Origin of the sequence: Marinobacter segnicrescens (genome assembly GCF_900111555.1) — a bacterium.
Lineage (GTDB): Bacteria > Pseudomonadota > Gammaproteobacteria > Pseudomonadales > Oleiphilaceae > Marinobacter > Marinobacter segnicrescens.
In genome coordinates, this window is the sequence record NZ_FOHZ01000016.1 from 1 (window position 1) to 55771 (window position 55771).

Genomic DNA, 55771 nt, shown 5'->3' on the forward strand with positions numbered 1-55771 from the left:
CTACAACGGCCCCATACGACAAGCCTGCCACAGGCAGGCATCGACCTGCTTCGCAGGGCCTGAAGAACCCCTACGCCAGCCACAAAAAAGCCCCGGCACCTTCCAGCTCCGGGGCTTGTGGCAACCTAACGCCTCGCTAGATAAAGGCCATCCAGGGTAGCGTCCACAGACCGAAGGCAACCATTGATGCACCGGCAATCTGGCGGAACCAGCGATTTGTCCGCAATCCCTGAATCCAGGTAGCGGCAAGTCCTGTGCCTAGCATGGAAGGAAGGGTGCCGAGTCCGAAGAAGAGCATGGTCCCGGCAGCGGCAGTGGTGGTGGGCTGTAGTGCGGCCCACCCCAGAGTGCTGTACACCAGTCCACAGGGAAGCCAGCCCCAGAGGGCGCCGAGGGAGAGTGCCTGAAAGGGGTTGCGAACCGGCAGTAATTTTGCCGTAAGTGGCTGAAGTCGCCGCCATACCGGACCGCCAACTTTCTCCACATGGCGTATGCCATTCCACCATTGCCCCATCGAGAGTCCCATCAGGATCAGCAGGATTCCTGCGAGGGTGCGAAGTAGCGGTCCAAGGGCGCCCCAAGAGTTCGTGGCGCTTACGCTAAGCCAGGCGATGAGGGTCGCAATCAGCACATAGGAACCAATACGGCCCCCATTGAAGGCCAGTAACATCAGTATCTGGCGGAAGCGGTAGCCCCGGCCTACGGGCAGTGCCATAGAGAGCGAAGCGCTGATACCGCCGCACATGCCCAGGCAATGGGTGCTGCCCAACAGGCCAATGACGAAGGCGGCAGGGTAGCTGAGGGCAAGGTCCTGCAATTCAGGCTCCCTTTTCCGGATTATCATCCTGTGGGGTTTGATCGCCATCCACGAATTCTGTAGTCCTGTCCTCGGCGGAGGCTGACGGGTTGGATCGCTGGTGGGGTTGCTTGGCATCCTCGGGAATCATGTCCCGGTCGTCGTCATAGAGGATTCGGTGGGCAGGGCCCTCCAGGTCGTCATACTGGCCACTTTTTACGGCCCAATTGAAAACCAGTACGCCAATGGTCACCAGGATAAGCGTAATCGGGATAAGTATCAGCAGAATGTTCACAGCAGTATCACCTTGTTCCTCAACCGGGCTTGACCTCTTCCTGGCCCCTTGAGATCGTTTGTGGTTGGTTCTGCGTCCGGCTCCCGGGCTTCTCCTGGCTCAGTCTGAGGGCGTTGAGTACAACCACCAGGGAGCTCAGGGACATGCCAATAGCCGCCAGCCAGGGCGGTACCAGGCCTGCTGCAGCTAACGGTAGCGCCAGCAGGTTGTAGCCCAGGGCCCACATCATGTTCTGTCGAATAATACGCCGTGTTTCCTGGCTGGCGTCAATGGCTTGCACCAGTAGCTCCAGCTTTCCACCAAGGAGAATGCCGTCTGCCCGGAGCTGGGTCAGGTCCGTTGCAGAACCCATGGCTACGGAAACAGCAGCGCCCGCCATGGAGGGCAGGTCGTTCAGTCCGTCACCCACCATCATGATCTTCTTTCCACCGTCCGCAAGAGCCTGCAGGTGAGCGAGTTTGTCTTCCGGCGAAGCGCCACCAATTGCTTCATCGATGCCCAGCTCAGCGGCAATCCGGGCTACGTGGTTTGACCGATCGCCGCTGAGCATCACGGTCTTGATGTTTCGTGACTGAAGGGTTCGGACCGTCTCCACTGCATCGGCACGCACACGGTCATCAATGAGCAGGCGAGCCTGTACCTTGCCGTCAACCGCTAGCCAGAGGTCAATGCCCTGGGCCTGGTCCGGAGGTGTTATCTCGGTTCTAGTGGAGGTTTCGATGAAGGCGCGGTGGCCGATGACAACGGATTTGCCTCGCCATTGACCGGTCAGGCCCTGGCCAAGATGATTGGAAACCCCGTCCACTGTCTCTGCCTTGATCCCACGGAACACTTCGGCAATGGGGTGCTCGGAGTGCTGCTCCAGGCCGGCGGCCAAGGACAGTATTTGTTGCTCCGGGAGATCGCCGACCAGTGTAACACCGAGCAGGTGAAGCCTACCTTCCGTCAGTGTGCCGGTTTTGTCGAAGACAATCGTGTCGATATCCCCGAGAGTCTCCAGGGTATGTCCGCGGGTAGGCAGAAAGCCCAGTTTGCGTAATTTCAGTGTGGCACTGGTCAGGGCGGTCGGTGTTGCCAGCGATAGCGCGCAGGGGCAGGTGACCACCAGTACAGAAAGGGTAATGTCGAAGGCATTATCGGCACCGGCAAGCCACCAGCCTATCCATACCAGTGGGGCAATAACCAGGACCCGGCTGACAAACACACCGGCTATACGATCCGCCATGCGGGCGATGCGAGGTTTTTCCGACTGGACCCGGTCCAGTATACGTAGAATGCCGGAAAGTCGGGTGCGGCTACCGGTACGGAGCACTTCGACTTCGATAGGGCTTTCGCCGTTGATGCTGCCTGCGAATACCTCGTCTCCGACTCCGTGGGACTCGGGGAGGTACTCACCGGTCAGGGCCGCTTCATTCAGGGTTGAGTGACCTGCGACAATCACACCGTCAACAGCCAGGGTTTCGCCGGGCTTGATTCGGATGCGGTCCCCGGTCTTCAGCTGGTGAGCGGCGACTACCTCTGAATCAGACCCAAGGATACGCGTGGCGACCCTTGGCTGATAACTGCCCAGCGCGGCCCCGGTGAGACCGGCACGGTAACGGGCGCGGGCTTCGATGAAACGGCCCAGCGACAGGAAAAAGGTGAACATGCAGACAGATTCAAAGTACACCTCATCACCGCCGAAAAAGGTAACCCAGGCACTGGCCGCGTAAGCCAGGCCTATGGCAGTGGCAACCGGTACATCCATGGTCAGGTGGCGGGAGCGTACATCACGAATGGCATTACTGAAAAAAGGCCGGGCGCTGTATACCACCACCGGTGTGGCGACCAGCAAGCTGAACCACCGGAACAGCTGTATGAATTCAGGAGACAGCTCACTGATCATTTCAAAGTACAGGGGCACCGCCAACATCATGCTCTGCATGGTGCCAATGCCGGCAACGAGGAGACGGATGATGGCGGTGCGGTTTTCTGCCTTGAGAGCCTGCTCCGCCTCGTCTGCATGATAGGGGGAGGCGGTATAGCCCAACTCGTGGATAGCGATCAGGAGGTCACTGAGACAGGTCTCCTCGGGGGACCAGACCAGCCTCGCTCTTTGGGTGGTGTGATTGACGGTAAATGAAATCACGCCCGAGTGGGCGGCAAGGTGGCGTTCCAGCAACCAGATGCAGGCGGCACAGGTGATGCCGCCGATCAGTAGCTGGGCCTCTTGTCCGCCTTTCACCGGAGCTACGAACGCCTCCTGCGCAGCCGGATGATCCAGCTCTCGCAGCCGTTCCACGTCAGCAGGGGAAAGGGATCGGGGCGTAACCGCTGGGGCTGTGCGGAACTGGTAAAAGCTGTCCAGGCCTTCCAGGTGAATGGTGTTGAAAACGGCCTGGCAACCATGACAGCAGAAGGCCTGATCCGGATGGTCCGGGTCGGGCACTATGGCCTGCTCTGGCTTTACCGGCTCACTGCAGTGAAAGCAGGGAAGTGTTTCAGCCACGTTCTGGGTCGTTGGGCCGCATCACGATGGCTGAGTCGGCCGGGAAGTGGCCTTCACCCTTGATGCGCCAGTCTGAGGACGGTCCGCTCACATCCAGGTACCAGCGCCCGTCGATATTGCCGGCTATCTGTCCCCGGTAGTGGCCCTCGCCGGTGGGGCTGAGCTGAATGATGCGGTCCTGCTCGCCCATGGTGGGGTGGAATAGTTGGAGTATCAGGTATTCCGGTGCCACGCCGGTGCCTTCGTCGCTACTTGCGAGGGTAACCTCAAGGTTGCGACCGGTCTGCTGGATGCGGGCCTCCAGGCCCAGTTCGGCAGCCTTGGCATCCCTTGCCAGGGACTGATTGATTGCGAGGCCTTCCTTGGAGTAATCGTCCACGACCATGGACGTATGCGTCGTCATTGAAAGCGTGATGGCGACGATACAGTAGGTTATGGATGCTGCGGGGAACAGAACCAGAAACCAGAACCATGGCTGACGGAACCAGGGACGTGAGGCTTCGTGGTCTTCAAAACGTGCAGTTTCTGACATGTCGGACTCTTCAATGGATCAGCAAGCAGCCCGCCGGAACGGGCTGTCTAAAGTGTTTAGCGGGGCCTTGGACCGACAAAACGACTGTCGGTTTCATCGGAAACGCCGCTGTCGTCGGTGGCTTCAATACGGAACGTGATTGAAGTGTTGATATCGTCAAGATCGTCCGGATTCACTTCGACGACCACCGGTACGGAACGAAGGTCACCTGCTGCAACCTGAACCGGCTCGTTGCCCCGGAGCAATCGCGCGGTTTCGATGCCTTCCAGGCCAATACGGAACTCCCGGGGAACTTCCGCCATGTTATTGATCTTCAGTGTGTAGGTGTTTTCGACCCAGCCATTGCCGTTATAGCTGAACAGCGCACCACGGTCGCGGATCACATCCAGTTCCACCGGCACACGTGTGGCAATGGTAACAACAACCGCCCCTATCATGAGCATCAGCAATGCTCCGTACCCGAAGGTGCGGGGACGTAGCAGCTTTGACGGACGGCCCTCCAGTTCATTCTCCGTGGTATAGCGAATCAGGCCCCTGGGGTAGTCCATCTTGTCCATGACGCTGTCGCAGGCGTCGATACACAGGGCACAGCCAATACATTCGTACTGAAGGCCATCACGGATATCGATGCCGGTGGGGCACACCTGCACACATAGGCCACAGTCAATACAGTCGCCAAGACCCAGTTCTTTCCGGTCAGCGGATTTCTTGCGGCTACCCCTGGGTTCCCCGCGGTTTGGGTCATAGGACACGATTCGGGTGTTGCGATCGAACATGACCGACTGGAAACGAGCGTATGGGCACATATACAGGCAAACCTGCTCGCGCATCCAGCCCGCATTCAGGTAGGTAGCCACGGTGAAGAAGCCAACCCAGAAATAGGCCCAGCCATTGGCGCCAAGTGTGAACAGATCCGCCAGCAGTTCACGGATCGGATAGAAATAGCCCACAAAGGTAACGCCCGTAGCGAATGCGATCAGCAGCCAGCTCACGTGCTTTGCTGATTTCCTTATCATCTTTTCTGGCGAGTTGGGCGCCTTGTCCAGCCTCATACGCTTGGTGTGGCTGCCCTCGATACGCTCCTCGACCCACATGAAAATGAACGTCCATACGGTTTGCGGGCAGGTATAGCCGCACCACACGCGACCAAACAGGGTCGTTATGAAAAACAGGCCAAAGGCGCAGATGATCAGCATGGCAGCAAGCAGGAAGAAGTCCTGCGGGAAGAAGGTCATGCCGTAGAGGTGGAATTCACGGGCTGGCAGGTCGAAGTGGATCAGCGGTTCGCCATCAATGGTGATCCATACGAACAGAAAATACATGCCCATCAGGGCCATCAGGCTGAAAAAGCGGATTCGCTGGAACAGGCCCTTGATTTCCCGCACATAGATCTTCTTGCGGCTGGCATAGAGTTCGACGGTTTCCGGATTTTTCTTGTTGTTTTTGTCGGAGGGGCCGTCAGTGTTCGGGTCAATCTGCTGGACCGGAATCTGACTGCTCATCATTACCTCCTGATGGTGACAGGCTCGCGCATTGCCAGAATGGTAAGACACTTCGGCCTGGGGATCTTTTCAAGCCTGGGTCCGCAGGGCAGGCCCAGGGTTGAAAAGACCGGGCGCCACAATCAACGGCGCCTGGCTTTCACTTCTCAGTTGTTGGACAGGCTGTACACGTAACCGGCCAGAATGTGGATCTGATCGTCGCTCAGGCGGCCACCCTGGGCCGGCATGACGTTCTGACGACCGTAGACCACAGTCTCTTCGATCCACTCGTAGGTGCTGCCATAGAGCCAGGAATCGTCGGTCAGGTTGGGCGCACCCAGCGCCTGGTTGCCGGTACCGTCCGCTCCGTGGCAGGCCACACAGGCCTGAGCGTAGACTTCGGCACCCGCTTCTGCGGCAGCCTTATCCTGTTCCCGGCCGCTGAAGCTCAGTACATAGTTTACCACCTGGTCAACCTGCTCAGCTGTCATGTTTGGCATGGTGCCCTTGGCAGGCATATTGCCCTGGCGGCCATTGTGCAGTGTTTGCAGGATAGTGTCCGGGTCGCCACCGTACAGCCAGGCATCGTCAGTCAGGTTGGGGAAACCAACGGAACCGCGACCGGCTGAGCCGTGGCATACGGCGCAGTTGTTGGCAAACAGGCGCTGACCCATCTCCATGGCGTCTTCGTTACCCGCCAGTTCAGGAATCGGGGTGCTGCCATACTGGGCATAGATTTCGCTGTAGCGGGCTTCGGCCTGCTGCACTTCCTCTTCCCACTGCTTTTCCTGGGTCCAGCCCAGCAGGCCCTGCCAGTTGCCCAGGCCCGGGTACAAGGCCAGGTAGATCAGGGCGAACACACAGGTGCCTACGAACAGGTAGAACCACCATTTTGGAAGCGGGTTGTCATACTCCTCGATACCATCGAAGGAGTGACCCATGGTCTTTTCGGTTTCGGTGTCGGTGGTCTGGCTCTTGCGGGTGGCGAAGAGAAGCCACCAGCAGCCAAAAATGGTACCGAGCACGATCACACTGATCCAGATGCTCCAGAAGGTACTCATTGTTTTTTCTCCGTTTTGTCCTGTTTCAAAGTGCGCTCGGCAATTTCGTCGTCATCAAAGGGCAGTTGAGCCGCCTCGTCGTTCGCCTTCTTCCGGTGAGCGCTATACGCCCACCAGACGATGCCAAAGAACGCGACCATTACCAGAAGGGTCTGGATGCCCCTGAAGTCATTGAGATCCATCGAAATCACCGTTTGTCTGAGATCACTGTACCCAGTTGTTGCAGGTAGGCGACCAGAGCATCAATTTCGAACTGGCCACGGACGTCTTCTGCGGCACCTTCGATTTGCTCATCTGTGTAAGGCACACCCAGTGTCTGAAGGGTCCTCATCTTCTGGGCGGTCTTGGTATGGTCGACCTTGTCCTCGAACAGCCAGGGGAATGCAGGCATGTTGGACTCAGGCACTACGCTGCGCGGGTCAAACAGGTGCATGCGCTGCCATGCATCCGAGTAACGGCCACCCACACGGGCCAGGTCCGGACCGGTACGCTTGGAGCCCCACAGGAACGGACGTTCGTAAACGAACTCGCCCGCAACGGAGTAATGGCCATAACGCTCGGTCTCGGCACGGAAGGGCCGGATCATCTGGGTATGACAGACGTGGCAGCCTTCCCGGATGTAGATATCACGGCCTTCCAGTTCCAACGGATCCAGTGGCTCAAGGCCGGCCACCGGTTCGTTGGTTTCGTCCAGGAAGAACAGGGGAACAATCTCGGCCAGGAAGCCGCCGCTGATCACGAACAGGATCAGCACGGTCATCAGGCCAAGCTTCTTTTCTACAATTTCGTGTCTCATCTTGAACTAAGCTCCTGATCAGGCCGGCTGGGCCGCGACGTTGTCAGCGGCGACCGCATCTTTCTGGCGGATGGTCATCCATACGTTCCAGGCCATGACGAGCATGCCGGTGAGGAAGATGGCACCACCGATGAAGCGCACCAGGTAACCAGGCCAGGAAGCTTCAAGCGCCTGTACAAAGCTGTAGGTCAGGGTGCCGTCGTCGTTGACCGCACGCCACATCAGGCCCTGCATGATGCCGTTGACCCACATGGCCACGATGTAGAGCACGGTGCCAACGGTCGCCAGCCAGAAGTGCACGTTGATCAGGCCGATGCTGTACATGGCCTTGATACCCCAGAGTTTCGGAATCAGGTGATAGATCGCACCGATACTGATCATCGCAACCCAGCCAAGGGCGCCGGAGTGAACGTGGCCGATGGTCCAGTCGGTGTTGTGAGACAGGGCGTTTACGGTCTTGATGGACATCATCGGGCCTTCAAAGGTGGACATGCCGTAGAAGGACAGGGAAACCACCAGGAAGCGCAGGATCGGGTCGGTGCGCAGTTTGTGCCAGGCACCTGACAGGGTCATCATGCCGTTGATCATGCCGCCCCAGGAGGGGGCCAGCAGGATGAGGGACATGACCATACCTGCGGTCTGGGCCCAGTCCGGAAGCGCTGAATAGTGCAGGTGGTGGCCACCGGCCCACACGTAGGTGGCGATCAGGGCCCAGAAATGGACGATAGACAGGCGATAGGAGTAGACCGGACGGTTCGCCTGCTTGGGTACGAAGTAGTACATCATGCCCAGGAAGCCAGCGGTCAGGAAGAAGCCCACCGCGTTGTGACCGTACCACCACTGCATCATGGCGTCTGTCACACCCGCGTAGGCGGAGTAGGACTTGAACGCAGAAGCCGGCAACGCCATGTTGTTGCCGATATGGAGTACCGCGATGGTCAGAATGAAGGCGCCGTAGAACCAGTTGGCCACGTAGATGTGAGGTGCGCTGCGCTTGGTGATCGTGCCGAAGAACACGATGGCGTAGGTCACCCAGACGACGGCGATGGCTATATCGATCGGCCACTCGAGCTCGGCGTATTCCTTTGTTGAGGTAAGGCCAAGGGGCAGGGTGATGGCGGCGGAAACAATGATGGCCTGCCATCCCCAGAAGGTAAAGGCCGCCATGCCGTCCGAGAACAGTCGTGCCTGACAGGTACGCTGGACAACGTAGTAGGACGTTGCGAACAGGGCACTACCACCAAAACCGAAGATCACAGCATTGGTATGTAACGGCCGTAAACGACCGAAGTGGGTCCAGGGCAGGTCGAGGTTCAATTGCGGCCACACCAGCTGTGCTGCGATCAGCACACCCAGCGCCATACCCACAATACCCCATACGACCGTCATGATGGCGAACTGCCTCACCACCTTGTAGTTGTATGTCAGGTTTGCATTCACTGTGCTCATAGCCTTACCAATGGATTCAAGGGTGGGAAAGAAAATCGGCGCAAGTATGGAGAATCGATGACCTGTTTGCAATGACTCAGGTCAACTCCATTCGTGACCGTAATACCGCTGAAATCAGTGTGATGGCGAATCTGTTTGATCTTTGAGTGGTGTACAATTGACCCATTTTTCCGATATTCATCAATAAATACCGAAAGCTGGCGACGATGGGTTGATTCGCGACCATTTGACGCACCGGAGAGGACATACCTCAGAATCAGCTTAGTTGCCTTCGGAGAGGTTGCAACATGCAAGACCTGATCTATGAACCAGCCATTGCGGATCCTGGTTATGCCCCAGGGCTGATCCTTGCCCATGGCGCTGGCGCGGGCAGTGACAGCCCTTTTATGAGCCGCCTTGCCCGGAGCCTGGCTGAATCCGGAATCCATGTGTGGCGGTTCGAATTCCCCTACATGCTCAAGCGCCGTGCTGATGGCCGTAAGCGGCCACCCGATCGGCAGCCGGTGCTGCTGTCCCACTTTGCTGGCGTCGTTGGTCACTGTCATTCGCTCATGAGCCCGGGGCAAACGCTGGTTATCGGGGGGAAATCCATGGGGGGGCGAATGGCATCCTTGTTGGCGGCTTCCCGCGAGTGCGCTTACATAAAAGGTGTCGCCTGTTTTGGTTACCCGTTCCATCCGCCAGGAAAGCCAGACCGCTGGAGGACGGACCATTTTATGGAGATCCCATGTCCGCTGGCGATCTTTCAGGGTACCCGTGATCCGTTCGGCAAGCCTGAGGAACTGGCGGCCCGGCCTGGCTTGCCCGCCCGGGTGAGCGTGCACTGGCTCGAAGGCGGCAATCACGATCTGAGACCTTTGAAAAAGCAGGGGTTGGATGAGAATGCCCTGATAGACGAGGCGGCGGCCAGGGCGGCTGCTTTTATAGGCTCACTTGAGTAGGCTATGCAACCCGGTCCAACTTTTCCGGGGGAACCCTTTTACTTGCCAGTGCCGAGGTAGCCTGATGGACGTTCCGCTGAATCAACTGCTTGCCTTTTGTAGGCCCGGCTTCGAGTCAGAGGCTGGCCGCGAGCTGACCGATGCGGCAGCAACGAAGGGTGCGTGGGGGTACTTCACGCCGCAGCCTGGCACAGGCTGGCTGCGCTTTACCCTGGCCGGGGGGCTTGATGCACCTTCGCTGCTGCGGCAGGTGCCGCTGGAGTCCCTGGTCTTTGTCAGGGACTGGCAGGTATTGCTCGCTGAAATGGCGCTGCCGGCCAAGGATCGGGTGGGAGCGGTGGTTGAAGTGCTGAGCGATGGTGGTGTCGAGTTGGTCCGCACCTGTGCCAGGGTGGATGTGCGGGTTGGGGAAAACAGCAGCGACCCGGATCTCGGGCGCTTTGCCCGCAAGTGGGTAGCGCCGCTATCCCGGGCGCTGAGAGGGGCCGGGTTGCTGGGTGCTGAGGTGGACAGTTCAGTCGGAGATCGACTGGAGATTCTGCTCCCGGATTTTGGATCCGCTCTGATCGGCATGAGCCTGGCCAATAACCGGGCCCGCTGGCCTATGGGTATCCCCCGACTGAAGTTGCCGGCTTCAGCGCCCAGCCGATCTGCGCTCAAGCTGGAAGAGGCCTGGAAAGTGCTACTGCCGGCTGACCGTGCCCTGGACTACCTGGGGGGCGGAAAGACCGCTGTGGACCTTGGTGCGGCTCCTGGTGGCTGGACCTGGCAGTTGGTGCAGCAAGGCATGCAGGTGACGGCGGTCGACAACGGGGCTATGGAAGAAGGGTTGATGGCGACAGGTATGGTCACCCATGTCCAGGCCGATGGTTACCTGTGGCGACCGAAGCGGGCAGTGGACTGGATGGTGTGCGATATCGTCGACAAGCCCCGGCGTACCGCGTCCATGGTCAGTGACTGGTTCACTGACCAGTTGTGCCGTTACAGTATTTTTAACCTCAAGCTGCCCATGAAAAAACGCTACGACGAGTGGTTGCTTTGCCGGGAGTTGTTGCAGTCCCGACTTGCCGATGCACCGTTCGGAGTGGGCCTCAGGGCCCGGCAGCTTTACCACGACCGGGAAGAGATTACCTGCTTCCTTGAGCGGACCGACTGATCGGTTCGCCCTTTCAGCACTGGTGGAGAATGGTGATCTTCTCGTCCAGGTCCATCATGGGCTTTACGTCGTTGAGCAGTTGTTGACGCTCGGTCGAGTGGTACCAACGGTCCCAGTCGGCCTCTGATCGCCAGTTTGCCAATGTGATCCGGTGGTTCGGGTCATGGGCGTTCACCAGTGTTTCGCCGGAAATGAATCCCGGAGCGGCGACCGCGTTCTGGAGAATCGCCCGGGACCGCTCCTCGTAGGCGGTTTCAAGGGTTTCAGCGATATGACGTTCGATCAGGACTCGAATCATGGGTACCTCTCAGCTGACAGTCGCTATAACAGTCGGGCGCGTTTCTGGTCTAAAATAGACCTGTATGACAGTAATTTAGCACTTGAACCGGGAAAATCCATCAGGTTTGTACGTAAACCTGGGGACGGGGCGGAAAAGCCTGCCGGTGCACTGCGGGAGGTGACTATGGCGGAAACTGCTGACCAGGATGCCGAGCTTGATGCGCGCGGGTTAATGTGTCCCGAGCCGGTAATGATGCTCCATAACCGGATAGCCGATGTACCGGTAGGTGGTGTTTTGCGGGTGTTGGCTACGGACCCCTCGACAACCCGGGATATTCCCCGCTTCTGTCAGTTCCTGAACCATGAGTTGCTCAGGCAGGAGCAGGCGGAGGACCAGTATCTGTTCTGGATCCGCCGGGGCGCCTGAATGGCGGACCGGCGATAAACCCCGGGTTACAGGAGGGCTTCGGCCTTTCCCAGGTGCTCCAGGAACGCTTCACGATCCATCTCACCCAGCACCCGAAGGTTCTGGACCTCGGATCCGCCCGGGTTGTAGAAAAGAATGGCCGGTGGCCCGAAAAGACCCAGTTCATCCAGCAAGGCCTGCTGTTCCGGCGTGTTGTCCGTCATGTCGATCTGCAGCAGGGTGTATGGCTCCATTGCTGCAATCACACCGGGCTGGCTGAATACCTCGCGCTCCATCACCTTGCACGATATGCACCAGTCAGCGTAGAAATCCAGGATGACCGGTCGACCCTGCTCGCCGGCTTCGGCAAGTCGCGCCCGGATGATGTCCGGTTCTTCTATCCGGTCAAACCGGGCGTGCTCCAGCGTCGTGGTGCCGCCCGGGGAGGTCCCACCGGCAATAAACGGGGCAAGTGGCCTCAGGGGGTCTGATGCGCCGGACAGCGCTCCGGCCAATAGAGCAAGGCCCCAGGCAAACAGCATAAGGCCAGCCCCTTTCCAGGTTCGTTGCCAGCCGGCCCGGGCCTGGTCAAAGGCTCCCAGCTGAACGCCCGTGATGGCCGCGAGAACACCCCACAGGGTCAGTGCCAGCCACGCAGGTACCATCCGCTCGACCAGCCAGATTGCAACGGCCAGCAACATGATGCCGTAAAATGCTTTGACGACGTTCATCCATGGACCGGTTTTTGGAAGCAGCTTGCGTCCGCCCACCGCAACCAGGATAAGAGGAACGCCCATTCCGAGGCCCAGCGAGAACAGGGCAACACCACCTACGACGGCATCTTGCGTGGTACTGATATAGAGCAAGCTGCCGGCCAGCGGTGCTGAGACGCAGGGAGATACGACGAGTGCCGACAGGGCGCCAATGCCAAAGACACTGGCGACCCGACCACCACTGAGGTTCTGGCTCGCCTGGTTCAGGCGGTTCTGGATGCCCTGGGGAAGTTGCAGGTCAAATACGTTGAACATGGCCAGTGCGAACAGCACGAAGAGGGCTGCGAAAGTGCCCAGAATCCAGGGTGACTGCAACTGCGCCTGCAGGTTGAAGCTGGCGCCCAGCAGGCCGGTGATGACGCCGGCGGCGGCGTAGGTCAGTGCCATGCCCAGCACATAGCTGAAGGCCAGCACCAGGGCCTGTCCGGAACTACGGGTGTTGTGACTGGACACCAGGGTAGAGATGATAGGCACCATGGGCAGTACGCAGGGGGTGAAGGTCAGTCCGAGCCCGAGCGCAAGGAACACCAGCGCGATGATCGCCAGGGACTGTTCCGACAGAAAGCCCGCCAGGCCGCTGGCGGATTCCAGGTCTGCCTTGCCTTCGGCCACGGGGGAGGGAGGCTGGTTGCCAGAATTTGTATCCGGGGCTGGCGCCTGGCTGGCTGCCTTGTTCTTGCCGCTGGCATAGTAGAGTACTTCACGGGTTTGCGGCGGATAGCACAGGCCGGCCTTCGCACAACCCTGATAGGTCACCTGCAAGGTGGCCTCCCGGATCCCTTCGGGGAGGGACAGTCCTACTGCGGCTTCGACCGGCTCATAGAAGACGTTGACGGTGCCGAAATAGGGATCTTCCGTTTCAACTCCGGCCAGGGAAAACTCAGGGTCTGAAACCGTCACGCCTTCTGTGACGGCTTCGACCTCGATTCGCTCCTTGTAAAGGTAGTGCTCCGGTGCCGTATCCCATCGCAGCAGAACGCCGTTGTCAGTGGTTGTGGAACTGAATGGCAAGGCCTCGTCCACCGGCAGGAAGTCCTGGCCGCCGAGGCTGTTACTGCCGAATGCTGCGAGGCTTTGACCCACAGGAACGAGGAGGAGTAACAGGAACAGAGCGATACTGGATGCGGCGCGAACGGTAAGCGGACTCGGTGGCATGAATAAAGGCATCTTTCAGGTGAATTCAGGGCTTCCGGAAACGGATGGACTGACTGGGCTCGTGGCGGAAAGTTCCCCTGATGATATGCTGCTGGAATTCCTTTCAGTAAAGCCGCACAATAACGGACCCATGAATAACCGTCCAGAAGACCTCGTCACACTGTTCAACGCTCTTTTCAGGGATTGCCTGAAAACCGAACTGGTTCGCGGTGGCGATGAGCCCGAATACCTGCCGGCTGGCGTAGCCGGGCCCTGTGCCCAGGTGATCTTTGCCCACGGCTACTTTGCCAGCGCTCTCCACGAAATCAGTCACTGGTGCATTGCAGGAGAGCAGCGACGCAAGCTGCGGGACTATGGCTACTGGTATTGTCCGGACGGACGTACCCCGGAGCAGCAGCGGGCATTCGAACAGGTTGAGGTGAAACCCCAGGCACTGGAATGGCTCTTTGCCGTTGCCAGTAAAAGCCCGTTCCATATCAGTGTGGACAACCTGGATGGCGGAGGTGCCATTGATGAGGCGGGCTTCCGGCGTCGGGTCTACGAACAGGCCTGCTATTACCTGGACCACGGGTTACCGCCAAGGGCGGAACAGTTTCTTAGCGCGTTAATGGACCATTATGGGACCGGACCGGAGGACTTTCTCCGGTGGCGCGAACAGTATCACTGTCTTACGGGCAACCATATGGCCGGGACAGCACAACATTTCACAACAGTAAGCGAAGCCTATGACGCAATCTCCTGAATCCGGCAACACCACCGAGCAAACCGAAACAACGCCAGCGCAAGAGGACGTCAAGCAAAGCGGCACCCGCTTTGCCGAGCTTGGCCTCGATAAACGCCTGCTGGATGCGATTGCCGGCATCGGGTTCGAATACTGCACACCGATCCAGGCGGAAACCCTGCCTTACACCCTGGCCTGCCACGACCTGATCGGCCAGGCCCAGACCGGCACAGGGAAGACCGCGGCGTTCCTGATTACAGCTATCCAGACCCTGCTGGAAACGCCTGTTCCTGAGAAAGAACGCTTCGCGTCCGAGCCCCGTGTGCTGGCGCTCGCGCCGACCCGTGAACTGGCCATGCAGATCGCCAAGGATGCCGAGGAGCTCTGTGCCCGCACTGGTCATCGGGTGGTGTCAGTCGTGGGGGGCATGAACTATGACAAACAACGGGAAGTGTTGCAGAACGAAATCGTGGATATCCTGGTGGCAACGCCCGGGCGCCTGATTGATTTCCTCGGCTCCCAGGATGTCTTCCTGGACCAGGTGGACCTGCTTATCCTTGATGAAGCGGATCGCATGCTGGATATGGGCTTTATCCCGGATGTGAAGCGAATCATCCGTCGCTGCCCGCCCAAGGATGACCGCCAGACCCTGTTATTCAGTGCCACCTTCAACCAGGACGTACTCAACCTGGCATCCATGTGGACGCACGGAGCTGAATTCATCGAGATCGAGCCTCAGCAGAAGACGGCAGAGCGGGTCAAACAGACCGTCTACCTGGTGTCTGAAGAACAAAAACTGCCGGTGCTGGTGAATTCCTTGAATCGGCCAGGTGTGGACAAGGCCATCGTGTTCGCCAACCGTCGTGATCAATGCCGTGACCTGGAAGAAGACCTGAAAAACCAGGGCGTTGCAGCCGCGCTCATGTCTGGCGAGATTCCCCAGAACAAGCGACTGAAGACCCTGGATCAGTTCAAGAATGGCGACATCCAGGTACTGGTTGCCACAGATGTTGCCGGGCGTGGCATCCACGTGCAGGGTGTTACCCATGTGTTCAACTACAACCTGCCGGACAATGCTGAGGACTACGTCCACCGTATCGGACGCACCGGACGTGCTGGTGAACACGGTATTTCCATCAGCTTTGCCAGTGAGGACGATGCCTTCGCTTTGCCGGGTATCGAAAGCTACATCAGCCAGAAGCTGACCACCTCAGTGCCGGAAGAAGACCTGTTGCAGCCGCTGGAGAAACCCCTGATCCAACGCCGCCGTGGCGGTCGTCGTTCAGGTGGCGGCCCGCGTAGTGGAGGCAACCGGGGCCGTTCAGGGCAGGGAAGTCGCGGTCGTCCCCGGTCTTCGGGTAATCGGTAACGCCCGGCTTGCCATGGCTTCCCTGCGGATCGTTGCGGACGAGAACATTCCCCTGCTGGAAGCCTTCTGTGGTGATCTCGGCCCACTGACGCGGGTCAATGGCCGTAACCTGGACCGTGACCAGTTGAAGGAGGCGGACGTACTGCTGGTACGCTCGGTTACCCGGATTGACCAGGCCCTGCTGGCGGAAACACCGGTCAGGTTTGTGGGCACCGCCACTATTGGCACAGACCATGTTGACATCCCGTGGCTAGAGGCCCAGGACATTGCCTTCGCATCGGCCCCGGGCTGTAACGCCAGTAGCGTGGTGCAGTATGTGCTGTCGGTTCTGTCGCTGTTCCTCCAGCGGAGTGAGCGGCGCACCCTCGATGGCCTGACCGTAGGCATTATTGGGGCGGGTAATGTGGGCGGTCGTCTGGTCAGGGTGCTGTCAGGATTGGGGGTGACCGTTCGCGTCAGTGACCCACCCCTTGAATCCATCGGCGCCGATTTTCCCTTTGCACCCATCGACGATGTGCTGGCCTGCGACGTTATTTCTCTTCACGCTCCCCTTTTGCGGGACGGTCCCCATCCCACCTGGCACCTGCTTGATCGTCAACGCCTGGCCCGCCTGCGCGGAGGCCAGCTTTTGATCAACAGTGGCCGCGGTGCTGTGGTGGATAGCCTGGCTTTGCTGGAAAGGCTTCAGCAGACTGACCCCCCTTTGGTGGTCCTGGATGTATGGGAAAACGAACCCACTCCGGTGCCGGAGTTGCTGGATCGGTGCTGGCTTGCGACCCCCCATATTGCCGGGTACAGCCTGGAAGGCAAGAGCCGCGGCACCGAAATGATCGCCCGGGCGCTGCGTCAGTGGGCTGGTCTCTCCATGACGCCTGCCATGGAAGGGTTGCTACCGCCACCTCCGGTTTCCGGCCTTCAGTTCACGGCGCAGTGCGCTCCTCTCGATGCTTTGCATCGTGCCCTGATGACCTGCTATGACCCAAGAGATGATGACGCACGGTTGAGAAAGTTGTTCACCAGTGCAGTCTCGACCGGTCAGTCCTCCGGGCCGTCTTTTGACCGGCTGAGGAAGGAATATCCGGTGCGCAGGGAACCCACCAGTCTCAGCGTGAGTGTGGCGGATACGGGGGGGAATACGGAAGCGGCCCGGTTATTGTCCCGGGCCGGATTCACAGTATCGACTTAACCGAGGTTTGCCTGTGTAAGGGCCTCGATCCGGTCCTCCAGTGGCGGATGGGTCATGAACAGCGCGCTCAGGCCGCCCCTGGCGCCACGGTTGATGCCAAAGGCCTGCAGGTTGTCCGGCATCTGGTCCGGCAACTCGCTTTCCTGCCGTAACCGCCCCAGGGCGCTGATCATGGCGCTGCGTCCGGCCAGTTGCGCGCCGGCAATGTCAGCCCGGAACTCCCGGCGGCGGGAGAACCAGAACACAATAGTGCTCGCCAGGATGCCCAGCACGATCTCCGCGACGATGCTGACAATCCAGAACCCGGGGCCATGGCCTTGCTCATTGCGGAAGACCACCCGATCTACCACTGAACCGATCACCCGCGCGGCGAAGATGACAAAGGTGTTTACCACACCCTGGATCAGGGTCAGGGTGACCATGTCACCGTTCGCCACGTGACCGATCTCGTGGCCGACGACGGCACGGATCTCGTCCTTGCTGAATCGCTGGAGCAGCCCTTCGCTGACGGCTACCAGCGAGGCGTTCCTGTTCCACCCGGTTGCGAAGGCGTTGGACTGGCTGGCCGGGAAGATGGCCACCTCAGGCATGCCAATGCCTGCCTTTTGAGCCAGTTCGGCAACGGTATCCACCAGCCACCGTTCCGCCGGTGTACGGGGAGATTCGATCAACCGTGCCCCAGTGGTCTTCTTGGCAATGAACTTGGACATGAACAGTGAGATAAACGCACCGGCAAAGCCGAAGACCGCAGCGAATGCCAGCAGGGATCCGTAATTGATCCCGTTCTGTGCCAGGTAACTGTCAACGCCCAGCAGCGAGAGTGTAACGCTCGCAACCAGGATGACTGCCAGGTTTGTCGCAAGAAACAGCAGGATTCTCATTCAGTGACCTCGTCAGGAGTCCAATTTCCTGCAATCGGATATCGGTACTTGCCAACGCAATTTCAATAACCTTGCGCAGAGTTAACCGGGATGTCCGTTGCTCCCAAAAAGACCGTTGGACTGTCCGTCAGTTCCCGGCCGGGGCAAAAAAGGCAGCCTGCATGGCTCGGCTGAGGGTGGGGGAATGCCCCCCCCGAATGGATTGGCGGAGCACGTGAACCCAGGACGAGCGATCCTGGCGTACCGATGCTGGCAGCGGGGAATCCGGCTCCGGCACACCGGGCTCCGGTAGCGACAGCGTCCGGGCCAGGTCCAGTGGCGCGGGTGTGTTCAGGAGGATAAAGGCTTTCCGGGTCAGCACAGCCTGGTCCAGGGCTTCCTGGCGAATGGTATCCACGTAGCGCAGCAGGCCTTCTTCCTCCAGCCACAACAGCGCACCGAAACAGGCCATGTGGCGGGAACTGTGTAGCCCAAACTCGTCCGGCTCATCCGGCCCGGCGATGTCTTCCACAAACAGGTTGATCCTGCGGGGAAACACACTGTAAAGCTGTACCAGGGCAATGCCAGAATCCCGGTAGAACTCCTCAATATGAATATCGGCCATACTGCTGCGATCCGTTGGCTGTATTGACTGGCCCGGTCAGCGCCAGGTGGACAGGAACCGTTCCAGCCGCCCCATGGCGTCTTCCAGAGCATCTACCCGGGGCAGGAATACCACACGGAAATGCTGCCGGTCGTCAATATTGAAGCCGGAACCCTGTACCAGCAGGATACGTTCCTGCAACAGCAGGTCCAGCACAAACTTCTCGTCGTCCTCTATCGGGTAGAGGTGCGGGTCCAGCTTCGGGAACAGGTAGAGTGCACCCTTGGGCTTGACACAGCTGATTCCCGGAATGTCGTTCAGCAGGCGCCAGGCGGTTTCCCGCTGTTCGAAGAGACGTCCTCCTGGTGCCACCAGGTCATCGATGGACTGATAGCCCCCGAGCGCTGTCTGAATGGCCAGCTGGGCCGGCACGTTGGCGCACAGGCGCATGGAGGCCAGCATGTCGATGCCTTCAATCAGGTCTTTCGCTTTATGCTTGGCTCCGCTGATGATCAGCCAGCCTGAGCGGTACCCGGCAGCACGGTAGTTCTTGGACAGGCCGTTGAAGGTAAAGAACAGCACATCATCGGCGAGGGAAGCCGTGGACACATGTTCCACGCCGTCGTAGAGAATCTTGTCGTAGATCTCATCGGACAGGATGATCAGGTTATGCTGGCGGGCCAGCTCGATCACTTCTTCCAACAATTCCGGCGGGTAGACAGCCCCGGTCGGGTTGTTGGGGTTGATCAGCACGATGGCCTTGGTGCGATTGGTGATCTTGCGGCGGATGTCATCCAGGTCCGGGAACCAGTCCTGCTGCTCATCGCACCGGTAATGCACTGCCTTGCCACTGGACAGGGTGACGGCAGCTGTCCACAGGGGATAGTCGGGTGCCGGCACCAGCACTTCGTCACCAGTGTTGAGCAGAGCCTGCATGGACATGACGATCAGTTCGCTCACGCCATTGCCAAGGTAGATATCATCAATATCCACCTTGTCGATGCCCCGCTCCTGACAATAGTGCATTACCGCCTTGCGGGCAGAAAACAGCCCCTTGGATTCAACATAGCCCTGGGCCTGGTGCAGGTTATAGATCACGTCCTGCTGGATTTCTTCGGGCACATCCAACTCAAAGGCGGCAGGGTTGCCGATGTTGAGCTTGAGCACCCGATGGCCCTCTTCCTCGAGACGACGCGCCTCTCGCAGCACCGGACCACGGATTTCATAGCAAACGTTATCCAGTTTTGCGGACTTTCTGTAATTCTGCATAGAAGGCGTCTTCCCGATGGTGATGCTGGTGCCCTGATAGTTGGCACATTAATAACAGAGGCACCATTCTAGCGGAGCCAGGGCCGAAAAAAACAGTCCGAACAAGGCGCAATTGTGATGAAAAATGGCAAGGGTCGCGGAGTCTTGCCGGTCGGAATTCAAAATTTCTTGCGGTTTATTGGTTGTGCACAATAAAATTGTGAAAATTCCTGTTCGAGGTGTGCAATGTCTTCAGCTTCTATCTATGAAATCGAGGTAACCGATATTCGCGGCCAGGTTCGGCGTATGGAGGAGTATGCCGGCAAGGTCCTGCTGATCGTTAATACTGCCTCGAAATGTGGCTTTACGCCCCAGTTTGGTGGCCTGCAGAAGCTGTATGATGAACTGGCGCCCCGCGGCCTTGAGATACTGGGGTTCCCCTGCAATCAATTCATGAACCAGGACCCGGGGAGCGAACAGCAGATCAGCGAATTCTGTTCCCTCAACTATGGTGTCAGTTTTCCAATGTTTGCCAAGTTGCAGGTAAACGGACCGGAAAGCCATCCTCTGTTCGAACTGCTCAAGAACGAAGCGCCAGGTATGATGGGCTCTAAAAAGGTAAAGTGGAACTTTACCAAGTTCCTGGTGGGGAGTGACGGCCAGGTGATCCGGCGTTATGCGCCCACAGTCAGTCCTGAAGCCATCCGGGACGATATTCTGGAGTTGTTGTAAGTGAGAAATGAGTCCTGCCCCCCGGAAGCACCGGCCAACGAAAACCTGCTGGCACTGGATAACCAGGTGTGTTTTGCCTTGTACGCGGTGAACCGGGCGGTAACCGCCCGCTATCGGCCGTTGCTGGCGGAGTTGGACCTGACCTACCCGCAGTACCTTGTCATGTTGGTTCTATGGGAAGCGGCAGCCACGGATCAGCCCCTTCGTGTGTCATCCATCGGGGAACGGCTACGCCTGGACTCTGGCACCCTGACGCCGTTATTGCGCCGGCTTGAGCAGCGGGGGCTGGTATCCCGCCGCAGGTCCCTGGAAGACGAGCGAGTGGTAATGGTCGCCCTGACACCTGCAGGAGAGACCATGCGGGAACAGGCGCGGGAGGTTCCGGTGAGGCTGCTGTGCGAGTTGGGGGTAACCGCGGACCAGGCGGCGCGGTTACGGGAAGACTTGCGCCGGTTGCTCAGTCGTCTCGAGACTGTAGAGTAGCCTTGCGACCCGCTACCCCGGCCCAGCGCTGGATGACGCCGGCCAGGATCTTTCGGTTGTAGGGCTTGGTAATGTAGTCATCCATGCCGGCGGCCAGGCATTCCTCCTTGTCCCCGGCCATGACGTTGGCGGTTACGGCAACGACCGGTAGTTGAGTCCACTGGGGGTTCTGCCGAATACGGCGGGTAGCCTCATACCCATCCATCACCGGCATCTGGCAATCCATCAGGACCAGGTCGTAGTGTTTCAGGGCCAGTGCGGCCAGGGCCCGTTCCCCATTTTCAGCGTGGTCTACCTCATGGCCCATTTTTTGTAACAATCCTGAGGCCACGATCTGGTTGACCCGATTGTCCTCCACCAACAGAATCTGGCAGCTCTGCTGTCCAGCATCCTTGGCAGGGGGCAGGTCAGGGAGCTGCTCTAACTGCGAGCCCTGGTCAACCGGAAGGGGCAGGTAGACCGTAAACCAGGTGCCTTCACCTTCCCTTGAGTCCACTTTTATCTGGCCATGCATTCGCTCTACCAGTTGCTGACACAGGGCCAGGCCAAGACCGGTGCCGCCGTAACGGCGGGTGGTGTCTGTGGCTGCTTGCGAGAAAGGCGAGAAGATGCGGTCAAGCTCATCCCGGGACATGCCAATGCCGGTATCGCGGACTTCCAGACGGATTCCTTCCGGTGTCTGGGCTACGTGGACTGAGACTTTCCCGGCGTCAGTAAACTTGATGGCATTGGACAGCAGGTTGTTGATGACCTGGCGAAGGCGGGTGGGGTCGCCGAGGTACCGTGGAGCCAGCTCGGTTTCCAGCTCGGTGGTGAATGCCAGCCCTTTGCGCCGCGATTGTTCAGCGTGAATGGTGGCGCACTCGGCCACCAGTTTGCGCAGATCAAAGGAAATGACTTCCAGGTCCAGCTTGCCGGCCTCCACCTTGGAGATATCGAGTATGTCATTGAGCAGGCCCAAAAGACTTTCGCCGGCCCGGTGGGCAATCTCAAGCTGATGACGCTGGGCGGGTTCCAGGTCGCCTTCCAGGGCCAGCTCCAGCATGCCCAGCACGCCATTCAGTGGTGTGCGAATCTCATGGCTCATGCTGGCGAGGAAACGGGCGCGAGTCTGGGCCCGGCGGACAGCGTCCTCCTTGGCCCTGATCAGCGCGCGGTTGCCACGCTGAAGGGCTTCGTTCTTTTCGGAAATTTCACGGGTGCGATCCTCCACCTCCCGTTCCAGCTTTCCGGAGTAGTCCTTCATCTGGCTTTCCACTGACCTCAGCTGGCTTAATGAGGCATCCACGGTTTCCAGGTGGCGGTTGATAATTGCTACCATGCTGCCAATTTCATCTTGCTCATGGGAGTGGGGAACGGGCAGGCGGGCCTTTTCCGGTGCGTTGCGCACATCCTGAAGGCTGTTGATCACTTTCAGCATGGGCTTGGTCAGCAGGAAGTAGAACACCACCAACAGCATCCCGGACAATACCAGGCTCTTCAGTATACCGCTGATGAGGATAAAGCTGGCCCGGGACAGGAAGAGGTTGCCGTAATGGTTGGTGGAAATGGTCACCACCAGGTCACCCAGCTCAATGTCCTTCAGGTCGGACACTTCCAGTTTACTGGTATAGCGGCGTGTGTCCCCGAACAGCAGGTCACTTAGCCATCGATATCGGGTATCACCGCTGCCTCGGCTGGCTGCAGCCAGAGTGTGTCCGTCACTGTCAAGCAGTCGGGCATCGATTACCGCCGGATGGCGTAGCATGCCGTTGAGCAGTTCGCCAGCCAGTCGGGTATCAATGTTATAGGCGATCTGTGAGGCCGGGCTGTGGCTGATTTCCAACAGCGCCTGGATATCCTGATCCATGTAATTCCGGGTGCTGTGGTACTCGACGGTCACCTGGATCAGGTTAAGCACCAGCCCGACGCTCATGGCGAGCAGTACCGTGTTACGGGTAAGTCGCCACGAAAGCCGGTTCCTGAAAAGCTGTTTCACTCTGTTCCCTGTGTGTCTGGCTACGGTCAGTGGTCGTAGTCCGCCTTCTTTTTCCAGTCATCGTCATGGAGGAAGGTGTCCCACTCCTTGTCCAGCCGGCCCTGTTGTTCAGCGGTCCGGGTTTTCTGGCCGCTGGCCAGTTCCTGCTCCAGTTCCCGGATGCGTTCCTTGAAGTTTGCCACGGCCCGGGCGGCCATCTCGTTACCCTGGGACTTGCCTATCTCGGTAGCTGCCAGGTGGTAGGAATGAATGGCCTTGCGTAGCTGGCCCTGGCGAACGTGGTCCCGGGCCTGGAATACGAACAGGTCGGCGTGGGTCTTGTGGATAGTGAACAGCACGTGGCGGAGATTCGACTTGGCCGTGGCAGCATCGATCTTGCCCGACTTGTGCAATGATTCAACCAGTTTAAAAAGATTCTGGAGCAATTCCTTGATGTAATTCGACTTTTCCGGAGAGTCAATGATCACTTTTGGATGCTCATCCGTGCCATCCAGTACTTTCTGTTTGTTCTCGTTGACCTGGGCCAGCCAGTTTTTCACCGGCAGTTCTGTCCTCTCCTGCTGAAGGTGCTGACAGACTTCTTCCATCCGGTGTAGCAGCAAGAGTTTGATGTCGCGGGTGAGGTATTGGCCAGGCAGCTCGTCGTAGATGCGAAAGGCACGGTTATAGGCATCTTCCAGGGAGGTAACCCGGCGGGCCCTTTCGATACGGGCCCTTTCCCGCATCTGGCTGAAGACCACGATGATGATGGAAATTACGACAACTGCCAGCAGCAGTAAGACAATCGTTACCGTATTCATGAATCGCCGGACGCGCTCCCTGATTATCATTCTGGTGCGGGACAGGATGGGCACTTTAGGGGCCACTGGAGTCCCGAAAGGGCAGGGGAAGCCCCTGAGCTTTCGCAAGTATCTGGCACCCTATCAGAAAAGTCTAACCCATTCCGTTCCAACTTGTTACAGATGATAGAATGACGCACCAACACCCGACGTTAAGCTGCCCGGAGGGCCCGCCACCATGGATATTTCCCGTGTTGACCTGAACCTGCTGGTCTACCTGGATGTGTTGCTGCGGGAAAAAAACGTGACCAAGGCGGCAAACCATCTGGGTATCACACAGCCTGCCATGAGTAATGGCCTGCGCCGATTGCGTGACCTTTTTGGTGACCCGCTCCTGGTCCGCACCAGCGAAGGCATGACCGCTACCGAACGAGCCAGGGAGCTGCAGCCGATGGTGCGCAGTATCCTGTCGGACATTGAGCAGGCGGTGCAGCAGAAAACCCCGTTCTCAGCCACGGACAGCCAGCGGGTGTTTCGTATCATGGCCAGTGACTACGCTGAATCCTGCCTGATGCCCCGGGTGCTGCGACGAATTCGCCAGGAAGCCCCCAACGTCACACTGGACGTGCTTACCCCAAGCGATGTCAGCTTTCAGGATGTGGAGCAAGGTCGCCTGGATATGGCGATTAACCGGTTTGACAAGATTCCCCAGTCGTTTCACCAGAAAACCCTCTGGACCGAGTTCTTTGCCTGTCTGATGAATGCACGCAACCCCATCCTGCAGGACCCTTTCACCCTGGACAGTTACCTGCAGGCGAGTCACATCTGGGTCAGCAAGACCGGGTTCGGTGTCGGCGTTGGTGTTAATCCGAAGGACGTTCAGCGCCTTGGCTGGGTGGATGAGGCGCTGGGACTGATGGGGCGCAAGCGGCGGATCTCCGTGTTCACGCGACACTATCAGGTGGCCATGTTGCTGGCGGAGCAGCATGACCTGATCGCTACCTTGCCAAGCCGGGCCGCCTGGCTGCAGCGGGATAACCCTAACCTGGTGATCAAGGCCCCGCCCTTTGATATTCCGCCATTTGAGCTGAAAATGGCCTGGAGTCCGTTGTTGCAGCACAACGCTGACCACCAGTGGTTGAGGCGCTTGATCGCAGAAGTGGCTGAGGAAGTGGACGAGGAGTTTGCCGAGTTTGGCCGTCAGTTCGAGGCGGCGGAGCCGGACGGCCCCCACCGGTCAGAGCGGTAGTTCTCTCAGCTCCAGCGACGGGCGTGCGGTATCCCACATGCGCTGGAAGGTTTCGCCTAGTAGCCTGACGCGGCCGCTGTCGGCGAATCCGGCAAAGCCTTCCGGGCGGTCAAACCGGTGGCGGTAGAGCACCCCTTGGCGGTCCACCAGTACAAACGGTTGTTCCGCCGGCGGATAGTCACCGTTTACCAGTCGCAGGGTGATGCTGCTGGGAAGGCGGCGCATCAGCTCCACCAGCTGGTGGCGGCGTTTGACGAGGGGGCCGTCATCATGGACGAGGAGCCTGATCTCGCTGTTGCGGTGGTATCGGGCAAGCCCGGAAAACAGGTCCCGGAGCCGCTGGCGGTCATACAGGTCGTGGTCCAGCAGGCGGTCATACAGCCATACCCTCTGGCGCGCCTGGCTGACCAGGTTATCCATCAGCTGAGGCAACTGTGCGTCATTTTCAACCAGCCAGCTGGAGTCATCGCTGCCCAGGATCATGGGGGCAGGACCCGGGCTTTGCCTTGAAAGGGCGCTGATCATTTCAACGGGAGCCAGGCAGCGCATGCCGAAGTGGGGGATGCCGGCATCATCATAAGGCCCTTCAAATACATGGAAGCCGCTGCGTTGGTAGAAGGGCACCGCGTGCTCCTGGGCGGACAGGTGAAGGTCCTGCACATGGCCGGCAGCCTCGGCCATGATATGGCGAAGCATGGCCTCACCAATGCCCTTGCCGCGGTGTTCAGGCAGTACCGCCATACGACCGATGTGGGCAGTATCATCCAGGGTGGTAAACATTCGCCCGACGGCTACCGGGGTGTTGTCCGGTAATACCGCCAGGAAATGGTCGGCGATTTCGTCTGTGTCGTCCCACTCCAGGTCTGGCGGTACCTTCTGCTCGTCAATAAATACCCGTTGGCGGATCTCCCTCAGGCTGCGGGGTGCCAGCTGCCAGCTGTATTTACGGATTCGCATACTCATTCGAAATAGACACTGCCCTGGTTGTACAGAACGGTCATCAGTTCGGCCAGCGCGGGATCTTCGCACTGGCGCCGGAGCTCTGCCATATCGGGCCGGCTGTCGCTGCAAAGCAGGGGAGCCAGGGAGCGGGCATCACCATTGAGAAGGTAGCGCTCGCCGTCAACAAAAAAGGCGGTCTGTTCCCCCAGCTCGGTGTAGGCAAAGCGGGAACCTTCGTTCCAGCGCAGCGAACCACCATCGGACAGGGCCTCCAGCAGGTCTTCCGTGGATGCAGGGGGTTCGGCAGGAACCACGATATCGCTGTTCTTGGGGCTTGTGCTGAACTGTCCGAACCAGAGTGCCAGCTGACGTGGGTCAGCCAGTCTTTCCCGCAGGATGCTTTCCAGTTGTTGCAGTACCTCTTTGCCGATGGCGCCTGGATTGGTGGGCAATTTCAGGTCCGGGTCCCGGAGATGGGCAGATACATCCGTCTCGGAACACAGGAAATCGGTGAAACTGGTTAGCACGTCGTCCACGGTCGGGGCGCGGAAGCCGACTGACAGGGTGATGCAATGGTCCTCGGCAACGCCGTGGTGGCCAATGGCCGGCGGCAGGTAAAGCATATCGCCGGGCTCGAGCAGCACTTCTTCCTCGGGCTCCCAGTCGTCCAGGATTCGCAGTGGTGTGCCGTCCACACGGGGCGACTGTTTGCTGCACTGGCCGCCGAATTTCCAGCGCCGGTGCCCCTGTGCCTGTAACAGGAATACGTCATACTGGTCAAAATGGGGGCCGACACTGCCGCCGGGTGGTGCGTAGCTGGCCATGATGTCGTCCAGTCGCCAGTTTGGCACGAACCGGAAGTGGTCTAGCAGGTCAGCCACTTCGGGTACCCAGTGATCGAGTCCCTGTACCAGAAGCGTCCAGTTGCCGGCGGGTGGCGCGGTGAACCGGTCGGTACTGAATGGCCCGTTGTGCAGCTGCCAGGGATGGCCGTTTTCCTCCTCCACGACGATGCGGGATTCTACGGCTTCTTCGCAGGCCAGCCCCGCCAGTTCATCGGCAGTGATCGGGCTCTGAAAGCCGGGGAAGGCCTGGCGAATGACCAGCGGCTTCTTCTGCCAGTATTCCCTCAGGAATGTTTCAGCGGACAGTCCGCCGGGTAGCTGCCTGGGTACGGTCATGATCTGATCTTGCTCGCCTGTTGTGCCGCGTTACCGGTATAGGCGGCAGGCGACAAGGCCATCAGTTCGTCTTTAGCCGCCTGGGGGATGTCCAGGTTCTGCACGAAGTCACGGATAAGCTCCGGGCTCATGTCCTTGCCACGGGTGAGTTCCTTGAGCTTCTCGTAGGGCTTTTCGATGTTATACCGGCGCATAACCGTCTGGATGGGTTCTGCCAGTACTTCCCAGGCATTGTCCAGGTCAGCAGCCAGCCTTGCCGGGTTCACTTCCAGCTTGCCAAGGCCCTTCAGGGTGGCCTCGTAGGCGATCAGGCTGTGCGCAAAGCCGACGCCCAGGTTGCGCAGTACGGTGGAGTCCGTCAGGTCACGCTGCCAGCGAGAGATGGGCAGTTTGCGGCCCAGGTGCTCCATGATGGCGTTGGCAATGCCCAGGTTGCCCTCGGAGTTCTCGAAATCAATGGGGTTGACCTTGTGGGGCATGGTGGACGACCCGATCTCGCCGGCTACGGTCTTCTGTTTGAAGTACCCGAGGGAAATGTAACCCCAGAGATCCCGGTCCAGGTCGATCAGGATAGTATTGAAGCGGGCGATGGCATCGAACAGCTCGGCAATATAGTCGTGGGGCTCGATCTGGGTGGTGTAGGGGTTCCAGCTCAGCCCCAGGCCTTCCACAAAGTCCTTGGCGTTGGCAGCCCAGTCCACGGACGGGTAGGCCGAGAGGTGGGCGTTGTAGTTGCCAACGGCGCCATTGATCTTGCCCAGCAATTCCACGTTACGGACCTGGTCCAGCTGTCGGTTCAGGCGGTGGACGACGTTGGCCAGCTCCTTGCCAACAGTGGTGGGGGAAGCTGTCTGGCCATGGGTGCGGGACAGCATGGGCTGTTCAGCATGCTCCCGGGCCAGTTCGGTGAGGCGCTCAACGATGCGGTCCATTGCCGGCAACAGGCCGTCATCCAGTCCTTCCCGCAGCATAAGTGCGTGCGACAGGTTGTTGATGTCTTCCGAGGTGCAGGCAAAGTGGACAAATTCGGTGATGGCCTGCAGCTCGTCGTTGGGCGCAATCTTGTCTTTGATGAAATACTCCACCGCCTTGACGTCGTGGTTGGTGGTGCGTTCGATGGACTTGATCGCTTCGGCATCTGCCAGGTTGAAGTTTTCCACCAGTTGATCGAGGGCGTCCCTGGCGCCGGCGCTCAGTGCAGGTACCTCGGTGATGCCGGGGTGAGCGGCCATCTGTTGCAGCCAGCGCACTTCAACCTTGACGCGATTGCGGATCAGCCCGTACTCGCTGAAGATTTCCCGGAATACCGTAACTTTGTTGCCATAACGGCCGTCCACCGGAGAAATGGCGGTCAGGCTGGTCAGTTCCATCAGATAAAACCTCTTCAGAATCGGGGCAGGGCCGGGCGGGTGCGGGTTGCCGGCGCCTGTAGCGCCATATTGCAAGTTTGCAGCCGGTGGTCCTGCGGGTGAATGCGATTGCGGCTATGATACACCAGCATGCGCGCCAATTCAGCGCTGCGAAAGTGTCTTTGGGCCGGGGATGGCTAGCGGGGGGAGTAGACCGACTGGTTGGCCTGCTCGGCTAACGCCCGGGCGGTCGCAGCTATCTTGCGCCGCCGGAAAATCAGCTGCCAGCGACGACCGCCGGTCTGGCGCCACAAGACCGCCGAGCGGATGCCGGCGAGCAGCAGGGCGCGAACCTTTGCGGCGTTCTCGTCCCGCTGCAGCACTGTGGGGTTGCCGGTTACCTGGATGCGCTGTCGGAAGGTGCTGATAGTGTCCTGGTAAACAGACGCCAGGTTACTGATCAGGTTACCGTGTACATAGCCAAAATGATTGGCAGTGTGCCGGGCCTGGTTAATCCGCTGGCCAATGGCCGCCAGCATGTCCGGGTTCCGGTTGAGGGTGGACTCCAGCTGGATCAGGTTCAGGCTGTAACGGAGAATATCCATATCCTGCTGGCGGGTCTGGTTGCTGAGGATCTTCGCAAGGGCGTCCAGGCCTTCCCGCAGGTTCATCAGTTCGCCGCCGTACACTTCCAGCGTGTTGTCCGGATCTGTGACGAACAGCGATTGCAGGCAGGTCTCCAGTGTCGATTCGGCACAGTTTCCCTGATGGGCCACCTGGCTGACCAGGGTCGCCGCCTGGAATACGCCAGCCAGGGCAAGGGTCTGGTCAGTAATACTCTTGCTCAAGACGCTTGTGCCTCCATACCTGCCGGTACGGTGGGCTCTTGCTCACCGTCGCGCCAGGTGGTTTCGATTACGGCGCCGCCCAGACAGGTGTCGTCGCGATAGAAAACGACGGACTGGCCGGGGGTGACGGCACGCTGGGCGTCTTCGAACAGGACCCGTGTGCCTTGATCCGTCACCGTCACTTCGCAATTCTGGTCCGGCTGACGGTAGCGGGTCTTTGCCTTGCAGCGGAACTGCTGTGCCGGAGGCTCGCCGGCCACCCAGTCCACCGGTCCGCTGAGAAGGCCCCGGGAGAACAGTAGCGGGTGGTGCTTGCCCTGGACAGCGACCAGCACGTTCCGGGTGAGGTCCTTCTCCGCTACATACCAGGGCTCGTCCCCGAAGTCCGGCAGGCCGCCAATACCCAGGCCCTGGCGCTGGCCAATGGTGTGATACATCAACCCCTGATGCCGGCCAATGACCTGGCCGTCCGGTGTCTGGATCTCACCGGGCTGGGCGGGCAGGTACTGCTTGAGAAAGTCACTGAACTTGCGCTCGCCGATAAAGCATATGCCGGTGGAGTCTTTCTTGTCGTGGGTAACAAAGCCCTGCTCTTCGGCAATACGACGGACTTCCGGCTTCTCCAGTTCCCCAACCGGGAACAGGGTGCGGGCAATGCGCTCGCCGGACACCGCATGGAGGAAGTAGCTCTGGTCCTTGTTGGCATCCAGTCCCTTGAGCAGCAAAGCGCGGCCGGGGTGATCGGGGTCCGGGCGCTGGCGTGCATAGTGACCGGTAGCGATGAAGTCGGCGCCGAGGGTGACCGCATAATCGAGGAATGCCCGGAATTTGACCTCTTTGTTACAGAGAATATCCGGGTTTGGTGTCCGGCCGGCGCTGTATTCGGACAGGAAGTGTTCGAAAACACGGTCCCAGTATTCAGCGGCAAAGCTCGCTGTGTGCAGCGGAATGCCGATGGCATCAGCTACAGCCTGGGCGTCGGCCAGGTCCGTCATGGCGGTGCAGTACTCGGTTCCGTCGTCTTCGTCCCAGTTCTTCATGAACAGGCCTTCCACCTGATAGCCCTGGGCCTTGAGCAGCCAGGCGGCCACGGACGAATCCACACCACCGGACATGCCGACGATGACACGGGTAACTTCAGGTTTTCTGGGTGACGTCTGGCTCATGGAGAATACGTACGGCTGCCGGTGAATGTCAGGGTGGCGATTGTAACACTGTTTGTAATCAGGGGGCGCCCGGCTCGACGATCACGTCCAGTGGAAAGCGTCGACCTTTTCGGTAATCCAGTATGCAGTCAAGGACCATGGGGCTGCGAAGCCGGTCACCCAATCCACGGATTTCCTCCAGTGTCAGCCAGTGGGCGGCAATGATGCCGTCATCGAGCCGTTCGCTCACGTGCTGTGTGGCGTTGGCGACGAAACAGAAACGGAAATAGGTGCGGCCATTGGCAGGAGCAATATAACGGTACATGCCAAGGAAGGCCTGGGGCTCAACCTGCCACCCGGTTTCCTCGAGCGCCTCCCGGCGTGCTGCATCGAGGACGGTCTCACCTTCCTCGATATGCCCCGCGGGCTGGTTGAAGACAATCCTGCCGTCACTGTGCTCTTCCACGAGCAGGTACCGGTTATCCTGGTCTTCCACGATCACAGCAACCGTGGCATGGGGTTTCCACGTCATAAAGGGACCTCAGTGGGGTTTGCAGTGGTGTTGCCGGGGAGGCTTACGGTGGCGCTGACCGGGGGCCCCGGGGCGTCTTCTGGCAGTTGCGCTGGGCAGGTGAACGGTCTGCGTCCGGTACGTTCCCGGCGCCAGCCCTTCCAGTGTCCAGTCTCCAATACGCCAACGCACCAGCCGCAGGGTCGGAAAACCGGTCGCAGCCGTCATACGGCGCACCTGGCGGTTGCGGCCTTCAGTAAGGGTTAGTTCCAGCCATGAGGTCGGTATATTGGCCCGCTCCCGCACAGGCGGTATCCGGGGCCAAAGTTCGGGCGCATCAATGCGCCGGGCCTCGGCGGGGCGCGTGGGGCCGTCTTTCAGTTCAAGGCCCAGGCGCAGCCGGTTCAGGGCATCATCACTGATCCGGCCCTCCACCTGGACCAGGTAGGTCTTGGCCATCTTCTGGCGGGGGGAGGCAATCCGGTGCTGCAATGAACCATCGTCAGTCAACAGAACCAGCCCTTCAGAATCGTAGTCAAGTCGGCCAGCGGGGTAAACTCCGGGCACGTCAACGTAATCCGCGAGGGTTTTTCTGCCCTGCCCGTCACTGAACTGACAGAGGGTGTGGAAGGGTTTATTCAGCAGGATCAGGGTAGCCATCCCGACATGTTAACAGACTTGCCAACACCCGGGGATGGCCCTGATTCCGGTCGTTGATTAATGCGTCAGCCGTTGACCATACGCACGACATTGCTACGCGAATGGTCCTGGTCAGCGTGTCCGGCTGCCTGGCTATCCTCGCGTCCCCCGGTGGCAGCCTGCTGCTCCGGGACGATGTTTACGGCATGGACGCCCTTGTCACTGGGCTTCTTGTCAAAGGTTACCGGCTGTCCGGCTTTCAGGGTTTTGTACCCATCCATTTGTACCGAGGAGAAATGTGCAAACAGGTCGTCACTGCAGCCCTCTTCGATAATGAAGCCATAACCCTTGGCGTTATTGAACCATTTTACCTTGCCCCTAGGCATGATGAACTCCCTTGTCCGGTCATTATCTGTCGTAATCAACGGCGCCTTGAAGCCCCTTGTTTACGGCGTTTTACACAATTTTACATTGCAGGATTTACTTTTGATCAATCGCCGGCGGTAGTCAATAGCAAACTTGCGGGAATCCCTGATTGTGCACATTACGTCATTGTTATGGCGGAGGCGGTCTTCAGTAAAAGTAACAGATTCAGGAACTTGCTGTCCTGGGGGTTATAGTTGACGATTTCTTAAAAACAGTTGATCTAACCCCTCGTCGCACCCATATAGGATAGGGAGCATACACCTGGCAAGAAGACGACCGGGTTATCGTTCGACAGCTGCGGGAGGAATGCAGGGGGCAGCCCGGATAACCATGCCCGATTCGGGTTTGGCTGTTTTGGCAAGGGGCGAAAAGGTATCATGCCAGACTGAACCCGCTGGCCTTTTTGTGGTCGAAGGTATGGTTGTCGATGAATCGTGATTGATGCCCCTGGCGCAAGGCAGGCTCCCTGTCAGCTGACCATACCGTAGAGGCCGTTGTAACGGCCGCCGAGCTTGAAAACCCGCCTGCGGACATCCATCTTATGTCACAGAAACCGACATCCGGTAAGAGAATCATGCGGACACTGAGAAATTCTCTACTAGTATTGAATCAGGGGGACCATGACGGTCAGGATGAACCCGGTCGCGAAGACAGCATCAGTGTAGCGCCCGAGAAACCAGCCCTGAAACGCCCGGCCCGGTATCGGGTGGTACTCCTGAACGATGATTACACACCCATGGATTTTGTCGTGGATGTGCTGATGAAGTTCTTCGGAATGAACGAAGAGAAGGCGACGCAGGTGATGCTGCTCGTCCATACGCAGGGAAAGGCCGTATGTGGGGTATATACCCGAGACATCGCGGAAACGAAGGCAGCACAGGTGAACCAGTACTCCTCGGAGTGCGAGCACCCGCTGCTATGCGAGATTGAACGTGCGGACTGACGACCTAGGTGGGGTGGCCCATGCTGAGCAAAGATCTTGAAATTACGCTGAATGCCGCTTTCCGGAATGCCCGCGACAAGCGTCATGAGTTCATGACGGTTGAGCATCTGCTGCTGGCATTACTGGACAACGATTCAGCTGTGGGCGTCCTTAAAGCCTGCGGGGCCGACCTGCAGCGTCTGCAGGATGAGCTTACCGAATTTGTCGATTCCACAACCCCGCTGATTCCCGGCAGCGACAGCGAACGGGAAACACAGCCGACCCTTGGCTTCCAGCGGGTCCTGCAGCGGGCTGTGTTCCATGTACAGTCTTCCGGCAAGAAGGAAGTAACCGGAGCCAACGTACTGGTAGCCATTTTCAGTGAGCAGGAAAGCCAGGCGGTCTACCTGCTCAAGAAGCAGAACATTGCGCGCATTGATGTGGTGAACTTCGTTTCCCACGGCATCTCCCGGGTTCAGGGCGCCGAAGACCAGGAGGCACCGGATGCGGCAGCCCAGGAGGAGGCCGCTGAAGAGGGCTCTTCCAACCGTCCGCTTGAGGCCTACGCCACCAACCTGAACGAACAGGCCCGTCAGGGCCGGATCGACCCGCTTATTGGCCGTGAACACGAGGTCGAGCGGGTCGTACAGATCCTGGTCCGCCGTCGCAAGAACAACCCGCTGCTGGTGGGAGAGGCTGGCGTTGGCAAGACCGCCATTGCTGAAGGCCTGGCCAGGCGGATCGTGGATGGCCAGGTGCCCGAGATCATTTCCGACGCGGTGGTTTACTCCCTGGACCTGGGTGCGCTGCTGGCGGGCACCAAGTATCGCGGTGATTTCGAAAAGCGGCTCAAGGGGCTGCTTGCGGAGCTCAAGAAAGAAAAGCGGGCGATCCTGTTTATCGACGAGATCCATACCATTATTGGTGCTGGCTCTGCGTCCGGCGGAGTGATGGACGCGTCGAACCTGCTCAAGCCCATGCTCAGCTCCGGTGAGATCCGCTGTATCGGGTCCACCACCTTCTCCGAGTTCCGGGGCATTTTCGAGAAAGACAGCGCGCTGGCACGGCGCTTCCAGAAGATCGATGTCAATGAGCCCAGTGTCGAGGACACCTACCAGATCCTCAAGGGTCTCAAGCCACATTTCGAGAAGCACCACGACCTCAAATACACTGACAAGGCATTGCGGGTTGCTGCGGAGCTCGCCGACCGGTATATCTCCGACCGCCACCTGCCGGACAAGGCCATCGACGTGATTGATGAGGCTGGTGCGCGTCAACGGCTGTTGCCGGAAGCCAAGCGTCGCAAGGTGATCGGTGTATCCGCCATTGAGGACGTGGTGGCGACGATTGCCCGCATCCCGCCGAAGAGTGTGTCCAGCAGTGACAAGGATCTGCTGCGCAACATGGAGCGGGACCTGAAGATGACCGTGTTCGGCCAGGACGCTGCCATCGAGTCGCTGTCCAACGCCATCAAGCTGGCCAGGGCAGGACTGAAGGCCCCGGAGAAACCGGAGGGTGCGTTCCTGTTTGCCGGACCTACCGGTGTGGGCAAGACTGAGGTGACCCGTCAGCTGGCCAAGGTGCTGGGTATTGAACTGGTACGCTTCGATATGTCCGAGTATATGGAACGGCATACCGTATCACGGCTGATCGGTGCGCCTCCGGGCTACGTCGGTTTCGATCAGGGCGGCCTGCTCACCGAGGCGGTGAACAAGCACCCCCATTGCGTGCTGCTTCTGGACGAGATCGAAAAGGCTCATCCTGAGGTGTTCAACCTGCTGTTGCAGGTGATGGACCACGGTACGTTGACAGACAACAACGGCCGTAAGGCGGACTTCCGCCATGTCATCCTGGTGATGACCACCAACGCCGGCGCCGAGGATATCAGCCGCCGTTCGATCGGTTTCCAGGAGCAGGATCACAGCACTGATGGCATGGAGGTGATCAACAAGATGTTCACGCCAGAGTTCCGCAATCGCCTGGATTCCATCATTCAGTTTGGTGGCCTGGCGCCGGAGACCATCACCCACGTGGTGGACAAGTTCCTCACCGAACTCCAGGCCCAGCTGGACGAGAAGCACGTGGTACTCCATGTGGACGACGAAGCCAAGCTCTGGCTGGCACAGAAAGGCTACGATCCCACCATGGGGGCACGTCCCATGGGACGGCTGATCCAGGACAAGATCAAGCGTCCGCTCGCAGAGCAGATCCTGTTTGGTGCACTGTCTGAAAATGGAGGTGAAGTGAATGTCCATCTCAAGGATGGTGAGCTGGTGTTCGAGTACGAGAACGAGCCGGCGGAAGCCGTGTAGCGGGCAGGCCAGTCCAGGAAGGTAACGTTTATTGTGGCAATAATGAAGAAAGCCCCGCCTCGGCGGGGCTTTCTTTTTGCGCAGATGTCAGGCTGCTGACTGCAGGCCCGGCCTGGCGGCAATCAACGGGCGCGGTAAACGATGCGGCCCTTGCTCAGGTCGTAAGGAGTCAGCTCGACCTTCACCTTGTCTCCAGTGAGAATGCGGATATAGTTCTTGCGCATCTTGCCGGAGATGTGGGCCGTAACAACGTGGCCGTTGCTCAGCTCGACACGGAACATGGTATTTGGAAGGGTGTCTACAATAACGCCTTCCATTTCAATGACATCTGATTTCGCCATTCAGTAAGAACCTCGCTTGATTGGGTTTCCCTGATTCCGGAATGGCGCAATTCTGCCTCATTTGAGCGCCATTGGCAAAAAATGCGCCTTTTTTGATGAAAAGCAAGGGCCGTAATGCCGGTCGGCGGGCCGGCTTACTCCGATCGGCTGTCCGGAGTATACTCCTGCCAGGTCCCGTCCAGCAGAGCCTCGATGGGCCGGAAACGGGTCTTGTAGTTCATCTTGCGACTTTCGGAAATCCAGTACCCCAGATAGACCCAGGGCAACCCCCGGTTTCGGGCTTCCTGGACCTGCCAGAGAACCGCCAGGGTCCCCAGGCTGCGGTCGTCATGTTCCGGGTGGAACATGGTGTAAATTGCCGAAAGCCCGTCTTCCAGCAGGTCCACAACGGCGAGACCGATCAGTTCATCACCCAGGGCCATCTCCAGAAACCAGCTATCGGTGGCCCCTTCTACCAGGAACGACTGGAACTGATCCCGGGAAGGTGGGTACATATCGCCGTCCGCGTGTCGCTCATTGATATAGCGGGCGTAGAGCTGGTAGTAACGTTCGGAGAATTGAGCCGGAACCAGGCGAAAGCTGACGTCCCTGTTGCGCTTCCAGACGCGTCGCTGAGAACGGTCCGGCCGGAAGGCGCGGGCATCCAGTCGTACCGGAACGCAGGCATTGCAGTGCTCGCAGTGGGGACGGTAATAGTGGGATCCGCTACGACGGAACCCGAGGGCGGTTAACTGGGAGTACAGGCGTTTGTCCACCTTGGCTCGCGGATCTACGAACATGGTGGTCGCCTCCCGGCCAGGCAGGTAACTGCAGCTGTGGGCCGGTGTAGCAAAGAATACCAGCGTTCTGAGGCTGCTCATGGGCGTGTCTCCGGATGTCTGCCCCGACCGGTCCAGTCCAGGTGCCACGGTTCCCGAAGCGGGGGCCGGTCGATGTTACTTTCCAGTATAGATAAGAAAGTTGCACGCGGGATAGTCCGTGCGCCCATGCTGAGCAGGTGAGGGCTCTCGACCTGGCAGTCCATCAGTTGATAGCCGCTGTCTCGAAGCTGGCCACACAGGTGCACCAGAATTGTCTTGGAGGCGTTGGTTTCCAGGGAGAACATTGATTCCCCGAAGAAGCAGCATCCCATGGCAAGGCCGTACAGGCCGCCAACCAGCTCTCCCCGGGGGTTCCAGGCTTCAATGGAATGGGCGTAACCCTGCCGGTGCAGCTCGATGTACGCCTGTTCCATGTCATCGGTGATCCAGGTTCCTTCTGGACGGGTGGAGCCACACAGGTGAATCACCCGACGAAAGGCCTGGTCGGTCGTAATCCGGAAGTAATCCCGGTTCAGGGTTCGGCGCAGGCTGCGGGAAACATGGATCTCATCCGGGAACAATACGCAGCGGGGATCCGGAGACCACCAGAGAATGGGCTGGTCGTCGCTGAACCAGGGAAAGATTCCGTGGCGGTAGGCGTGGACAAGCCGCTGGGGGGCAAGGTCGCCCCCCAGTGCCAGCAAGCCATCGGGTTCTTCCAGAGCTTCCTCGGCGGGGGGGAACCAGAGGTAGTCCGGATCGAGCCAGGGCAGGGCGCTCATGGTATTCGCCTCCCGTTACTCACCCCGGCGCGGCGGAGTGGTATTGGGTTTTGCAATCAGCCCTGCTGGTCCAGGAACTTTTCGGCGTCAAGCGCCGCCATGCACCCGAAGCCGGCAGAGGTGACCGCCTGGCGGTAGACATGGTCGGCCACGTCGCCCGCGGCGAATACGCCAGGTACGCTGGCCTGGGTAGCCATGCCTTCAAGCCCGCTGCGTATGCGGATGTAGCCACCTTCCATATCCAGCTGACCTTCGAAAAGATCGGTGTTGGGGCGATGGCCAATGGCAATGAAAACGCCGGCCAGGTCCAGTTCACGGGTGCTGTCATCTTCAGTGCTGCGGATGCGCATGCCGGTGACACCGGTGCCGTCCCCGAGCACTTCATCCAGGGTGTGGTTCCAGACAATATTGACGTTGCCGTTCTCTGCTTTCTCAAACAACTTGTCCTGCAGGATTTTCTCGGCACGCAGCTGGTCGCGACGATGCACCAATGTGACCTCGTCCGCAATGTTGGAGAGGTACAGCGCTTCTTCCACGGCGGTATTACCACCGCCGATAACGGCCACCTTCTGCTTCTTGTAGAAGAAGCCATCGCAGGTGGCACAGGCGGATACGCCCTGACCCTTGAACTTCTCTTCCGACTCCAGCCCCAGATACATGGCCGAGGCACCGGTGGCAATAATCAGTGCATCACAGGTGTATTCGCCGCTGTCGCCCTTGAGACGGAACGGCCGGTTACGCAGGTCTGCCTCGTTGATGGTGTCGTAGACGATGCTGGTCTCAAAGCGTTCAGCGTGCTTGAGCATCCGCTGCATCAGTTCAGGCCCCTGAACGCCGTCGTTATCGCCTGGCCAGTTATCCACGTCTGTAGTAGTCGTCAGTTGACCACCTACCTCGATACCTGTGATCAGGGTCGGGTTGAGGTTGGCGCGGGCAGCGTAAACAGCGGCAGTGTAACCGGCGGGGCCGGAACCGAGGATGATCAGTCGGGAATGTTTGCTGTCGGTCATTGCTCGTCTCTTGAGGTTCGGGGCAACGTTTGTCGGGTTGCCGGATTACCATTCATTATGAGTATCGGGGCGTCCGGCTGTCTATCAAGGGCAACCCTGAATAACCACTGAATGACTCAGGGCTGCCTGGGGCAGCGGCGCAGACTCCTGTGGAGCGTGAGGATACCAAGCTGATCGCGAAACGCGAATTTGATTGGCGTAATTCCGGTAATTGAGTGGCGCTATACAGGGTTGGAGTCAGCCTCGGCCGATCACAGGAACCTGTTCCAGGAGTTGCCGCACTCGCTGCTCCCCCTTGCCACTGTCGCCCTGTTCCAGACGGTGTGCCGCAATTGCAGGGAAAACAGCCTGGACGTCATCGGGCAATACATGGTGGCGCCCCTGCATGAGAGCCCAGGCCCGGGACGCTCGTACCAACCCGAGACCAGCCCTCGGGGAGAGGCCATAAACCAGGCCAGGCATGCGCCGGCTGGTCTCCAACAGGCCCTGGATATAGTCGAGCAGGGCCGGGCTCACACTCACCCGGGAAACACCCTGCTGAAGGGTTTCCAGGTCGCCGGTTGTGAACATGGTGCGCAGTTGCTCTGTCATCTGGCGCCGATCCTCACCTTCCAGCAGTTCGCGCTCCGCCCTGGGGTCCGGATAGCCAAGCCGAAGGCGCATCAGGAACCGGTCCAGCTGGGATTCAGGCAATGGATACGTACCGCCCTGCTCAACCGGGTTCTGGGTGGCAATTACGAAGAATGGCCATGGCAGGGGACGGGTTTCGCCCTCGATCGAGACCTGGCGCTCCTCCATGGCCTCCAGCAGGGCGCTCTGGGTTCGGGGCGAGGCACGGTTCACTTCGTCGGCCAGTACCAGCTGGGCAAAAATCGGACCCTGGTGAAATACCAGTGAACCGGCTTCCCGGTCGTACATGGAGAATCCGAGTACATCCGCCGGCAGCAGGTCGTTGGTGAACTGAATTCTCTGATAGCTCAGCCCCATGACCTTGGCCAGGGCGTGGGACAGGGTCGTCTTGCCCATGCCGGGAATGTCTTCAATCAGCAAGTGCCCCCTGGCCAGCAGGCCACACAGGGCTAGTCGGATCTGCTGCTCCTTACCGAGGACAATGTGATTCAGCTCGGTAATTGCGGCATCGATCAGTTTCTTCATGGAGTGCCCTGTATCGTGGGTTCAGTCCCGGACGCGCTTGAGCAGGTCGCCATAAGCGTCAATCCTGCGATCCCTGAAGTACGGCCAGATGCGCCGGATGGACTCACTTCGCTGGCGATCGATTTCAGCGGTGAGAATCTCCTCCTTCCGGTCATCCGCCCGCGCCAGGAACTCCCCCTGGGGGCCGCAGATGAAACTGTTGCCCCAGAACCGGATACCGGCACTCTGGCCACTCGGGTCCGGCTCAGTGCCAATGCGGTTGGGGGCGATCACCGGCAGGTTGTTGGCCACGGCGTGGCCACGCTGGACGGTAACCCATGCCTCGAGCTGGCGGGACTGCTCATCGGGATTATCAGTGGTGTCCCAGCCGATGGCGGTGGGATAGATCAGCACTTCGGCACCTGCCAGTGCCATCAGGCGGGCAGCTTCCGGGTACCACTGATCCCAACACACCAGGATACCCAGGCGGCCAATCGAGGTTTCAATGGGCGTGAAACCGCTCAGGCCATCATTGGACGTGGCGTCGCCAGGGGTGAAGTAGAACTTCTCGTAGAAACCGGGGTCGTCCGGGATATGCATCTTGCGATAGATGCCGGCCAGGGTTCCATCCTTTTCCAGTACCACGGCAGTGTTGTGATAAACGCCGTTCATTCGGCGCTCGAATACCGAGCCTACCAGAACGATGCCCAGTTCCCGGGCCAGGGCGGCAAGTCGTTCCGTGGTTGGTCCGGGGATGGGCTCTGCCAGGTCGAACACGGCCGTATCCTCGGTCTGGCAGAAATACAGTGTGGCGTGTAACTCCTGCAGGACGACCAGCTGGGCACCGCCTGATGCGGCCTCGCGGACCAGGCGTTCGGTGGTGGCCAGGCTGGATTCCTTGTTGCTGTCGCAGGCCTGCTGGACAGCAGCGACGCGGAGTTTGTTCGGGCTCATAGTTCAACAACTCCCGCAGGCAACTGCATGGTCACACAATGCAGGCTACCGTGCTGTTCAATCAGGGGGCGGCAGGGAATCGGCACAATCTCCCGGTCCGGGAACAACTCCCGGAAGGTGATCAGTGCTGCTTGGTCCTGGGGCAAGTCATAGACTGGTACCAGTACCGCCCCATTGATAATCAGGAAGTTGGCGTAGGTGGCCGGCAGTCGCTCGCCTTCATTGTCATTGATGGCGTCCGGCCAGGGCAGGGGGGCGAGGTGGTACGGTGAGCCATCTGCCTGTTGGAACTGTCGAAGCTCCTCCTCCATGGCACTGAGGGCCGGATAATGCTCGTCCTCGGGGTTTTCACAGCGGACAAAGCAGATATGGTCCGGGCTTACGAAGCGAGCCAGCGTGTCGATATGGCTGTCGGTGTCGTCCCCGGCCAGGTAGCCGTGGTTAAGCCAGAGCACGCGCTTTGCGCCCAGGGTTTCATCCAGTAATGCCTCGATACCCGCACGGTCATAATCCGGATTACGTGTCGGTGTCATCAGGCATTCACTGGTGACCATGACCGTTCCCTCGCCGTCGGACTCGATGGAGCCCCCTTCGAGCACGAAATCCACCCTTTCCAGCGGAGTGTCGCCGAAGCAACCTGCCACCGCCAGGTGCTGGTTAAGGGCGTCGTCCTTTTCCCACGGGAACTTGCCACCCCAGGCATTGAAGCGGAAATCCATTAACCGGGTACCGTCCGGTGTGGTTACCGCGAGCGGACCATGGTCCCGTGCCCAGGTATCGTTGGCTGGAGCCGCGACGCAATGGGCGCGACCAGGCAGGTTGTTTTCCCGTGCCCACTGGTTGAGCTCCCGGTCCAGGCGCTCGGCCCGGAAAACCTGCTCGCAGCTGATTAACAGGTTCTGGAACCGGAGCACCGCCCGTGCAATAGCCAGGAATACGGGTTCCACCTCCTCCATGCAACTGAACCAGTCAGTACCGGGGTGAGGCCAGGTCAACATGACGGCACTCTGGGGTGCCCATTCGGCAGGCATCACGCGTGTCGAAGTCAAAATAGCAACCATCCTGTCAGTGGTTCAGGTGAGAAACCCTTGGCGGGTTCGACGCAGACGGGCCGCATTCTACCGGTTTGACATCGCCCGTCACAGCCTGAAGGGGAATGACTCAGCGATTATGCCGGGCGACAGCATGAATAACGTGGTTGTACTCGAAATAGACCACAAAATTGTCGTAGTGCCACTGGGAAATCGGCGGGTCACCCACGGGACCGGAAACACTGACCGGATCACCGAACCTTTGCCGGACGGCTTCACGGGACTGGCCTGTGCTGGGCATGGTCATGGCAGTCCGGTCACCCTGGGACATCACCGGCACCTTGACCTGCTCTGCCTGCGCCGGTTGGGAAAACCCGGTGCTCAGGGCGGAAATGGCCAGGCTCGCAGCGATCGCCGCGGACATCAGTTTGTTCATGGTCAGTTCTCCTGAAACTTCTGTAATTATCGGGCCCATTATTGCGACGTATGACCGCCCTGTCTCTGGCGAATCTGCCATCGCATGACGTGTTTCGCAATCTGTTGGCGGTCCGCCTCGGATATGTCCCTGAAGGTTGTATGTATTTCTTCAAGCTCCCCATTTTTCGCGACGGGACAGACTTCGACCACCTCAGCCCGGGCCCGGGGCCGGTAAAGTTCTGGTGGCAGGGTCAGCCTGAGGGCCAGGGCGTCGCCTGCTGAAAACTCCCCCCGGGGCACAAGAAAACTTACACCGCCTTCACTGAGGGTGACGTCACGCCACTGTTGCGGTTGCAACGGATTTTGCTCAAAGGCCATAATGCGCGCCAGCGTATCAACCTTGCCGTTCAGGGACTTGAGCAGGCCAGCAGCCAGGCGGTCTCGCTCAGCCAGCACCGGAAGCTGATTGCGAAAATCCTGGTCCATGCGTTTCAGTTCTGACCTGAGTCCGTCCAGGTGGTCTTCACTGAAGGGATCGCTGTTTGCCGGACCACCGACCGGTAGCGGGTAGTACTCAAGGCCGATGCGATCGGCGATGCGGAAGAAATCGCGACGGTCGGTTGTGTGTGAGTCGGGGGTCATCCTGGCTCCGCGCTGGTGTCTGTTATCAGGGCATTTCGGGGCTGCGGCGATCCAGGGTAGCCTTGGCTCGCACCGGAACGCTGTTTGCGGCAGAATACCCGTTTTTTGAACAGTTTAGCAGCTTCCCGATGGCAACACAGGCGGAAGCATCCGATTCGACTTCCGGTAGTGACAGGCGACCTGTATGTTCCGACCCCTTTCGTTCTATATCGGGCTGCGATACACCGCAGCCAAGCGACGGAATCATTTCATCTCCTTTATTTCCCTGACGTCCATGATTGGACTGATGCTGGGTGTGGCGGTGCTCATCATCGTGTTGTCGGTGATGAACGGCTTTGACCGGGAGCTGAAAGAGAAGGTTCTGGGTATGGTGCCCCATGCTGTCGTAAAAGGGGACCCTTACCTTGCGGACTGGGAAACAGTGGACAGTCGGGTAACAGAGCATCCGCGGGTGCTGGCCGCTGCGCCTTTCATTGAGGGCCAGGGCATGGTCACCGGCGGAGGCAACGTCCGCGGTGTACTGATCAAGGGCATTATCCCGGAACAGGAAGACTCGGTTTCCATTATTTCCAGCCAGATGATTGAGGGGAGCCTGGGCGACCTGAAGTCCGGTGAGTTTGGCATCATCGTTGGCCGGCCACTGGCAGCAAGCCTGAGGCTCCAGGTTGGCGACAAGTTGACCGTAGTACTGCCGGAAGCCTCGGTCAGTCCCGCGGGGGTCATGCCGAGGCTCAAGCGCTTTACCGTTGCCGGTATTTTCAGTACCGGCGCTGAGCTTGATGGTAATTACACGCTCATTCACATGGATGACGCAGGCAAGCTGATGCGCACCGGGGGGCTCGCCGAAGGTGTGCGCTTGCTGGTGGACGATCTGTTTGCCGCCCCGGCAGTGGTGGAAGAAGCAGCTCTCAGCCTGGGCGGGCGCTATTACATTTCTGACTGGACACGCACCCATGGCAGCCTGTTCAGTGCCATCCAGATGGAGAAGACCATTATTGGGTTGCTATTGATGTTCATCGTTGCTGTAGCGGCGTTCAACATCGTTTCAACCCTTGTCATGGTGGTGACGGACAAGACTGGCGACATCGCAATTTTGCGGACCATGGGGGCCACTCCTGGCCGTATCATGCGTATCTTCATGATTCAGGGTGCCATCATCGGGGTGTTCGGGACCCTCGTGGGCACGGGGCTGGGAATCCTTGGAGCACTTTATATCAGTGACCTGATCAGCGGACTGGAGTGCCTCCTCAATCATCAGTTCCTGAACGCCGATGTCTATTTCATCAGTTACTTGCCGTCGGACCTGCAGTGGCTGGATGTAGCCATTATCAGTAGCGCCGGACTTGTCATGAGCCTTCTGGCGACGCTGTATCCGGCCTGGCGGGCATCCCGTGTCGACCCGGCGGAGGCCCTCAGGTATGAATAAGGACACTGACATGCAAACCGACGTACGCCCGGTCATTGAGTGCCGTAACCTGACCCGCACCTACAAAGAGGGGCCGGCCACCCTGACCATCTTTTCCGATATTTCGCTGACGGTTGGCGCCGGGGAAACGGTCGCCATTGTCGGTAGCAGCGGTGCCGGTAAGACCACCTTGCTGAACCTGCTGGGCGGGCTGGACAAGCCTTCCACCGGTGATATCAGTATCTGTGGCGAGCAGATCCACCGCATGAGCGAGGCCAGGCGTGCCCGTTTCCGTAACCAGCACCTGGGGTTTGTCTACCAGTTTCACCACCTGCTGCCGGAGTTTTCAGCCCGGGAGAACGTCATGCTGGCCTGTACCCTCGGCGGAATGTCTGTGCGCGAGGCCGGTCAGAAGGCTGATGCCATGCTGGACCAGGTAGGACTGGGCGAGCGCCTGGCCCATAAGCCGGGGGAGTTGTCAGGTGGCGAACGTCAGCGGGTGGCCATCGCTCGCGCCCTGGTGAACGAGCCGGAATGTGTGCTGATGGACGAACCCACCGGTAACCTGGACGAACAGACCGGTGAAAGTGTTCAGCGATTGATTGAAGGCTTACGGGACCGGCTGGGTATTGCGTTCGTGGTCGTGACCCACGACATGTCAATGGCGCGAAGCCTGGGTCGTGTGCTCAAGCTGGAGCAGGGCAGGCTGCATCCGCTGCCGGTGGCCTCATAGCTCGCTGCGGCGTCGTCGCCAGTCCTTGCGTACCTTCCTTCGCCAGAGATACTGGATGACCAGGTAGCCGGCGCAACCAGCTACCGTAGCCACCGCCACAGAGCCAATATAAAGGGGAATGCCGATTTCCACGATGCGCTCACTGAGCCAGTGCCAGGACAGCTGGAACTCGAACGTAATAACCGGTCGGTCCAGCAGCATTGCTCCGATTTTGTAGTTGAAGTAGAAAATGGGCGGCATGGTGAGCGGGTTACTGATCCACACCAGCGCCACAGATAACGGCAGGTTGGCGTTGAGCATTACAGCACCGAATGCCGCCGCCAGCATCTGGAAGGGCATTGGAATAAACGCCAGAAAGACGCCGATAAGAAACGCGCGGGCGACACTGTGCCGGTTTATGTGCCACAGGTTGGGCTCATGGACAATATCCCCGAGAAAGTGCAGTGACTCAATAGAGCGCACCCTTTCCGGTGACGGGATATAGCGTTTCATGAACTTCTTCGGCATAACGAAGAAAAGCCTGTTTGCCGGGGTGCTCCGGAAACGTCAGTAGCCGGGCCCGCGTGCTTGCTTGACTGGACACACAAGACGAAGGAAAGCGTCTTGTCTGGATAGGGACGGTCCGATTGATGGGGACACGGATCGCCGCCTTTGCCTGCGGCGTCATCATACTTTACTCCGGGCTTTTTACGCCACCATGGGTACTGCTCTGTACCGGGCTGGTACTGATAGTGATTGCCGCAAGGCGCAGGCTTTTACCCACCCCGGTTGTGTTGATTCTCTGCTGCTTGCTGGCAGGACTTGCCTGGTCGTCCCTGTTCGCGCAATGGCGCCTCTCGGACCGCCTGGACCCGGCCCTTGAAGGTCAGCCACTCACCGTGTCCGGCTATCTCTGCTCAGCCCCCGCACCTGGTGCCTGGGGCAGTGTGCGTTTCAGCCTGTGTCTTGACGGTAATCGTCCCAGCGGAGTTCCAGGGCGTCTTCGCCTCGCTTGGTATGGCGACGATACAACGCTCGCGGTACCCACCCCCATGACGGCCACGGTCGTATTGAAGCGGCCCCATGGAGTGGTTAATCCGGGGGGCTTTCGTTATGAAACCTGGCTGTTCCGCAAGGGTTATGGTGCTACCGGATCGGTTCGCAACGTCCTGGCAAACCCGGCTGGCTCCTGTGGGCTGGCATGCCATTACCATCGCTGGCGGCAACGCCTGGTGCAATCTGCCGATGCAGCACTCGATGGCACAGACCACAAGGCCCTGACGCTGTCGTTGCTGCTGGGTTACCGGGGGCAACTGGACAATGCCCATTGGGACGTGCTGCAAGCAACTGGCACTGTCCACCTGGTGGCAATTTCAGGGCTCCACCTCGGGTTGGTGGCGGGTATCACCGGACTTTTACTGCGTGGCCTGTTCGCCCGACTGCCCACCCGAGGTGCCTTACTGCCCGGCCAGCGGCATGGGACCTGGCTGTTGGTGGTTGCGGCGGCCGTGGGTTACGCCTTGCTGGCAGGCTTCACAGTGCCTACCAGGCGGGCAATGCTGATGGTGGCAATTGCCGGCTGGCTGATACTGGGTGGTCGTATCACCGGGCCCTGGCAGGCCTGGTTGATGGCGCTCGGGCTGGTCTTGGTGACAGACCCACTTGGGCCGCTGGATCAGGGGTTCTGGTTGTCGTTTGGCGCCGTCGCAATATTGATCCTGATGTTCAGTCGGCTACACGGCAGGCCGGGCCCTGTGATGGCCCTGGTGCTGGCCCAGGCTGCGGTATTCGCCGGGCTCTGGCCCATCCTCGCAATACTGGGCCAGGGCGCCGCCTGGGCCGGATTGCTGGCCAATATTGTCGCTATCCCCTGGCTTTCCCTGTTGGTTATGCCTCTGTTATTGGGGGTTGGTGCCATCCTCCTGGTCACCGGAGGGTTCCTGCCGGGGCCAGTGCATGTCGTGCTTGACGCTGTGCTCGGCAGCCTGTGGTGGGTTCTGGTGCAACTTGCACAGATCGAGCTGCCCGCAGGGCGATTGCCGGTATGGATAGCATCTATCGTCGCTATTATGGTTCTGCTGGCGCTGTGGCTGCCGGAAAACCGATTCCGACTGGCCAGCAGCGGGATGACCGTCCTGCTGCTGGTACTTCATGGGAGTACCAGCCACACCCGGTGGCAGCCAACGCCGAGAATCTGGGTATGGGATGTGGGGCAGGGGTTGTCGGTGCTGGTGCACCACCAGGACCAGAGCCTGCTTTACGATACCGGGCCGGAGTCTGCGTCTGGTTACAATGCCGTGTCGGAGGTTTTGAGGCCTTCGTTAGAGCGTATCGGGGTGAACACGATAGACACCCTGGTGGTCAGCCATGGTGACCGGGATCATGCCGGTGGTCTTTCCGAGTTGCTGACCCAGTTCAGGCCTGGCCGGATTATTGCCGGGGAGCCTGGCCGTCTTTCGGGTGACGCCGCTGAAGCGGCCGAGCCCTGCCGAGGTCAGTCGCCACTGCTGGTCGGGCAGGTGACGGTAAGCTTTTGGCAAGCCGAACAGCGCCTTACCGGTGCAGATGCCAATGATCGCTCCTGCGTGTTGATTCTTGCCTATGCCGGTCACCAGGTGCTCCTGCCCGGGGATATTTCCCGCATCACGGAGCAACAGTTGATGGCGGACCATCCCGGGCTTGCCGGGCGCGCTGGCGAGCTCACAGTGGTGGCGCCGCATCACGGCAGCAAAACATCCTCCGGGCCGAAGTTCGTGAATGGCCTTGCGCCGGAGCGGGTCATTTTCACCGCCGGTTATCGCCACCGGTACGGCCACCCGCATCCGGAAGTGGTTGCCCGCTACCATGACGCGGGCAGTGAGCTGCTGAATACGGCTACCTCCGGCGCGCTGCGCCTGGACCTGGGGCAGGGAGGGGCCGATATCACGGAGTGGAGGCAGGGCGGATCCTTCTGGATACGGGCTCCGGAGCGGCCGTCTCCAACCCGTAGTGAGTAATCCTTCCCATACGTCGCGTTCGGATGTGGTCTGATTTCGTGGCTATGCTAAAGTAGCGCCGCTTGTAACAGATCAGGGGAGACTGTGCGTGTTTGAGCTTCTGAAAGCGGGCGGCATCGTGATGGTGCCTATTGTATTGTGCTCCATTCTGGCATTGGCCATTATCCTGGAGCGGCTCTGGACGTTGCGTCCGTCCCGCGTGGCGCCACCGGATGTCATGGCTGAGCTCTGGCGCTGGATCAAGGCGCGGGAACTCAACGGCCGCAAGCTCAAGGCCCTGCAGGCCTCTTCGCCCACCGGGCGGGTGCTGGCCAGTGGCCTGATGAACGCCAAGCATGGTCGCGAGGTCATGAAGGAAAGCATTGAACAGGAAGCGGCCCAGGTCATCCATGACCTGGAACGGTTCCTGAACCCTCTTGGCACGATTGCTACCATCGCTCCGCTGCTGGGCCTTTTGGGCACCGTCATTGGCATGATCAAGGTTTTCTCACGGATGCAGGGCGCGGGCGCCGCCAATATTGCAACCCTCTCTGGCGGTATCTCGGAAGCGCTGGTGACAACCGCAGCCGGTCTCACCGTGGCTATCCCCGCACTGATTGCCCATCGCTACCTGATCCGTCGCATTGAGGCGCTGGTAGTGGGCATGGAGCAGGAAGCAATCCGCCTGGTGGAAGTGGTCCATGGTGATCGCGAAATTGACGTTGAGGGAGCCTGACGGCCGTGAAATTCCAACGCCAGCGTAGCCGTGAAGTGGGCGTCGATCTGACGCCACTGATCGATGTGGTGTTCCTGTTGCTGATTTTCCTGATGGTATCCACCACACTGCCCAATGATACCCATCTCAATATCCAGTTACCGCAAGCGGATGGCGAACCAGTGACAACGGAGGTTGAGCAGATTGATCTGGTGATAAACGCTGATGGGCATTACATTGTGAATGGCCGCACACTGATCAATAATCGGCGAGGAACCCTGGAGCAGGCGATCCTTGACGTCGCCGGTGACAGCAAGGCCCTTCCGTTCGTGATTACGGCGGATGCGCGAACGGCTCACGAGTTTGTCATCCGGGCCATGGATGTTGCCGGCAAGCTTGGCTTTACCCGGATCAGTTTCACCACGGATCCTACATCGGATGATTCATAGGGAACCCCTGGTCTGTTCCGATCAGAGGTTCCTCAAATCCGGCAACCACCTGGCAGGGCAATGAACCAAGCTGAAGCTTCCAACTGGCAGACCTACCGGCGTCTGCTCAAGTACGTCAAGCCATTCTGGATCGCGTTTTCGCTGGCGGTCGTTGGCAATATCATCTATGCCGCTGCATCCACGGGGATGGCTGCATCGATGGAGTACGTGATCGAGGCTATCGAGAACCCCAGCGCACAGAACCGCATAATGCTGACCGGGTTGATTGTGGGCGTCTTCGCCTTTCGGGGTGTGGGGACCTTTATGGGGCAATACTTCATTGCCTACGTCGGTCGCCATGTGGTCAATGCCCTGCGTAAACAGGTCTTTGATCGTTTGCTGGCATTACCCTCCCGCTATTTTGACAACCATGCCTCTGGCCGTCTGGTGTCGAAGCTCACCTTTAATGTCGAGCAGGTAGCCGATGCCACTACCAGTGCCGTTACCATATTGCTCAGGGAAGGGCTGACGATTGTTGGCCTGCTGATTTTCATGGTCTACACCAATTGGAAGCTTACCCTGGTGTTCGTGGCAATCGGCCCGTTGATTGGTCTTGTAGTGAGTTATGCCAGCAAGCGTTTCCGCAAGATCAGCCGGCGTATCCAGAGTTCCATGGGGGATGTAACCCATGTCTCGTCGGAGTCCATAACCGGTTATCGGGTTGTGCGCACCTTTGGCGGTGAGGAGTACGAGCGAGAGCGTTTTGCCGACGTCGCCGACCGCACCATGAAGCAGGGGCTGAAAATGGCATCCACCCAGGCGATTGCTACGCCGGTGGTGCAGGTACTTGTGGCCTTCGCGATTGCCGCCCTGGTCTGGGTCATGCTGTCGCCTGAAATCCGCGGCACCATGACGACCGGTGAGCTGGTCGCCTTTATTACCGCAGCGGCCACCATGGCCAAGCCCATCCGGCAGGTTACTTCCGTACACAGCAAGATACAGAAAGGCGTTGCCGCCGCCCATGATGTCTTTGGCACGATGGATGAGGAACCGGAGCGGGATGATGGCCAGTATGCGCCGGAACGGGTCCAGGGCGAGATCCGGTTTGACGATGTCCGCTTCCGCTATCAGGACAACCTGGACGATGTGCTTCACCACATCAACCTGAACATCCCGGCGGGTCAGAGCGTGGCACTGGTTGGCCGGTCGGGCAGTGGCAAATCCACCATGGTGAGTCTGCTGCCGAGGTTCTATGAGTATTATCAGGGCCGGATCCTTATCGATGGGCACCCGATCACCGAATTCAGTCTGAGCGCACTGCGGGCGCAGATCGCCCTGGTTACCCAGAATGTGGTGCTGTTCAATGACACCATTGCTGCCAACATTGCCTATGGCTCGTTGCGGGACCGCTCCCGGGAAGAAATTGTCGAAGCTGCCCGCAAGGCCCACGCCATGGAATTTATTGAAAGGATGCCAGAGGGGCTCGACACCATGGTGGGCGACAACGGCGTCATGCTGTCCGGCGGTCAGCGACAGCGCCTGGCAATTGCACGGGCACTGCTGAAGGACGCGCCCATACTGATCCTGGATGAGGCCACCTCCGCGCTGGACACCGAATCCGAACGCCACATCCAGGAAGCGCTGGAGGTGGTGATGGAAGGACGTACCACCCTGGTCATTGCCCACCGGCTGTCCACCATCGAAAAGGCCGACCGCATCCTGGTCATGGAGTCCGGCCAGATCGTGGAAGACGGCGACCACCGGCAATTGCTGGAGGCTGGCGGCGCCTACGCCCAGCTTCATCAGATGCAATTCAGTGAAGGCGAATGACGGATCTGACCGAACGGTTGTGGTATGGAAGGCGGGCGCTCCTGTGGCCGCTGTGGCCACTTTCCTGGCTTTACCAGGCGGTGGCCAGCTGGCGTCGTAACCGGCTGACGAGCTCGGCGGAGCCGCTGCCGGTGCCGGTAGTAGTGGTGGGTAATATCACCGTGGGCGGTACCGGAAAGTCTCCGTTGACGGCCTGGCTGGCTTCCCATTTCCGGGAGCAGGGCTGGCGACCGGTTATCCTGTCACGCGGATACGGCGGCAAGCACACCGGCGATGTCCCCTTGCTGGTGGGACCAGACACTAACCCGGCCGAGGCGGGAGATGAACCGGTTATGCTGGCGGCCCAGACCGCCTGCCCGGTGGTGGTTCACCCCCAACGGCTGGCTTCGGCTCGCATGGCCCTCGATCAGGGCCTGGGCAACCTCTTGCTCTGTGACGATGGACTTCAGCACTACGCCCTGGCCCGGGACGTTGAGATTTCTGTCTTTGATGGGGCGCGGGGTGTCGGCAACGGTGCCAGCCTGCCAGTTGGGCCCTTGCGGGAACCGGTCGGGCGGTTGCAGGATGTTGACCTGGTGGTCGTCAATGGTGTTCCGGGAGAGCGCGTGCCGGAACACCCCAGGCGCTACGCCATGATGCTTCATCCTGCAGGGGTGCGCCACCTGCTGACCGGAGTCACGAAAGCCGCCGGACCCTGGCTGAAGGGGCGGTCATGTGTGGCTCTGGCGGGTATCGGCAACCCGGGGCGTTTCTTCGATCAGCTCCGGGATCTGGGTGCCGAGGTCGAGGGCCGCGCGTTCCCGGACCATCACCGATATACTGAACAGGATATCGCCACCAGCGATGAGCGCCCTGTGTTGATGACAGCCAAGGACGCTGTCAAGATTCAGCCTTTCGCCAACGAGCGCTGCTGGGTCCTGGATGTGGCGCCCCAGTTGCCAGCCGGGTTCGGTGCCGCAGTAGACCGGGTCCTTGACCGGAAACTGGCCGCCCGTGGCCTGGATGCTTCCCTATTACGAGAGACATGACATGGACAAGAAACTGATTGCCATGCTGGCCTGCCCGGTGTGCAAAGGCGACCTCAAACTGGACCGGGAGCGGAATGAGATGGTGTGCTATGCCGATGGCATGGCCTTCCCCATCCGCGAGGGTATCCCGGTGATGCTGGCCAGTGAGGCCCGTACCCTGAGCGCCGAAGAGCGCGTCGACCGTTCACTTGGGTGACAGCGTGTCTTTTACCGTAGTCATTCCCGCCCGTTTCGCCTCGTCCCGGCTGCCCGGAAAACCGCTGGCGGATATTGGCGGCGCGCCGATGATTCGCCACGTATACGAGCAGGCCTGCAAGAGCCGGGCTGGCCGGGTTCTGGTGGCCACCGACGACGAGCGTATCGAGCAGGCATGCCACGGCTTTGGCGCCGAAGTATTGATGACCTCCCGGGACCACGCCAGTGGTACCGACAGGTTGCAGGAAGTAGTCGCCCGCCTCGGCCTTGCCGACGATGCCAGGGTAGTGAATGTCCAGGGCGATGAACCCCTGATTCCGCCTGCCCTGATCAACCAGGTCGCCGATGCCCTCGAAGAATACCCTGAAGCGGCGATCTCGACCCTGTGCGAACGCATTCATGAACCCGCAGAACTGTTTAACCCAAACGTCGTGAAAGTTGTGCGGGACCACGACGGCTATGCCCATTATTTCAGTCGGGCGCCGGTGCCCTGGTCCCGGGCTGACTGGCAGGCGAACAAGGTGCCCGAGCAATTGCCTGAAGGCTACCGTGCCTGGCGGCATATCGGTATCTATGGCTACCGGGTCAGTCTGTTGCATCGGTTCGTAAGCTGGCCGCCGGCCCCTACGGAACTCACTGAGAGCCTTGAGCAGCTGCGGGCTCTCTACCAGGGAGAACGTATCCACGTCAGTGAGGCAAGAGAGCCCCCCCCGGCCGGTGTGGATACCCGCGAAGACCTCGAGCGGGTCCGGCAATACCTGGCGTTAAAGCACTGACAAAGGAGAATCCAATGAGCGACCCGATTCGGGTATTGTTCGTGTGCCTCGGCAATATCTGCCGGTCACCGACTGCTGAGGGCGTGTTCCGCAAGCACCTGGAAAAACATGGACTGGCGGACCTCGTGGAGGTGGACTCCTGTGGAACCGGCAACTGGTACGTAGGCTCAGCACCGGATGAGCGTGCCCGCAAGGCTGCGGCTGAACGAGGTATCGATATTGGCCATCTTCGCGCCCGCCAGTTCCGCCCGGTGGACCTGGAGGCGTTCCACTATATCCTCACCATGGATCGTCAGAACCTGGCGGACATCCGGGATGTGTGGACGCAGCAGGGCGGCACAGAGCCCCGTCTGTTCCTGGATTACCTGCCCGACAGTACCGTAACCGAAGTGCCGGATCCTTACTACGGCGGTGACGATGGTTTCGACCACGTACTGGACCTGATTCACCAGGCCAGCGAGGGCCTGCTGGCCGACATTCGGACTCGCCTGGACTGATTGATGCGCCCCCGTCACCTGATTGAGAATGCTGACCTTCAGTCGCTAAGCACCATGGCGACCCCGGCCACGGCCCACTACCTGGTCAATGCTGAAACCCCGGAAGATGCCTGCACGGCACTGTCCTGGGCCAGCTGGGAAGGACTACAGGTACAGGTGGTCGGTGGGGGTAGCAACCTGATCTTCTGTGACGACTTCCCGGGACTTGTCCTGCATATGGCCCTGCGGGGCAAGCGCTGGGAGGCAGTAAATGGAGATGAGGCGACGCTGGTGCTGGCCGCCGGGGAAAATTGGCATCAGGCAGTTCTCTATGCCGCCGGTGCCGGCTATCGTGGTATCGAGAACCTTGCCCTGATACCCGGTACCGCCGGGGCGGCACCGGTTCAGAACATTGGCGCCTATGGAGTCGAGTTATCGGACTCGTTTGTCAGTCTGCTCGCCTGGGACCGGCAAACCGGTGAGCCAGTGACCCTCGATAAGGATGACTGCCTTTTCGGATATCGGGACAGCTTGTTCAAGCAGCAACCCGACCGGTATCTGATCCTGGAAATCCGCCTGCGCCTGAGTCGCAGCCGTGCGTTCGAGCTGGGGTATGGCGAGTTGGCCCAATGGTTTGACGGGGAATCCCCGGACTCCCCCCTGGCAGTGGCGGAGGCGGTGATGGCCGTTCGCCGGCGCAAACTGCCAGACCCGGAACAACTGCCGAACGCTGGCAGCTTCTTCAAGAACCCGGTGGTAACATCAGAGCAATGGGAAGCATTAAAAGCTGAGTGGCCGGATATCGTGGCCTACCCGACGGACAGTGGCGTCAAACTCGCTGCCGGCTGGCTGATTGATCAGTGCGGCTGGAAAGGGTATCGCAACCGGACGGTGGGCGTACACCATCGCCAGGCGTTGGTGCTGGTGAACCATTCCCGGGGAAGTGGCAAGGAAATACTCGAACTGGCCGGACGCATCCGGGACGATGTGCTAGCGCGTTACGGCGTGTTGCTGGAAATGGAGCCCGGCGTCGTTCCAAAGGCCTGCGGACTGGATTTTTCAGCCTGATTCAGGGCAGGGGCCTCGCAGCCAGCCTTGAGGAGGTGAGGGGTCTCAGGCCGGCTGCAAGGAGAGGGCTCTACGAGCGGTGGCGGGGCGAGGCTGCGAGCAGGAAGTCCAGGACGTTATCCACTGCCAGGTCCTGCTTGTCGGCGTCCTGTCGACCCTTGTACTCCAGGGTCCCGGCGCCCAGGCCCCGGTCGGAAACCACCACCCGGTGGGGCAGGCCCATCAGTTCCAGGTCGGCAAACTTCACACCCGGGCGTTCGTTCCTGTCATCCAGGAGCACATCAAAACCGGCCTCGGTAAGCTGGGCGTAGAGCTTCTCGCCGGCTTCCTGTACGGCTGGTGACTTGTGGCCGTTCAGTGTGACGATAGCCACTTCAAAGGGTGCGATTGCCTCGGGCCAGATGATACCCCGGTCGTCGTGGTTCTGCTCGATGGCAGCCGCCACAATCCGTGATACCCCGATGCCGTAGCAGCCCATTTCCAGCACAGCGCTCTTGCCATGTTCATCCAGAACGGTAGCACCCATGGCCTTGCTGTATTTGTTGCCCAGCTTGAAGATGTGGCCTACCTCGATACCGCGGCGGATTTCGAGCGTCCCTTTGCCATCCGGGCTGGGGTCACCTTCCACGACATTGCGCAGGTCTTCCACCCGGCCCAGGGGAACGTCCCGCTCCCAGTTAACGCCAGTGAGGTGGTAGCCCTCCTTGTTGGCTCCACAGACAAAATCCGCAAGGTGTGCAGCGGTACGGTCAACAATCATCGGTACCGAAAGGTTAACCGGCCCGATGGAACCTGGTGCACAGCCGGTGGCCCGCCGGATTCCTTCATCGGTAGCCATGGTCAGGGGCTCGGCCACGCCTTCCAGGTTTTCCGCCTTGATGTCGTTCAGGGTGTGGTCACCGCGCAGAATCAACGCGACCAGCCCCGCCTCCTCACCTTCGGGAGCATCGGCCTTGACCAGCAGGGTCTTGACGGTCTTCTCAGCGGGCACCTTGAGGAATTCGGCGATGGCAGCAATGGTGGTCTGGCCGGGTGTGGCGATCTCGGTCATGGCTTCAGACGGAGCCGGACGATCACCGGCCGGTGCCAGGGCTTCTGCCTTTTCAATATTGGCGGCGTAGTCGCTGTCGGTGCTGAAGGCGATTTCGTCCTCGCCGGAGGAAGCCAGTACATGGAACTCGTGGGAGGCGTTGCCACCGATGGCGCCGGAGTCCGCCACCACCGGACGGTAGTCCAGGCCCAGGCGATCAAAGATGGCGCAGTAAGTGCGATGCATGACCTCATAGGTCTCATCCAGGGACTCGCCACTGACATGGAACGAGTAGGCATCCTTCATCAGGAATTCACGGGCACGCATAACGCCGAAGCGGGGGCGGCGTTCGTCCCGGAACTTGGTCTGGATCTGGTAGAAATTTGCCGGCAGTTCCTTGTAGCTCTTCAATTCGTTGCGGATAAGGTCAGTGATGACCTCTTCGTGGGTAGGGCCGAAACAGAAATCCCGGTCGTGCCGGTCTTTCAGGCGCAGTAGCTCGCCACCGTATTGTTGCCAGCGGCCGGACTCCTGCCACAGCTCCGCAGGCTGCACCGCCGGCATGAGTACTTCCTGGGCCCCGCTGCGGTCCATTTCCTCCCGCACGATGCGCTCCACCTTTCGCAATACCCGCAATCCCAGTGGCAACCAGGTGTACAGGCCTGCCGCCAGCTTGCGGATCATGCCGGCACGCAGCATCAGCTGATGGCTGATGATTTCGGCATCGGAGGGGTTTTCCTTGAGGGTGGCAATCAGATAACGGCTCGCTCGCATTATGGTTTCCGTAACGAAGGAATGTAAGTGACTGTGAAAGGGTTATTGTACGTGCCCTGAGCCAGAAATGAACCGGTTATCCCTCGGCCTCGAGATATTTCAGGGGCAGGGCTGTGGAGTCAATCACGCGTCTCAGCACGAAGCTGGAATGCACGC

Annotated in this window: 58 protein-coding genes (1 of these 58 cut by a window edge); 22 read left to right on the top strand and 36 right to left on the bottom strand. The window is 59.5% G+C overall.

Annotation, left to right across the window (positions count from 1 at the left end; genetic code table 11):
• Positions 1-136 precede the first annotated feature (136 nt).
• From BM036_RS14145 to ccoN, 9 genes are all read right to left on the bottom strand, one after another.
• A complete protein-coding gene (locus BM036_RS14145) occupies positions 137-844 on the bottom strand; it encodes a sulfite exporter TauE/SafE family protein (RefSeq protein WP_091853480.1) in 708 nt (235 codons plus the stop codon).
• Positions 819-1091 (bottom strand): cbb3-type cytochrome oxidase assembly protein CcoS, encoded by a 273-nt coding sequence (gene ccoS, locus BM036_RS14150; RefSeq protein ID WP_091853482.1) that lies wholly within the window; start codon positions 1089-1091, stop codon positions 819-821. Before ccoS ends, BM036_RS14145 begins: the two co-directional genes overlap by 26 nt.
• A gap of 19 nt (positions 1092-1110) precedes the next feature.
• Positions 1111-3579 carry a heavy metal translocating P-type ATPase gene (locus BM036_RS14155; protein ID WP_091853485.1) on the bottom strand — a complete coding sequence of 823 codons (2469 nt, stop codon included), beginning with the start codon at positions 3577-3579 and terminating at the stop codon, positions 1111-1113.
• Entirely contained in the window at positions 3572-4111 is a 540-nt protein-coding gene (locus tag BM036_RS14160; protein ID WP_091853487.1) for a FixH family protein, read from the bottom strand. The genes BM036_RS14155 and BM036_RS14160 overlap by 8 nt, the downstream gene beginning before the upstream one ends.
• Positions 4112-4167: 56 nt before the next feature.
• Positions 4168-5613 carry a cytochrome c oxidase accessory protein CcoG gene (gene ccoG, locus BM036_RS14165; protein WP_091853489.1) on the bottom strand — a complete coding sequence of 482 codons (1446 nt, stop codon included), beginning with the start codon at positions 5611-5613 and terminating at the stop codon, positions 4168-4170.
• Between the two features lie 146 nt (positions 5614-5759).
• On the bottom strand, positions 5760-6653 hold the full coding sequence (ccoP, locus tag BM036_RS14170; RefSeq protein ID WP_091853491.1) for a cytochrome-c oxidase, cbb3-type subunit III: 894 nt from the start codon (positions 6651-6653) through the stop codon (positions 5760-5762).
• The gene (locus BM036_RS14175; protein WP_091853493.1) at positions 6650-6835 is read right to left on the bottom strand and encodes a cbb3-type cytochrome oxidase subunit 3; all 186 of its coding nucleotides are present in this window, start codon (positions 6833-6835) and stop codon (positions 6650-6652) included. Before BM036_RS14175 ends, ccoP begins: the two co-directional genes overlap by 4 nt.
• A 5-nt stretch (positions 6836-6840) precedes the next feature.
• The gene (ccoO, locus tag BM036_RS14180) at positions 6841-7449 is read right to left on the bottom strand and encodes a cytochrome-c oxidase, cbb3-type subunit II (protein ID WP_091853495.1); all 609 of its coding nucleotides are present in this window, start codon (positions 7447-7449) and stop codon (positions 6841-6843) included.
• 18 nt (positions 7450-7467) lie between these two features.
• Positions 7468-8898 (bottom strand): cytochrome-c oxidase, cbb3-type subunit I, encoded by a 1431-nt coding sequence (gene ccoN / locus BM036_RS14185; RefSeq protein ID WP_091853497.1) that lies wholly within the window; start codon positions 8896-8898, stop codon positions 7468-7470.
• 386 nt (positions 8899-9284) lie between these two features.
• On the opposite strand from ccoN, the gene BM036_RS14190 reads away from it, so the two are divergent.
• Both BM036_RS14190 and rlmM read left to right on the top strand, forming a co-directional pair.
• Entirely contained in the window at positions 9285-9839 is a 555-nt protein-coding gene (locus BM036_RS14190; RefSeq protein WP_342714480.1) for an alpha/beta family hydrolase, read from the top strand.
• A 76-nt stretch (positions 9840-9915) separates the two neighbouring features.
• A complete protein-coding gene (gene rlmM, locus BM036_RS14195; RefSeq protein WP_091853618.1) occupies positions 9916-10995 on the top strand; it encodes a 23S rRNA (cytidine(2498)-2'-O)-methyltransferase RlmM in 1080 nt (359 codons plus the stop codon).
• A 13-nt stretch (positions 10996-11008) separates the two neighbouring features.
• Here the strand turns inward: rlmM and BM036_RS14200 are convergent, their stop codons facing one another.
• Positions 11009-11293 (bottom strand): antibiotic biosynthesis monooxygenase family protein, encoded by a 285-nt coding sequence (locus BM036_RS14200; RefSeq protein ID WP_091853502.1) that lies wholly within the window; start codon positions 11291-11293, stop codon positions 11009-11011.
• Positions 11294-11458: 165 nt separating this feature from the next.
• Between BM036_RS14200 and tusA the strand changes: the two genes are divergently transcribed.
• Positions 11459-11701, top strand: coding sequence for a sulfurtransferase TusA (gene tusA, locus BM036_RS14205; RefSeq protein ID WP_091853504.1), 243 nt, complete (start codon positions 11459-11461; stop codon positions 11699-11701).
• Positions 11702-11727: 26 nt separating this feature from the next.
• Here the strand turns inward: tusA and dsbD are convergent, their stop codons facing one another.
• A complete protein-coding gene (gene dsbD, locus BM036_RS14210; RefSeq protein ID WP_091853506.1) occupies positions 11728-13608 on the bottom strand; it encodes a protein-disulfide reductase DsbD in 1881 nt (626 codons plus the stop codon).
• 130 nt (positions 13609-13738) lie between these two features.
• Here dsbD and BM036_RS14215 point away from each other — a divergent pair, with 130 nt between their 5' ends.
• Genes BM036_RS14215 through BM036_RS14225 form a run of 3 tightly spaced genes read left to right on the top strand, consistent with a single transcriptional unit; the run spans position 13739 to position 16884 of the window.
• Positions 13739-14350: an elongation factor P hydroxylase gene (locus BM036_RS14215; protein ID WP_091853620.1), complete on the top strand. Its 612-nt coding sequence runs from the start codon at positions 13739-13741 to the stop codon at positions 14348-14350.
• Positions 14334-15698 carry a DEAD/DEAH box helicase gene (locus BM036_RS14220; RefSeq protein ID WP_091853508.1) on the top strand — a complete coding sequence of 455 codons (1365 nt, stop codon included), beginning with the start codon at positions 14334-14336 and terminating at the stop codon, positions 15696-15698. The genes BM036_RS14215 and BM036_RS14220 overlap by 17 nt, the downstream gene beginning before the upstream one ends.
• Positions 15699-15720: 22 nt before the next feature.
• Positions 15721-16884, top strand: coding sequence for a 4-phosphoerythronate dehydrogenase (locus tag BM036_RS14225; protein WP_091853622.1), 1164 nt, complete (start codon positions 15721-15723; stop codon positions 16882-16884).
• On the opposite strand, the gene htpX is transcribed toward BM036_RS14225, so the two are convergent.
• The 3 genes from htpX to BM036_RS14240 all read right to left on the bottom strand — a co-directional run bounded on the left by htpX (position 16881) and on the right by BM036_RS14240 (position 19617).
• The gene (gene htpX, locus BM036_RS14230) at positions 16881-17765 is read right to left on the bottom strand and encodes a protease HtpX (RefSeq protein WP_091853511.1); all 885 of its coding nucleotides are present in this window, start codon (positions 17763-17765) and stop codon (positions 16881-16883) included. The two genes, BM036_RS14225 and htpX, sit on opposite strands and share 4 nt — an antisense overlap.
• 127 nt (positions 17766-17892) lie before the next feature.
• Complete coding sequence (locus BM036_RS14235) at positions 17893-18369, bottom strand: hypothetical protein (protein ID WP_091853513.1); 477 nt, start codon at positions 18367-18369, stop codon at positions 17893-17895.
• 36 nt (positions 18370-18405) lie between these two features.
• On the bottom strand, positions 18406-19617 hold the full coding sequence (locus tag BM036_RS14240; protein ID WP_091853515.1) for a pyridoxal phosphate-dependent aminotransferase: 1212 nt from the start codon (positions 19615-19617) through the stop codon (positions 18406-18408).
• Between the two features lie 225 nt (positions 19618-19842).
• Here BM036_RS14240 and BM036_RS14245 point away from each other — a divergent pair, with 225 nt between their 5' ends.
• Both BM036_RS14245 and BM036_RS14250 read left to right on the top strand, forming a co-directional pair.
• Complete coding sequence (locus tag BM036_RS14245; protein ID WP_091853517.1) at positions 19843-20328, top strand: glutathione peroxidase; 486 nt, start codon at positions 19843-19845, stop codon at positions 20326-20328.
• Positions 20329-20811, top strand: a complete 483-nt coding sequence (locus tag BM036_RS14250) for a MarR family winged helix-turn-helix transcriptional regulator (RefSeq protein ID WP_245742648.1) — start codon at positions 20329-20331, stop codon at positions 20809-20811. It abuts the gene before it with no gap.
• Here BM036_RS14250 and BM036_RS14255 read toward each other — a convergent pair.
• Entirely contained in the window at positions 20786-22789 is a 2004-nt protein-coding gene (locus BM036_RS14255; RefSeq protein ID WP_281247029.1) for an ATP-binding protein, read from the bottom strand. The two genes, BM036_RS14250 and BM036_RS14255, sit on opposite strands and share 26 nt — an antisense overlap.
• 26 nt (positions 22790-22815) lie before the next feature.
• Positions 22816-23589 carry a hypothetical protein gene (locus BM036_RS14260; RefSeq protein WP_091853521.1) on the bottom strand — a complete coding sequence of 258 codons (774 nt, stop codon included), beginning with the start codon at positions 23587-23589 and terminating at the stop codon, positions 22816-22818.
• A 217-nt stretch (positions 23590-23806) separates the two neighbouring features.
• Between BM036_RS14260 and BM036_RS14265 the strand changes: the two genes are divergently transcribed.
• Entirely contained in the window at positions 23807-24817 is a 1011-nt protein-coding gene (locus BM036_RS14265; protein WP_091853523.1) for a LysR family transcriptional regulator, read from the top strand.
• Here BM036_RS14265 and BM036_RS14270 read toward each other — a convergent pair.
• The 8 genes from BM036_RS14270 to BM036_RS20435 all read right to left on the bottom strand — a co-directional run bounded on the left by BM036_RS14270 (position 24806) and on the right by BM036_RS20435 (position 31818).
• Positions 24806-25780, bottom strand: coding sequence for a GNAT family N-acetyltransferase (locus BM036_RS14270; protein WP_091853525.1), 975 nt, complete (start codon positions 25778-25780; stop codon positions 24806-24808). The two genes, BM036_RS14265 and BM036_RS14270, sit on opposite strands and share 12 nt — an antisense overlap.
• The gene (locus tag BM036_RS14275; protein WP_091853527.1) at positions 25777-26940 is read right to left on the bottom strand and encodes a ribosomal protein uL16 3-hydroxylase; all 1164 of its coding nucleotides are present in this window, start codon (positions 26938-26940) and stop codon (positions 25777-25779) included. Before BM036_RS14275 ends, BM036_RS14270 begins: the two co-directional genes overlap by 4 nt.
• Positions 26937-28310: an adenylosuccinate lyase gene (gene purB, locus BM036_RS14280; RefSeq protein WP_091853529.1), complete on the bottom strand. Its 1374-nt coding sequence runs from the start codon at positions 28308-28310 to the stop codon at positions 26937-26939. Before purB ends, BM036_RS14275 begins: the two co-directional genes overlap by 4 nt.
• Before the next feature lie 176 nt (positions 28311-28486).
• Positions 28487-29137, bottom strand: a complete 651-nt coding sequence (hflD, locus tag BM036_RS14285) for a high frequency lysogenization protein HflD (protein ID WP_091853531.1) — start codon at positions 29135-29137, stop codon at positions 28487-28489.
• Entirely contained in the window at positions 29134-30303 is a 1170-nt protein-coding gene (gene mnmA, locus BM036_RS14290) for a tRNA 2-thiouridine(34) synthase MnmA (protein WP_091853533.1), read from the bottom strand. The genes hflD and mnmA overlap by 4 nt, the downstream gene beginning before the upstream one ends.
• Before the next feature lie 58 nt (positions 30304-30361).
• The gene (locus BM036_RS14295; RefSeq protein WP_091853535.1) at positions 30362-30814 is read right to left on the bottom strand and encodes an NUDIX hydrolase; all 453 of its coding nucleotides are present in this window, start codon (positions 30812-30814) and stop codon (positions 30362-30364) included.
• Positions 30815-30823: 9 nt separating this feature from the next.
• Positions 30824-31453: a pseudouridine synthase gene (locus tag BM036_RS14300; RefSeq protein ID WP_091853537.1), complete on the bottom strand. Its 630-nt coding sequence runs from the start codon at positions 31451-31453 to the stop codon at positions 30824-30826.
• A gap of 65 nt (positions 31454-31518) precedes the next feature.
• Complete coding sequence (locus tag BM036_RS20435; protein WP_218144817.1) at positions 31519-31818, bottom strand: cold shock domain-containing protein; 300 nt, start codon at positions 31816-31818, stop codon at positions 31519-31521.
• A gap of 614 nt (positions 31819-32432) precedes the next feature.
• Between BM036_RS20435 and clpS the strand changes: the two genes are divergently transcribed.
• Both clpS and clpA read left to right on the top strand, forming a co-directional pair.
• On the top strand, positions 32433-32801 hold the full coding sequence (gene clpS / locus BM036_RS14310; protein ID WP_091853539.1) for an ATP-dependent Clp protease adapter ClpS: 369 nt from the start codon (positions 32433-32435) through the stop codon (positions 32799-32801).
• A 20-nt stretch (positions 32802-32821) separates the two neighbouring features.
• Positions 32822-35092 (top strand): ATP-dependent Clp protease ATP-binding subunit ClpA, encoded by a 2271-nt coding sequence (gene clpA, locus BM036_RS14315; RefSeq protein WP_091853541.1) that lies wholly within the window; start codon positions 32822-32824, stop codon positions 35090-35092.
• 122 nt (positions 35093-35214) lie between these two features.
• Here the strand turns inward: clpA and infA are convergent, their stop codons facing one another.
• The 9 genes from infA to BM036_RS14360 form a co-directional block, all read right to left on the bottom strand.
• A complete protein-coding gene (gene infA, locus BM036_RS14320) occupies positions 35215-35433 on the bottom strand; it encodes a translation initiation factor IF-1 (RefSeq protein ID WP_008938619.1) in 219 nt (72 codons plus the stop codon).
• A gap of 134 nt (positions 35434-35567) precedes the next feature.
• Positions 35568-36293 carry an arginyltransferase gene (locus BM036_RS14325; RefSeq protein WP_091853543.1) on the bottom strand — a complete coding sequence of 242 codons (726 nt, stop codon included), beginning with the start codon at positions 36291-36293 and terminating at the stop codon, positions 35568-35570.
• Positions 36290-37015: a leucyl/phenylalanyl-tRNA--protein transferase gene (gene aat / locus BM036_RS14330; protein WP_091853545.1), complete on the bottom strand. Its 726-nt coding sequence runs from the start codon at positions 37013-37015 to the stop codon at positions 36290-36292. The genes BM036_RS14325 and aat overlap by 4 nt, the downstream gene beginning before the upstream one ends.
• Positions 37016-37071: 56 nt before the next feature.
• Positions 37072-38025 carry a thioredoxin-disulfide reductase gene (gene trxB, locus BM036_RS14335; protein WP_091853547.1) on the bottom strand — a complete coding sequence of 318 codons (954 nt, stop codon included), beginning with the start codon at positions 38023-38025 and terminating at the stop codon, positions 37072-37074.
• Positions 38026-38262: 237 nt separating this feature from the next.
• Positions 38263-39180 carry an AAA family ATPase gene (locus tag BM036_RS14340; RefSeq protein WP_091853549.1) on the bottom strand — a complete coding sequence of 306 codons (918 nt, stop codon included), beginning with the start codon at positions 39178-39180 and terminating at the stop codon, positions 38263-38265.
• Positions 39181-39201: 21 nt separating this feature from the next.
• Positions 39202-40113, bottom strand: a complete 912-nt coding sequence (locus BM036_RS14345; protein WP_091853551.1) for a carbon-nitrogen hydrolase — start codon at positions 40111-40113, stop codon at positions 39202-39204.
• Complete coding sequence (locus BM036_RS14350) at positions 40110-41144, bottom strand: agmatine deiminase family protein (protein ID WP_091853553.1); 1035 nt, start codon at positions 41142-41144, stop codon at positions 40110-40112. The genes BM036_RS14345 and BM036_RS14350 overlap by 4 nt, the downstream gene beginning before the upstream one ends.
• 130 nt (positions 41145-41274) lie before the next feature.
• A complete protein-coding gene (locus tag BM036_RS14355; RefSeq protein ID WP_091853555.1) occupies positions 41275-41580 on the bottom strand; it encodes a hypothetical protein in 306 nt (101 codons plus the stop codon).
• Positions 41581-41618: 38 nt separating this feature from the next.
• A complete protein-coding gene (locus BM036_RS14360; RefSeq protein WP_091853557.1) occupies positions 41619-42203 on the bottom strand; it encodes a PilZ domain-containing protein in 585 nt (194 codons plus the stop codon).
• A 184-nt stretch (positions 42204-42387) separates the two neighbouring features.
• On the opposite strand from BM036_RS14360, the gene BM036_RS14365 reads away from it, so the two are divergent.
• Positions 42388-43629, top strand: a complete 1242-nt coding sequence (locus tag BM036_RS14365) for a lipoprotein-releasing ABC transporter permease subunit (protein ID WP_091853571.1) — start codon at positions 42388-42390, stop codon at positions 43627-43629.
• 10 nt (positions 43630-43639) lie between these two features.
• Positions 43640-44341 (top strand): ABC transporter ATP-binding protein, encoded by a 702-nt coding sequence (locus BM036_RS14370; RefSeq protein ID WP_417548132.1) that lies wholly within the window; start codon positions 43640-43642, stop codon positions 44339-44341.
• Here BM036_RS14370 and BM036_RS14375 read toward each other — a convergent pair.
• Positions 44336-44848 carry a DUF2062 domain-containing protein gene (locus BM036_RS14375; RefSeq protein WP_091853576.1) on the bottom strand — a complete coding sequence of 171 codons (513 nt, stop codon included), beginning with the start codon at positions 44846-44848 and terminating at the stop codon, positions 44336-44338. The two genes, BM036_RS14370 and BM036_RS14375, sit on opposite strands and share 6 nt — an antisense overlap.
• A 122-nt stretch (positions 44849-44970) precedes the next feature.
• Between BM036_RS14375 and BM036_RS14380 the strand changes: the two genes are divergently transcribed.
• The 9 genes from BM036_RS14380 to murB all read left to right on the top strand — a co-directional run bounded on the left by BM036_RS14380 (position 44971) and on the right by murB (position 53811).
• Complete coding sequence (locus tag BM036_RS14380) at positions 44971-47316, top strand: DNA internalization-related competence protein ComEC/Rec2 (RefSeq protein ID WP_091853578.1); 2346 nt, start codon at positions 44971-44973, stop codon at positions 47314-47316.
• Between the two features lie 88 nt (positions 47317-47404).
• Positions 47405-48031 (top strand): MotA/TolQ/ExbB proton channel family protein, encoded by a 627-nt coding sequence (locus BM036_RS14385; RefSeq protein WP_091853580.1) that lies wholly within the window; start codon positions 47405-47407, stop codon positions 48029-48031.
• 5 nt (positions 48032-48036) lie between these two features.
• Positions 48037-48459 carry an ExbD/TolR family protein gene (locus BM036_RS14390; RefSeq protein WP_091853582.1) on the top strand — a complete coding sequence of 141 codons (423 nt, stop codon included), beginning with the start codon at positions 48037-48039 and terminating at the stop codon, positions 48457-48459.
• 60 nt (positions 48460-48519) lie between these two features.
• Positions 48520-50268 (top strand): lipid A export permease/ATP-binding protein MsbA, encoded by a 1749-nt coding sequence (gene msbA, locus BM036_RS14395; protein ID WP_091853585.1) that lies wholly within the window; start codon positions 48520-48522, stop codon positions 50266-50268.
• Positions 50265-51296, top strand: a complete 1032-nt coding sequence (gene lpxK, locus BM036_RS14400) for a tetraacyldisaccharide 4'-kinase (RefSeq protein ID WP_091853587.1) — start codon at positions 50265-50267, stop codon at positions 51294-51296. Before msbA ends, lpxK begins: the two co-directional genes overlap by 4 nt.
• Position 51297: 1 nt before the next feature.
• Entirely contained in the window at positions 51298-51492 is a 195-nt protein-coding gene (locus BM036_RS14405) for a Trm112 family protein (RefSeq protein WP_091853590.1), read from the top strand.
• A 4-nt stretch (positions 51493-51496) separates the two neighbouring features.
• Positions 51497-52267 carry a 3-deoxy-manno-octulosonate cytidylyltransferase gene (kdsB, locus tag BM036_RS14410; RefSeq protein ID WP_091853626.1) on the top strand — a complete coding sequence of 257 codons (771 nt, stop codon included), beginning with the start codon at positions 51497-51499 and terminating at the stop codon, positions 52265-52267.
• A gap of 14 nt (positions 52268-52281) precedes the next feature.
• Positions 52282-52764 carry a low molecular weight protein-tyrosine-phosphatase gene (locus tag BM036_RS14415; RefSeq protein WP_091853592.1) on the top strand — a complete coding sequence of 161 codons (483 nt, stop codon included), beginning with the start codon at positions 52282-52284 and terminating at the stop codon, positions 52762-52764.
• A gap of 3 nt (positions 52765-52767) precedes the next feature.
• On the top strand, positions 52768-53811 hold the full coding sequence (murB, locus tag BM036_RS14420; protein WP_091853595.1) for a UDP-N-acetylmuramate dehydrogenase: 1044 nt from the start codon (positions 52768-52770) through the stop codon (positions 53809-53811).
• 70 nt (positions 53812-53881) lie between these two features.
• On the opposite strand, the gene BM036_RS14425 is transcribed toward murB, so the two are convergent.
• Both BM036_RS14425 and BM036_RS14430 read right to left on the bottom strand, forming a co-directional pair.
• Positions 53882-55615 carry a proline--tRNA ligase gene (locus BM036_RS14425; protein WP_091853597.1) on the bottom strand — a complete coding sequence of 578 codons (1734 nt, stop codon included), beginning with the start codon at positions 55613-55615 and terminating at the stop codon, positions 53882-53884.
• Between the two features lie 76 nt (positions 55616-55691).
• Positions 55692-55771: the 3' end of an Lrp/AsnC family transcriptional regulator gene (locus tag BM036_RS14430; RefSeq protein ID WP_091853600.1), read on the bottom strand. The gene runs 427 nt beyond the window's last position; only the last 80 of its 507 coding nucleotides appear in the window; the start codon falls outside the window, past its right edge; its stop codon occupies positions 55692-55694.

Bases quoted from the DNA above. Each gene is read 5' to 3' on its own strand.
- mnmA (WP_091853533.1), bottom strand. From the start codon at position 30,303: ATGAGCCAGACGTCACCCAGAAAACCTGAAGTTACCCGTGTCATCGTC.
- ccoG (WP_091853489.1), bottom strand. From the start codon at position 5,613: ATGAGCAGTCAGATTCCGGTCCAGCAGATTGACCCGAACACTGACGGC.
- BM036_RS14200 (WP_091853502.1), bottom strand. From the start codon at position 11,293: ATGATTCGAGTCCTGATCGAACGTCATATCGCTGAAACCCTTGAAACC.
- msbA (WP_091853585.1), top strand. From the start codon at position 48,520: ATGAACCAAGCTGAAGCTTCCAACTGGCAGACCTACCGGCGTCTGCTC.
- BM036_RS14360 (WP_091853557.1), bottom strand. From the start codon at position 42,203: ATGACCCCCGACTCACACACAACCGACCGTCGCGATTTCTTCCGCATC.
- BM036_RS14355 (WP_091853555.1), bottom strand. From the start codon at position 41,580: ATGAACAAACTGATGTCCGCGGCGATCGCTGCGAGCCTGGCCATTTCC.
- ccoN (WP_091853497.1), bottom strand. From the start codon at position 8,898: ATGAGCACAGTGAATGCAAACCTGACATACAACTACAAGGTGGTGAGG.
- murB (WP_091853595.1), top strand. From the start codon at position 52,768: ATGCGCCCCCGTCACCTGATTGAGAATGCTGACCTTCAGTCGCTAAGC.
- infA (WP_008938619.1), bottom strand. From the start codon at position 35,433: ATGGCGAAATCAGATGTCATTGAAATGGAAGGCGTTATTGTAGACACC.
- BM036_RS14300 (WP_091853537.1), bottom strand. From the start codon at position 31,453: ATGGCTACCCTGATCCTGCTGAATAAACCCTTCCACACCCTCTGTCAG.
- BM036_RS14265 (WP_091853523.1), top strand. From the start codon at position 23,807: ATGGATATTTCCCGTGTTGACCTGAACCTGCTGGTCTACCTGGATGTG.
- BM036_RS20435 (WP_218144817.1), bottom strand. From the start codon at position 31,818: ATGCCTAGGGGCAAGGTAAAATGGTTCAATAACGCCAAGGGTTATGGC.
- trxB (WP_091853547.1), bottom strand. From the start codon at position 38,025: ATGACCGACAGCAAACATTCCCGACTGATCATCCTCGGTTCCGGCCCC.
- BM036_RS14240 (WP_091853515.1), bottom strand. From the start codon at position 19,617: ATGCAGAATTACAGAAAGTCCGCAAAACTGGATAACGTTTGCTATGAA.
- tusA (WP_091853504.1), top strand. From the start codon at position 11,459: ATGGCGGAAACTGCTGACCAGGATGCCGAGCTTGATGCGCGCGGGTTA.
- BM036_RS14270 (WP_091853525.1), bottom strand. From the start codon at position 25,780: ATGAGTATGCGAATCCGTAAATACAGCTGGCAGCTGGCACCCCGCAGC.
- purB (WP_091853529.1), bottom strand. From the start codon at position 28,310: ATGGAACTGACCAGCCTGACCGCCATTTCTCCGGTGGACGGCCGTTAT.
- BM036_RS14245 (WP_091853517.1), top strand. From the start codon at position 19,843: ATGTCTTCAGCTTCTATCTATGAAATCGAGGTAACCGATATTCGCGGC.
- clpA (WP_091853541.1), top strand. From the start codon at position 32,822: ATGCTGAGCAAAGATCTTGAAATTACGCTGAATGCCGCTTTCCGGAAT.
- BM036_RS14415 (WP_091853592.1), top strand. From the start codon at position 52,282: ATGAGCGACCCGATTCGGGTATTGTTCGTGTGCCTCGGCAATATCTGC.
- BM036_RS14215 (WP_091853620.1), top strand. From the start codon at position 13,739: ATGAATAACCGTCCAGAAGACCTCGTCACACTGTTCAACGCTCTTTTC.
- BM036_RS14220 (WP_091853508.1), top strand. From the start codon at position 14,334: ATGACGCAATCTCCTGAATCCGGCAACACCACCGAGCAAACCGAAACA.
- BM036_RS14380 (WP_091853578.1), top strand. From the start codon at position 44,971: ATGGGGACACGGATCGCCGCCTTTGCCTGCGGCGTCATCATACTTTAC.
- BM036_RS14350 (WP_091853553.1), bottom strand. From the start codon at position 41,144: ATGCCTGCCGAATGGGCACCCCAGAGTGCCGTCATGTTGACCTGGCCT.
- htpX (WP_091853511.1), bottom strand. From the start codon at position 17,765: ATGAGAATCCTGCTGTTTCTTGCGACAAACCTGGCAGTCATCCTGGTT.
- BM036_RS14365 (WP_091853571.1), top strand. From the start codon at position 42,388: ATGTTCCGACCCCTTTCGTTCTATATCGGGCTGCGATACACCGCAGCC.
- ccoO (WP_091853495.1), bottom strand. From the start codon at position 7,449: ATGAGACACGAAATTGTAGAAAAGAAGCTTGGCCTGATGACCGTGCTG.
- BM036_RS14325 (WP_091853543.1), bottom strand. From the start codon at position 36,293: ATGAGCAGCCTCAGAACGCTGGTATTCTTTGCTACACCGGCCCACAGC.
- BM036_RS14145 (WP_091853480.1), bottom strand. From the start codon at position 844: ATGATAATCCGGAAAAGGGAGCCTGAATTGCAGGACCTTGCCCTCAGC.
- clpS (WP_091853539.1), top strand. From the start codon at position 32,433: ATGCGGACACTGAGAAATTCTCTACTAGTATTGAATCAGGGGGACCAT.
- BM036_RS14370 (WP_417548132.1), top strand. From the start codon at position 43,640: ATGCAAACCGACGTACGCCCGGTCATTGAGTGCCGTAACCTGACCCGC.
- aat (WP_091853545.1), bottom strand. From the start codon at position 37,015: ATGAGCGCCCTGCCCTGGCTCGATCCGGACTACCTCTGGTTCCCCCCC.
- BM036_RS14260 (WP_091853521.1), bottom strand. From the start codon at position 23,589: ATGAATACGGTAACGATTGTCTTACTGCTGCTGGCAGTTGTCGTAATT.
- BM036_RS14190 (WP_342714480.1), top strand. From the start codon at position 9,285: ATGAGCCGCCTTGCCCGGAGCCTGGCTGAATCCGGAATCCATGTGTGG.
- BM036_RS14295 (WP_091853535.1), bottom strand. From the start codon at position 30,814: ATGACGTGGAAACCCCATGCCACGGTTGCTGTGATCGTGGAAGACCAG.
- BM036_RS14375 (WP_091853576.1), bottom strand. From the start codon at position 44,848: ATGCCGAAGAAGTTCATGAAACGCTATATCCCGTCACCGGAAAGGGTG.
- BM036_RS14235 (WP_091853513.1), bottom strand. From the start codon at position 18,369: ATGGCCGATATTCATATTGAGGAGTTCTACCGGGATTCTGGCATTGCC.
- BM036_RS14425 (WP_091853597.1), bottom strand. From the start codon at position 55,615: ATGCGAGCGAGCCGTTATCTGATTGCCACCCTCAAGGAAAACCCCTCC.
- lpxK (WP_091853587.1), top strand. From the start codon at position 50,265: ATGACGGATCTGACCGAACGGTTGTGGTATGGAAGGCGGGCGCTCCTG.
- BM036_RS14405 (WP_091853590.1), top strand. From the start codon at position 51,298: ATGGACAAGAAACTGATTGCCATGCTGGCCTGCCCGGTGTGCAAAGGC.
- BM036_RS14160 (WP_091853487.1), bottom strand. From the start codon at position 4,111: ATGTCAGAAACTGCACGTTTTGAAGACCACGAAGCCTCACGTCCCTGG.
- BM036_RS14345 (WP_091853551.1), bottom strand. From the start codon at position 40,113: ATGAGCCCGAACAAACTCCGCGTCGCTGCTGTCCAGCAGGCCTGCGAC.
- ccoP (WP_091853491.1), bottom strand. From the start codon at position 6,653: ATGAGTACCTTCTGGAGCATCTGGATCAGTGTGATCGTGCTCGGTACC.
- BM036_RS14175 (WP_091853493.1), bottom strand. From the start codon at position 6,835: ATGGATCTCAATGACTTCAGGGGCATCCAGACCCTTCTGGTAATGGTC.
- BM036_RS14340 (WP_091853549.1), bottom strand. From the start codon at position 39,180: ATGAAGAAACTGATCGATGCCGCAATTACCGAGCTGAATCACATTGTC.
- dsbD (WP_091853506.1), bottom strand. From the start codon at position 13,608: ATGCCACCGAGTCCGCTTACCGTTCGCGCCGCATCCAGTATCGCTCTG.
- BM036_RS14275 (WP_091853527.1), bottom strand. From the start codon at position 26,940: ATGACCGTACCCAGGCAGCTACCCGGCGGACTGTCCGCTGAAACATTC.